Raw genomic sequence first — 56,335 nt, 5'->3', positions numbered from 1 at the left:
CTCGACGTCGACGCCGCCCTGCAGTTCGTCAACTACCGCTGACCCGCGCCCACCTCCTCGGTTTGCGCTCGAGGTCCCTGGGGTTTTGCCGTACGTTCGAGCGCAAACCGAGGATCTCGGGGGTGGGGAGGAGGGGGACCGGCGGCGAGGGCGACCGGTCAGGAGCGCGCCACCGCCTCACCCACCAGCACCTCACCCACCAGCACCTCACGCACCTGCGCCCAGGGCACGGGACAGACCGGCGGACAGGCTCTGCGCCCAGCGGCGGTAACCGCCCTGCTCCGCCCGGCTCAGGCAGTACAAGAGGTTTCCCATCCGGTCCAGCAGCTCCCAGGCGTCGCGACGGGCCAGCAGGCGCTCCGGGTCGCTGTCGGCCACCTCCCCCGGCACGCAGTCGCGACGCAGCCGCCGCGCGTAGCCGGCCACCAGGGCCACGACGTCATCCCGGCTTAGCGGCGCGTACCAGGGCCCTCCCACGATGCCGCCGCCGATAAGGGCCAGGTCCTTGGCCGGGTCCTCGTGCTCGGCCCACTCGAAGTCGATGAACCGGGGGACGCCGTCGGGACCGATGATGACGTTGGTGACCACGACGTCGCCGTGCACCCGACCCCGCAGGGGCGTCCCGACGAAGGCGGGGTCGTGGACCTGGACGCGCTCCAGCCAGGGGTCGATGAGTCCGGCGGCCAGCGGGTCCGCCAGGGCCCCGGGGTGGTGGGCGCGCCACCACGCCAGGGTCTCGTGGGCGGTGCGCCCGACCGGGGTCAGGGTCCGGGCCTCCGGGGCGGGCGGATCGGCCAGGGCCCGGTGGAGGCGCACCAGCTGGGCCGCCAGCTGCTCACCCAGCTGCGGGCTCCAGTCCTGTGGCGTCATCACCCGCCCGGGCACGTGGGTCACCACCATGTAGGGCGCGCCCAGGGGGTTGTCGGGGTCCGGCTCCGCACCCAGGGCGCGTGAGCCCAGGTGGGACGGGACGCGCTCCAGGGCGGCGAGCTCCGCCTCCATGGGACGGGGCATCTCCTCACGGGGCCGTCGTGCCACCCGCACCACGCGCGCCTGCTCAGCGCCCTGGACCAGCCAGGCGCTGTAGCTCTCACCGCAGCCCAGGGGCTCGACCCGGACCTCCCCCGCCGGCACCCCTCGCAGGAGGCCGGCCGCGGCGGCCTGCCGGACACGGCGCCCGAGGTCGGCTCCCATCAGTACCCGGCCATCTGCTCCAGGCGGGCGATGCGCTGCTCCATCGGCGGGTGCGTGGCGAAGAGGTTGCGTACCCGGCCGAAGGGGTTGGCGATCATCATCGCGCTGACCGTCTCCACCCGGGGCTCCTGGCTCATCGGGGCCGCGGCGACCGCGCCGTCGAGCTTGCGAAGCGCGCTCGCCAGCGCCAGCGGGTCGTTCGTGAGCACCGCGCCGTCGTGGTCGGCGTCGTACTCGCGGGTGCGTGAGACCGCGAACTGGGTGAGGCTCGCCGCCAGGGGCGCGAGCAGGGACAGCAGGACCAGGACGACGACGTTGCCGTCGCGCCGGTCGCGCCCGCCGCCGAACCACAGGACCATCTGCGAGACCGAGGAGATGACGCCGGCGATCCCTGCGGCCACCGAGCTCGTGAGGATGTCGCGGTTGTAGACGTGGCTGAGCTCGTGGCCGAGGACGCCGCGCAGCTCGCGCTCGTTGAGCAGCTGCAGGATACCCTGCGTGCAGCACACGGCGGCGTGCTGCGGGTCGCGGCCGGTGGCGAAGGCGTTGGGACTCATCGTCGGGGCGACGTACAGGCGGGGCATCGGCTGGCCGGCGGCCGCTGAGAGCTCGCGCACGATCGCGTGCATGGTCGGGGCCTGGGCCTCGCTCACCTCGATGGCGCCCATGGAGCGCACGGCGATCGTGTCCGAGTTCCAGTAGGCGTAGGCCGTCTGGGCGACGCCGATGAGCGGCATGATGAGCAGCCAGACGCTGGAGCCGGTGCCCTGGGCGAGCAGCCAGCCGAGGGCGAGCAGGAGCGTCCACAGGCCGCCCATGAGGACGGCGGTCTTGAGGCTGTTGTGGTGGTTCACGAGCGCACCCTAGGACACGGGGCTGACCGTGCGCTGAGTGCCGACTGTGCGACGGCACCGGCGCGCCCGCTCCTCAGTCGAGCAGGGCGGACAGGTCGGCCACCGGCAGGGCCAGGGCCTGACCGACTCCCGGGGTGTACAGGGCGCCGTCGTGGGTGCTCACACCGCGGGCCAGGTCGCGCCGGGACCGGCAGGCCTCGCGCCAGCCCGCGTCGGCCAGGCCCAGCACGTAGGGCAGGGTCGCGTTGGTCAGCGCGTAGGTGGAGGTGTGGGGCACCGCCCCGGGCATGTTGGCCACGCAGTACAGGACCCGCCCGTCGACCTCGAAGGTCGGCTCGGAGTGGGTCGTGGGGTGCGAGTCCTCGAAGCAGCCGCCCTGGTCGATGGCGACGTCCACCAGCACCGACCCGGGCCGCATCCGGGTGACGAGCTCGTGACTGACCAGGTGCGGGGTGCGCTCACCGGCCACGAGCACCGCCCCGATGACCAGGTCCGCGCCCAGGCAGGCGGCCTCGACGTCCAGGGGCGTGGAGTAACGGGTGCGCACGAGCCCACCGGTGGACTCCTCGATGCGCCGCATCCGGGCGGGGTCGATGTCGTAGACCGTGACATCCGCCCCCATGCCCGCGGCCAGCCGTGCGGCGGCCGTGCCGACGGTCCCTGCGCCCAGGACGACGACGTCGCCGCGACGCACCCCGGCGGCACCTCCCAGCAGCACCCCGGAGCCCCCGCGGGGCCGCAGCAGGCAGTCGGCCCCCACCTGGGCGGCCAGGCGCCCGGCGATCTCGGACATGGGTGCCAGCAGCGGCAGGCTCCCGTCGTCGTCGGCGACGGTCTCGTAGGCGATGGCCGTGGTCCCCGCGGCCAGGAGCGCCTCGGTCAGGGACCGGTCGGCAGCCAGGTGCAGGTAGGTGAACAGGACCAGGTCGCGGCGCAGGAGGTGGTACTCGTCGGGCACCGGCTCCTTGACCTTGACGACCATCTCGGCCCGGCCCCACACCTCGGCGGCCTCGGCGACGACGTGGGCGCCGGCACCGGCGTAGTCCGCGTCGGCGATGCCGGCCCCCAGCCCGGCGCCGGCCTGGACGGTCACGGTGTGCCCGCGGCCGACCAGGGCGTGCACGCCGGCCGGGGTGATGGCGACCCTGTACTCGTGGTCCTTGACCTCAGTGGGGATCCCGATTCGCATGGCCCTGCGCCTTCCTGTGAGTACCTGTGCTCGTGCTGCCCGCTAGCGCGCGAGCCGGTGGGCGACCCGATCCGGCACGCGCTGCGGGTCCGGCTCGCCGATGAGCGCCGCCGGGTCCTCCGGGGCGCCGGCGCCGCGCGAGATCGCCGTCATGGCCTCGCGGGAGACCACCTTGACCCGCTCGCGCGTCCGCAGCCCGCCGCCGGTGACCTCCACCGGCCCGTGGTCCTCGCCCAGCCGGCGCTCGTAGGCGTCCAGCAGCTCCCAGCCCTGCCAGGTCGTGTACGGCACGCCCCGCTGCTCGAGCAGGGCCATGACGGCCTCGTGACCCGGCTGGGCCTCGTCGTCGGCGTGCAGCAGGCCTGCCTGGGCGTCGGCGACGAGGTGGGCGATGGTCTCCTGCGCGTCCGACTTGGTCGAGCCGATGAGCCCGACCGGGCCGCGGCGGATCCAGCCGGTGGCGTAGACGCCGCGCAGGGGGGCGCCGTCCTCGCCGAGCACGCGCCCGCCCTCGTTGGGCACGACGTGCCGCTCGATGTCGAAGGGCAGCCCCTCTACTGCGCTGCCCGCGTAGCCGACGGCGCGGTAGACGGCCTGGCAGGGCCAGTCCCGGAAGACGCCCGTGCCGCTCACGCTGCCGTCGCCGTTGAGGCGGGTGCGCTCGGTGCGCAGGGCGCGCACGTGCCCGCCCTCGTCGAGCAGGACCTCGTGGGGGGCCTCGAAGAGGTGGATGCGGATGGTGCGCGAGGCGGTGAGGTCCTGCGGCTCCTGCATGGCGTAGCCCTCGAGGGCCTTGACGACCTGGCGCTGCTGGTTCGAGGCGCGCAGGGCCTCCTCGCTGCCGGCGTCGTACTCGAAGTCCTCCTCGTCGACGGTGACGTCGACGTCCCTCTGGCGCCCGAGCTCGCGCAGCTCGAGGGGTGTGAACCTCACCTGGGCGGGGCCGCGCCGGCCGAAGACGTGCACGTCCGTCACCGGGGAGGCGACCAGGCCCGCGGCGACGTTGGCGGGGATCTCGGTGGTCATGAGGTCCTCGGGGCGCTTGGCGAGCACGCGGGCGATGTCGAGGGCGACGTTGCCCACCCCGATGACGGCGACCTCCTTCGCGCTCAGGTCCCAGGTGCGCGGGTGGTCCGGGTGCCCGTCGTACCAGGAGACGAAGTCCGCCCCCCCGTAGGACTCGGGGGCGTCGATGCCGGGGATGTCGAGAGTGACGTCGGTGTCCGCGCCGGTGGCCAGGACGATGGCGTCGTAGTGCTGGCGCAGCTCGGCGACGCTGATGTCGCGGCCGACCTCCACGTTGCCGATGAGGCGGATGTCGCCGCGCTGGAGGATCTTGTAGAGGGCGACGATGATCTGCTTGATGCGCGGGTGGTCGGGGGCCACGCCGTAGCGCACGAGGCCGTAGGGGGCGGGCAGCCGCTCGAGGAGGTCGATGCTGACGTCCAGGCCTGACTTGGACAGGATGTCCGAGGCGTAGATGCCGGCGGGGCCTGCGCCGATGACGGCGACGGAGAGCGGGTTCACGTGACTCCTTCGGTTGCGGTGCCCAGTGTAGGGACCAACGTCACGGCTGAGTCCATTACCTGCGTCACCCGACGGCGGCGCCGGGCCCGGGCCTCAGGCCGCCCGGTCCACCAGCAGGTGGGCGAACTGCTCCATCCCGGCGCGCACGAGCGCCGCGCGCTGCCGGGTCGAGGACAGGACGGCCTCGCGCTCGCCCGGGTCGGTGACCCCGGCGGCGTCCAGGCGCTCCTCGGCGCCCGCGGCTGCGGCATCCTCCAGGCCCGCCAGCACCGCCACGGCCTGCTCGGCCCAGGACATCGCCATCCGGCGGGTGCGCTCGAGCACCGGGTGCTCGCGCAGCCGGGCGACCACCTCGGCCAGGACCTCGTCCGAGGACAGGTCCGCCGAGGACAGGGTGGACAGGATCGACTGCCCCTCGGCGTCGAGCTCGCCCGCCGCCAGAGCGCGGCGCAGGAGCAGGACCGGCATCGTGTCCACGCCCTCGCGCAGGTCCGTGCCCGGGGTCTTGCCGGTGGTGGCCGAGTCGCTGGTGAGGTCGATGACGTCGTCGGCGAGCTGGAAGGCGACGCCGATCCTCTCCCCGAACTCCTCGACGACCGCCTCGGTCGCCTGGCCCGCGCCCGTGAGCATGGCGCCGTAGCGGGCGGAGACGGCGATGAGGGAGCCGGTCTTGTCCGCCAGGACCTGGATGTAGTGCTCGACGCGGTCCACGCCGGCGGGCACGGGCAGCGTCTCGTGGAGCTGGCCCATGCACAGGCGCTCGAAGGTCTTGGCGTGGGCGAGGACGGCCTGGGGCCCCAGGGCGGCGACGAGCTGGGAGGCGCGGGCCACGAGCACGTCCCCGGTGAGGATCGCGGCGGAGTTGCCCCAGACGGTCTGGGCGCTCGGGGCGCCGCGGCGCAGCGGGGCGTCGTCCATGACGTCGTCGTGGTAGAGCGTGGCGATGTGGGTGAGCTCGACGGCGACGCCCGCGTCGCGCACCTGCTCCCCCGTGGCGAGGTCCGGGTCGCCGAGCTGGGCGGTCAGCAGGGTCAGGACCGGGCGCAGCCTCTTGCCGCCGGCGGCCGCGAGGTGGGAGGTCGGCGGGTTGATGGTCTCGTCGGCGCTCGAGACCACCTCCATGAGACGGCTCTCAACGGCCTCGAGGGCCGGAGAGATCCGGCCCTCGAGCTCGGGGGCGTCCAGCGGCATCGATCCGATCACGGGGCGAGCATAGCGGCGGAGCCGAGCAGCGTGAGCAGCGGCTGGGGCAGGACGCCGACGACGAGGGTGACGACGACCGCCATGGTGACGGCCGCGGCCACCGGACCGCGCGAGCCGACGAGGACGACGTCCTCGCCCTCGGGCTCACGGAAGTACATGAGGACGATGAGGCGCGTGTAGAAGAAGGCGGTCGCCGCGGAGGAGGCGACGGCGGCCACGACGAGCCAGACGCCGCCGCCCAGGGCGGCGGAGAGGAAGAGCTCGTACTTGGCGACGAATCCCGCCGTGAGCGGGATGCCCGCGAAGGACAGCATGAAGACAGTCATGGCGGCGGCCATCCACGGGGCGCGCCGGCCCAGGCCCCGGTAGGAGTCGAGGTCCGTGGCCTCGGCCCCGGCCGCCCCGTCGTGGCTCACGCGCACGAGCGAGATGATCCCGAAGGCCCCCACGGTGGAGGCGCCGTAGGCGAGGGAGTACAGCAGCAGCGAGCTCAGGCTCAGGTGGTTGATGGAGGTCAGCGCGATGAGCATGTAGCCGGCGTGGGCGATGGCGGAGTAGGCGAGCATGCGCTTGACGTCGCGCTGGACGATGCCGACGACGGTGCCGACGAGCATCGTGAGGACGGCGATGGCGCTGAGCACGGCCTTGAGGCCACCGGTGTCCGCCTGCCCCAGGATGACCAGGACGCGCACGAGGGCGAGGAAGGCCGTGGCCTTGACGCCGGCGGCCATGAAGCCGGTGACGGGGGTCGGGGAGCCCTGGTAGACGTCCGGGCTCCAGGCGTGGAAGGGCGCGGCCGCGATCTTGAACAGGAGGCCGACGAGCAGCAGGAGCAGGCCCGCGGGCATGATCCAGCCGGGACCCGCGCCCTGGGTGAGGAGCGAGACCTGCGCGATCTCGGTGTAGTCCACGGAGCCGGTGGCCCCGTAGAGCAGGGCGGCGCCCAGCAGGAGGAAGGCGGAGGAGAAGGCGCCCAGGACGAAGTACTTCAGGGCGGCCTCCTGGCTGAGCAGGCGGCGGTGGCGGGCCATGGCCGCCATGATGTACAGCGGCAGGGAGACGAGCTCGAGCATGACAAACAGGGAGATGAGGTTGCTCGCCTGCGGGAAGAGCATCATGCCGCCCAGCGAGAACATCGTCAGCGGCAGGGCCTCGGTGCCCATCCACCCGGCGTGCAGGGACTCGGCCTCCTCGGCGCGGCCGGGCCGGTCCGCCGCCTGGGCGGCGAAGGCGCCGTCCCCGGCGCTCGTGCGGTCCGCCATGGTGAGCACCGCGAGCAGGCCGATGACGAGGATGACGCCCTGCGCGGCGAGGCCGAAGGGGTCGAGGTCGAAGCCGTGCGCCATCTGGCCCGTCCTCGGCTCCTCGCCGGCGACGAGGGCCCACTGGCCCGCGAGCAGCACGAAGGCGCCCATGACCGCGACGACGGCGAGCACCGTCTGGACGCTCAGCCGCACGCGGCGCGGGACGAAGGCCTCCACGAGCACGCCCAGGACGGCGGCGCCGAGGATGACGAGGGCGGGGGCGAGGCCGGCCCAGTAGATCGCAGGCTCGGTGAAGGTGCTCATTTGGCGGTCCCTTCGGTGGTGACGGTGGCGGCTGCGACATCGGCGGCCGGGGCCTGGGCCGTCGTCGCGGCAACCTGCTCGGCGACGCCGTCGAGCGTCGTCGTGAGGAAGGAGGGGGCGAGGCCCAGGACGAGCATCGCGAGGACGAGCGGCACGAGGACGGCTCTCTCCCGGCCGTCGAGGTCGCTGGAGCCGACCCGCGCCGGGGCGGGGGCGCCGGTGAAGACCCGTTGGTAGGGCAGCAGGACGTACAGGGCGGCGATGACGACGCCGAGGACGGCGGCGGCACCGAGGGCCACGGACACGGAGAAGGTGCCGGTAAGCACCAGCCACTCGGGCACGAAGCCGCTCAGGCCGGGCAGGGCGATGGAGGCCAGGCCGGAGACGAGCCAGGTGCCGGCGAGCACCGGCACCACCCGGGCCATGCCGCCGAGCTCGCTGATGAGCACGGTGCCGGTGCGGCGGGCGAGGAAGCCGGTGGTGAGGTAGAGGCCGGCGATGGACAGGCCGTGGGCCACCATGTAGACCATGGCGCCGGTGGCGGCCGCCTGGGAGCCGATGAAGATGCCCAGGACCATGAAGCCGAAGTGGCTCACCGAGGTGTAGGAGATGAGCCGGTACAGGTTGTCCTGGCCGATGGCGGCCAGCGCCCCGTAGAGGATGGAGACGACGGCGAGGACGAGCACCACGGGGGCGGCCCAGGCCGAGGCCTCGGGGAAGAGCGGCAGGACGAGGACGATCATCCCGTAGGTGCCGATCTTGTCCAGGACGCCGATGAGCAGGACCGAGGTGCCCGGGGTGGCCTGCTCGGCGGTGTCGGGCAGCCAGGTGTGCACCGGCACCATGGGGGCCTTGATCGCGAAGGCGATGAAGAAGCTGAGGAAGAGCAGGCGCCCGACGTGGGTGGGTGCGAGGGGGGTGGCGAGCACGAGGCGCTCGAAGAGGTAGGCGCCCTCGGAGCCGTCGGAGTACAGCAGGAGGCACACGACGCCGACGAGCATGACGAGTCCGCCGGCGAGGGAGTACAGGAGGAACTTGGTGGCCGCGCGCCTGCGGTCGGCTCCGCCGAAGCGGCCGATGAGCAGGTAGACGGGCACGAGCATGGCCTCGAAGGCGACGTAGAAGAGGAAGACGTCGCGGGCCGCGAAGATGACGACGACGAAGGCCTCCAGGGCCAGGACGAGGCCGCTGAACAGCGCCTGGCGGTCCGCGGGGACCTCGCCCCAGGAGGCAAGCAGGACCAGGGGCACGAGCGCGACGGCCAGCAGGAGCATGGCCAGGCCGAGGGCGTTGAGCCCCAGGGCCCAGGAGATCCCGAAGCGCGGGATCCAGGCGTGGGTCTCGGCGAGCTGGGTGGCGGCCCGGGCGGAGTAGTCGAAGAGGGTGGCGGCCCAGACGCCCAGGCCGAGCTCGACGACGGCGACGGCCAGGCCCAGGGCGCGCGCCCACGGGCGCAGCACCGGAAGGGACAGGAGGAGCGCGCCGAGCCCCGGCACGAGCACCATGGTGGTGAGCACCGGGAACGCGGAGTCGATGATCTGCATGTGGCGTTTCCTCTCAGAGGCGGCCGGCCAGGACGGCGACGAGCGCGATGACCGTGCCGACGAGCGTGTAGGCCGCGTAGGTGCGCAGGTACCCGGACTGGGTGAGACGGGCGAGGCGGCCGAGGCCGGCGGTCCCCGCCGCCAGGCCCTCGACGGCGCCGTCGACCACGTGGCGGTCGGTGGCGGTGGCGGCCAGGACCAGGCCCTGGCCGGGGCGCATGGCGACGGCCTCGTTGAGCGCGTCCTGGTACATGTCGTGGCGGGCGGCCTCGACGAGCACGTTGCCGGGCTGGACGACGGTCTCGACGGGGCGGCGCACGTACATCATCCAGGCGACGAGGGCGCCGATGACGACGACGGCGAGGGTGGCCGCCATGATGACGGGCACCGGCAGGACGGGGTGGCCGTGCTCGGCGTGACCGGTGACGGGCTCGAGCCAGGTGACGAAGGCGTCACCGATGGTGAGCAGGCCGCCCAGCGCGACGGAGAAGACGGACAGGACGACGAGCGGGGCCGTCATGAGCCAGCCGGACTCGTGGGGGTGGACCTCGCCCTCGATGTCCGCGGCGGTGGTCCAGCGGGCCTGGCCGTGGAAGATCATGAAGAACAGGCGGGACATGTAGAAGGCGGTCAGGCCCGCGCCGAGGAGGGCGACGCCACCCAGCAGCCAGGGCGCCAGGCCCTCGCCGACGAAGGCGGTCTCGATGATCTTGTCCTTGGACCAGAAGCCGCTGAAGGGCGGGATGCCGAGGATGGCGAGCCAGCCGATCCCCATGGTGGCCCAGGTGACGGGCATGACCGTGCGCAGGGCCCCGAAGCGGCGCATGTCGACCTGGTCGCTCATGGCGTGCATGACGCTGCCGGCGCCGAGGAAGAGCTGGGCCTTGAAGAAGCCGTGGGTGAGCAGGTGGAAGATCGCGAAGGCGTAGCCGGCGGGGCCGAGGCCGGCGCCGAGCATCATGTACCCGATCTGGCTCATGGTGGAGGCCGCCAGGACCTTCTTCATGTCGTCCTTGGCGGCACCGATGACGGCTCCGAGCAGGAGGGTCAGGGCCCCGACGACGGCGACGGCGGTCTGGGCCGCGGGGGCGCCCTGGAAGATCGCGCCGGAGCGCACCATGAGGTAGACGCCAGCGGTGACCATCGTGGCGGCGTGGATGAGCGCGGAGACGGGGGTGGGGCCGGCCATGGCGTCGCCGAGCCAGGCCTGGAGGGGGAACTGGGCGGACTTGCCGCAGGCGGCCAGGAGGAGGAAGAAGCCGGTGGCGGTGAGCCAGGCGGTGGGGATGGCGCCGTCGGCGGCCTGTCCGAGGACGTCGTCGAATGCGACGGAGCCGGCCTGGTGGACCATGGCCATCATCGCCAGGAGCAGGCCGAGGTCGCCCACGCGGTTCATGACGAAGGCCTTCTTGGCGGCGGTGGCGTTCTCGCGGCTCTTGGCCTGCTCGCGCTGCGGGGCGTCGGCGTCGGCGGTGTTCCAGAAGCCGATGAGGAGGTAGGAGGCCAGGCCCACGCCCTCCCAGCCGACGAAGAGCACGATGTAGGACGAGCCGAGCACGAGCGTGAGCATCGCGGCGACGAAGAGGTTGAGGTAGGCGAAGAAGCGGCGGCGGTCGCGGTCGTGCTCCATGTAGGCCACGGAGTACAGGTGGATGAGGGCGCCGACGAAGGTCACGAGGGTGACGAAGGTGAGCGACAGGGGGTCCAGGCGCAGGCCGACGGTGACGTCGAGGTCGCCGGCGCTGAACCACTGCCACAGGTGGAGCTGGAGGACGCGCTCGTGGGCGGGCGTGCCGAGGACCTGGACGAGGATGGCCAGGCCCAGGCCGGCGCTGGCGACGGCGGCGGCCAGGCCCAGCCAGTGGCCCCAGCGGTCGCTGCGGCGCCCGAGCAGGAGCAGCAGGGCGGCCGAGCACGCCGGCACGGCGATGAGGAGCCAGGCGAGCGAGGCGGCGCCGGTGGCGGGGGCCGCCACGGCGTGGGCGGCGGGGGCCGCCAGTGCGAGGGAGGTGCTGGTCATTCCCGGTTTCCCTCTCAGTGCTGGAGCAGGTTCTCGTCGTCGACCGACGTGGACCTGCGGGTGCGGAAGATGGACACGATGATGCTCAGGCCGATGACGACCTCGGCGGCGGCCACGACGATGATGAAGAAGGCGAAGACCTGGCCGGTGAGGTTGCCGTGCAGCCGGGAGAAGGCCACGAGGGCGAGGTTGACGGCGTTGAGCATGAGCTCGACGCCCATGAGCTCGATGATCGCGTTGCGGCGCAGGAGCACCGTGAGGGCGCCGAGGGCGAAGAGCACGACGGCGAGGACGACGTAGGCGGTGATGGGGAGGCTCACTTGCCCTCCTCCTTCGCGTCGGTGGGCAGGGCGGCCGGGTCGTCGTCCTGCGGTGCGCCGGCCTCGAGCTCCGGGGCGGCGACGGGCTGGACGACGGCCGGGGCGGCGGCGCCGGGCATGGAGTCCATGCCGGACTGCCCGACGCGGGCGTCCATGCGGTTGCTGATCTCGCCGGAGCGCTGGGCGGCGGCGAGCTCGGGCGAGACGTCGGCGAGGTCGAGGGCCTGTCCCCGCACGCGCAGGACCCGGGGCACGGACTCCTCGACGGCCTCGCCGCTGGCGGCCAGGGCCGGGGCGGTGGCGGCGTTGGTGGCGGCGTAGACGCCGGTCATGGTCTTCTGGCCTGGGTGGGCGCCGGTGTCCTTGTAGGCCTTCATGCGCCCCTCCATGAGGCTGCGCTGGGTGACCTTGGCGCGGATGCGCTCGCGGTGGGTGAGGGTCAGGGCACCGGTGGCGGCGACGATGAGCAGCAGCCCGGTGAGCTCCATGGTGACCACGTGCTGCCCGAAGAGCACGACGGCGAGGGAGGCGGGGGTGGCGGCGGCGGAGTCGGCCAGGCCCCTCGGGGCCGGGAGGACGGTGCGGGTGACGACGGCGCCGACGACGAGGGCCAGGCCCAGGGCGGCGGCGACCATGGCGGCGCGCCCGACGCGGCCGCCGGTGCCGACGACCGGCTCGTCGCCCCCGACGCCGACGAGCATGACGACGAAGAGCACGAGGGTCATGACGGCGCCGGTGTAGACGACCACCTGGACGACGCCGAGGAAGGGCGCCTCGTTGGCGATGTAGAGGATCGCGAGGCCGATCATGACGCCGATCATGTTGACGGCGGCGGTGACGGCCCGGCGGGAGACGAGCAGCCCGAGGCCGCAGGCCACGCACAGCAGGGCGACGACGGCGAGGAGGACCGTCTCGCCGGTGCCCATGGTGCCGGCGTCGGTGAGGGTGGCGGGCAGTGCGGTAGCCATCAGTGGACGGCCTCCTTGGCGAGGTTCGGGGCGGCGACGGGGCGCGCGGTGGCGAGCGTCGGGTCCTCGGGGCGGTGGGCGCGGACCCAGTCGACCTGGGCCTGGGTGGGGCCGGTGACCTCGCCGCGGTAGTAGTCGCCGTCCTCGGTGCCCTCGACCATGGGGTGGGGGGCGTCGAGGGCGCCGTCGGGCACCGGGGCGAGCAGGTCCTGCTTGTCGTAGATGAGGCCGGTGCGGTTGGGGCCGACGAGCTCGTCGATCTCGTGCGTCATGGTCAGGGCCCGGGTGGGGCAGGCCTCGATGCACATGCCGCAGAAGATGCAGCGCAGGTAGTTGATCTGGTAGACGCGGCCGTAGCGCTCGCCGGGCGAGTACTGGGCGCCGGGGGCGTTGGAGCCGGCCTCGACGTAGATGGCGTCGGCGGGGCAGGCCCAGGCGCACAGCTCGCAGCCGATGCACTTCTCGAGGCCGTCGTCGTAGCGGTTGAGCTGGTGGCGGCCGTGGTAGCGCGGCATGAGCACCGGGCGGATGAAGGGGTACTGCTCGGTGACCGTGGGACGGAAGATCGAGGAGACCGTCACGCCGTAGCCGGCGACGGGGGCGAAGACGCGCCCGAGGAGGCCGGGCTCGTCCGGCAGCCACTGGTCGTGGTCGGTGCCGGCCTGGGGTGCGGGGGTCTGGTCAGTCATCGTGTCCCTCCTGGACGGGTGCCTCGGAGACGGCGGTGGTGGCTGCGACGGCGGCGCCCGCACGGCGCTGCGCGCGCGGCGACAGGGGCAGGGCCTGGCCGGGCAGCGGCGGGACGGGGAAGCCGTCGGCGAGGGCGTCGATCTCGTCGGCCGGGGTGACGACGTCGTCGTCCGCCTGCTCCGCACGGGTGCCCGCCGGCCCCTCGGTGGAGGGCAGGAGCAGGAGCACGAGCATCGCGACGAGGAAGACGACGGCGAGGATGAGCAGGAGCGTGCGCGGCGAGCCGAGGGCGAAGGCGCGGTAGCCCTGGACGAGGGCGACGAGGACGAACCAGGCGAGGGAGACCGGGATGAGGAGCTTCCAGCCCAGCTGCATGAAGCGGTCGTAGCGCAGGCGCACGAGCGTGCCACGGGTGATGATCATGAAGAGCATGACGCACCAGACCTTGCCGATGAACCACAGCATGGGCCACCAGCCGGTGTTGAAGCCGTCCCAGAAGGAGGCCAGGACGAAGGAGCGCCAGCCGCCGAGGAAGAGCGTGACGCACACCGCGGAGACGTTGAACATGTTGATGTACTCGCCCAGGTAGAACCAGGCGAACTTCATCGAGGAGTACTCGACCATGTGGCCGGCGACGAGCTCGCCCTCGGCCTCGGGCAGGTCGAAGGGCAGGCGGTTGACCTCGCCGACCATGGAGATGACGTAGATGATGAGGCTGGGCAGCATCGCCAGGCCCCACCACAGGCGCTCCTGGGAGCTGACGATCCCGGAGGTGGACATGGTGCCGGAGGCGAGGAAGACGGTGAGGATCGCCAGGCTCATGCTCAGCTCGTAGCTGATGACCTGGGCGGCGGAGCGCACGGCTCCCAGCAGCGGGTAGGTCGAGTGGGTGGACCAGCCTCCGAGGATGAGGCCGTACACGCCGAAGCCGGTGACGGCCAGGATGTAGAGCACGGCGACGGGGAAGTCCGTCAGCTGCAGGGGCGTGGAGTGGCCGAGGATGCTCACCTGCGGGCCGAAGGGGATGACCGCGTAGATCATGAAGGAGCTGAAGGCCGTGATGACCGGTGCCAGCAGGTAGATGAGCTTCTCGGCCCCCTTGAGCCAGAAGTCCTCCTTCATGATGAGCTTGGCGGCGTCGGCGATGAGCTGGGGCAGGCCGAGGAAGCCGTTGACGTTGGGGCCTGGACGGGTCTGGATGCGGCCGAGGACGCGCCGCTCGGCCCAGATCGCCAGGATCGTGGAGACGATGAGGAAGAGCATGATGAACACGGCCTTGAGGAGGCTGAGCCACCAGGTCTCCTCGGAGAAGTCGGCGGTGACGCCGCCGACCGTGGCGAGGGCCGTGTGAAGAACAGTCGCGGTGCTCACCGGACCACCTCCGTGTCGTTCGCGGTACGGGTCGCCAGGCTGACGACGACGGCGCTGCCGTGGTGGGCGCCGAGGCTCTGGCGCACGGTCGAGCCGGCTGAGCACTCGGGCAGCCAGACGGCGCCGTCGGCGACACCGCCGACGACGGCGGGCAGCTCGATGGAGCCGGTGGCCGTGGACACGCGCACGGTCTCGCCGCCGGTCAGGCCCAGGCGCTGGGCGAGGTCGGCGCCGAGGCGGGCGACGGGCCGCAGGGCGGTGGCGGCGAGGAAGGGCTCGCCGTCCTGGAGGCGGCCGTCGTCGAGCATCGGCTTGTGGGTGGCGAGCAGGGCGTCGAGGCCGGTGACGGTCGACAGGCCCTGCTCGGGCGCCTCGGCCGGGGCCGGGGCCTCCTGCTCGGGGGTGAGGACGACCGCGCCGCGCGGGCCCCGCCACAGGCCCAGGCCCGCCAGCTCGGCGTGCAGGTCCTCGAGGGAGCCGACGCCCAGGTCGGTGCCCATCTCCTGGGCCAGCATGCCCAGGACCTGCCGGTCGGTGCGGGCGCGCGAGACGTGCGCCTGGCCGAAGGGGCGCACGCGTCCCTCCCAGCTGACGAAGGTGCCGTTCTTCTCGACGGCGGGGGCCACCGGCAGGACGACGTCGGCGTGCTCGGAGACCTCCGAGCGGCGCACCTCGAGCTGGACGGTGAAGCCGGAGGAGGCCAGGGCCGTGCGGGCCAGGCCGGGGTCCGGGAAGTCGCGCAGGTCGACGCCGCCGACGACGAGGCCGCCGAGCTCGCCGTCGGCCAGAGCGGTGAGGATCGCGGTGGTGTCGCGTCCGGGCTGGGCCGGCAGGGGTGTGCGGGCGTGCAGGCCGGTGGTCTCGATGCCCCAGGCCTGCTGGACGCGGGCGCGGGCGGCCTCGTCGGCCACGGGGTGCCCGCCGGGCAGCAGGTGCGGCAGGAGGCCGGCCTCGATGCCGCCGCGCTCGCCGGAGCGGCGCGGCACCCAGGCGAGGCGGGCGCCGGTGGAGGTGGCGAGGGTGTCGACGACGGTGAGCAGGCCGGGGACGGCGGCGGCGCGCTCACCGACGAGGATGGTGGCTCCCTCGCCGCGCAGGGCCTCGACGAGCTCCGGGTGGCTCTGGTGCAGCAGGGCGACGGCGCGGGCCTCGCCCCCGGGGGCGGTGAGGATGGTCTGGGCGCCCAGCTTGCGCGCGGCGCGGGTGAGGACGCTGGTGACGCTGGCGACCGCGACGCCGCCGGCGCGCACGCCCTTGCGCAGGCGCAGGAAGAGGGAGCCGCACTCGTCCTCGGGCTCGAGGCCGACGAGCAGGACCTGACCGGCCCTCTCGAGGCTGCGGTAGGTGACCGCGCCCAGGCCGGTGCCGGCGACGCGGGCGGCGAGGAAGGAGTCCTCCTCGGCGCTGTGGTCACGCACGCGCTGGTCGATGTCGTTGGTGCCCAGCACGGTGCGGGCGAAGCGGGACCAGGCCCAGGCGTCCTCGAGGGTGAGGCGGGCGCCGGGCAGGAGCCCCACGCCGCCGTCGGCACGGGCCTGCTCCAGGCCGCGGGCGGCGACGTCGAGGGCGTCGGACCAGCTGGTGGCCACGAGCTCGCCGGTGGTCTCGTCGCGCACGAGCGGCACGCTCAGGCGGTCGGGCAGGGAGGACCAGGCGAAGGCGAAGCGGTCCTTGTCGGTGATCCACTCCTCGTTGACCTCGGGGTCGTTGCCGGCCAGGCGGCGCAGGACGGTGCCGCGGCGCATGTCGACGCGGATGGCGGAGCCGGAGGCGTCGTGCTCGGTGACCGAGTCCGTGGACACGAGGTCCATGGGGCGCGAGCGGAAGCGGTAGCGGGCGCTGGTCAGCGCGCCGACGGGGCAGATCTGGATGATGTTGCCGGAGAAGTAGGAGGCGAAGGGCCGCCCGGAGACGTCGAGCTCGTCGTTGCCGAGGGGTCCGTAGGCGCGGCCGTCGACGATGCCGGGGTCGCCGCCGGGGCCGGCGAGACCGGCCTCGGGGGCGAGGTAGGACTCCCCGCGCACGGTCTCGAGGGCCTCGAGGTCCACGGCCGGGTCGGTGAAGTCGAGGACGGTGGAGTCGAAGCGGCCGATCTGCTCGGAGTAGAGGCCGCCGGTGAGCTCGCCGCCGGCGTGGCCGGCGCCGCGTCCCTGCAGGGTGATGAAGGCGTCGCCGGGGACCTGGTCGGCGAAGCGCACGCAGCGCTGGCACAGGATGCAGCGGTCGCGGTCGAGCAGGATGTTGCTGGTCAGGCGCAGGGGCTTGGGGAAGGTGCGCTTGACGTCGGTGAAGCGGGTGACGCACTGGGCGCCGCTGGCCATGAGCTCGAGGGCCTGGTTCTGCAGGGGGCACTCGCCGCCCTTGTCGCACACGGGGCAGTCGAGCGGGTGGTTGACCAGGAGGAACTCCATGGTGCCGGCCTGCGCCTTGGCGGCCACGGGGCTGGTGGCCTGGGTGGAGACCTCCATGCCCTCCATCGCCGTCATGGCGCAGGAGGGCTGGGGCTTGGGCATGGGGCGCACGACGCCGTCGCGCCCGGGCATGGCGACCTCCACCAGGCACTGGCGGCAGTTGGCGGACGGCGACAGCAGGGGGTGGTCGCAGAAGCGCGGGATGCGCACGCCGACCTTCTCGGCGGCGCGGATGAGCAGGGTGCCCTTGGCCACCTCGACGGGGATGCCGTCGATCGTCATCTTGACCATGTCAGTCATGTCTCACCGTGCACTTTCAACGATGGCCGAGGCGGCGTAGGGGAAGAGCTCGCGGGCGGGCGTGGTGCACCCGGCCTCGAACTCGTCCCGGAACCGCTTGATGCCGGACAGCACTGGGGTGGCGGCCGCGTCGCCGAGCGCGCAGAAGGAGCGTCCGGCGATGTTGGAGGCGATGTCCTCCAGCTTCTCCACGTCACCGGGCAGGCCCTTGCCGGCCTCCAGGCGCTCGAGGATCTGGCGCATCCAGTAGGTGCCCTCGCGGCAGGGGGTGCACTTGCCGCAGGACTCGTGCTGGTAGAACACGGTCCACCGGGCCACGACCCGCACCACCGAGACGGTGTCGTCGAAGACCTGCAGGGCGCGGGTGGCGAGCATGGAGCCGGCGCCGACGACGGACTCGTAGTCGAGGGGGACGTCGAGCTCGTCGGCGGTGAACAGCGGGGTGGAGGAGCCGCCGGGGGTCCAGAACTTCATCTCGTGGCCCTCGCGGACGCCGCCGGCCATGTCGATGAGCTCGCGCATGGTGATGCCGAAGGGGGCCTCGAACTGGCCGGGGCGGCGCACGTGGCCGGAGACGGAGAACAGGCCGTGGCCGGAGGACCTCTCGGTGCCCATGGAGGCGTACCACTCGGGCGAGTGGCGGAAGATGCCGGGGACCTGGCAGATCGACTCGACGTTGTTGACGACCGTGGGGCGGGCGTACAGGCCGGCGACGGCCGGGAAGGGGGGCTTGAGCCGGGGGTGGCCGCGGCGGCCCTCGAGGGAGTCGAGCAGGGCGGTCTCCTCGCCGCAGATGTAGGCTCCGGCGCCGGCGTGGGCGGTGATGCGCAGGCTCTGCTGGCCGTCGAGGCCGAAGCCGGTGTCGAGCAGGCCGGCCTCGCGGGCCTCGCGGACGGCGGCCAGGAGGCGGCGGTAGACGTGGGGGGTCTCGCCGCGCAGGTAGACGAAGGCGTGGTCGCCGCCGATGGCGCGCGAGGTGATGGCGATGCCCTCGATGAGCGCGTGGGGGTTCGCCATGAGGGTGGGGATGTCCTTGCAGGTGCCGGGCTCGGACTCGTCGGCGTTGACGACGAGGTAGCGGGGCCCGCCGTCGGGGGCCGGCAGGAAGGACCACTTGAGGCCGGTGGGGAAGCCGGCGCCGCCGCGTCCGCGCAGGCCGGAGGCCTTGACGGCGCCCACGAGCTCGTCGGTGCTGAGGGTCTTGGCCCTGGCCAGGCCCTCGTAGCCGCCGTGGGCGCGGTAGGCGGCGAGCGTCCAGGAGCGGTCCTTGTCCCACATGTCGCTGACGATGGGGGTGAGGGGGCCGGGCGCGGTGAAGGCCTGCGCCTGGGGCTCGGGGGTGTGCTGCTCGCTCACTTGCTGTCCTCCTCGACCGCGGTGGGGGCCGTCCAGCCGTGCTCGCGGGCCATGCGCAGGCCGCGCAGGCTCGCCTCCCCGGCGCCGGGGCCCTCGTCGACGCGGCCGTCCTCGAAGCCGGCCAGCAGCCTCTCGTTCTCACGGAAGGTGGGCAGGGTCTCGGGACCGCGGGTGGGGGTGACGTCCTCGCCCCGCTCCAGGCGGGTGACGAGGTCGACGGCGCTGGCGGGGGTCTGGTTGTCGAAGAACTCCCAGTTGACCATGACGACGGGGGCGTAGTCGCAGGCGGCGTTGCACTCGACGCGCTCGACGCTGATGCGCCCGTCCTGGCTGGTCTCGTCGCTGGCGAGGCCGGTGTGGGCGCTGACGGCCTCCCAGATGTCGTCACCGCCCATGACGGCGCACAGGGCGTTGGTGCACACGCCGACGTGGTACTCGCCGGCGGGGTGGCGGCGGAACTGGCTGTAGAAGGTCGCCACGGCGGAGACCTCGGAGCGGGTCAGGCCCAGGGCGTCGGCGCACAGGGCGATGCCGCGGGGGGCGACGTAGCCGTCCTCGCTCTGGACGAGGTGGAGCATGGGGATGAGGGCGCTGCGCTCGTGGCCCGCGGGGTAGCGGGCGGTGATCTGGGAGAACTCGTCGCGCAGACGGGCCTCGTCCTCGGGCGTGTAGCCGAAGGCGCCGGTGGTGCTCGGGGTGTGCTGGGTGGTCATCAGCGGTCCACGCCTCCCAGGACGGGGTCGATCGAGGCCAGGGTGGGCACGAGGTCGGCGATCATGCCGCCCTCCCCCATGGTGGCCAGGGACTGGAGGTTGGAGTAGGAGGGGTCGCGGAAGTGGACCCGGTAGGGGCGGGTGCCGCCGTCGGAGACGGCGTGGACGCCCAGGACGCCCTTGGCGTGCTCGACGGTGCGGTAGACCTGCCCGGCGGGCACCTGGAAGCCCTGGGTGACGAGCTTGAAGTGGTGGATGAGGGACTCCATCGAGCTGCCCATGATCTCGCGCACGTGCTCGAGGGACTGGCCCTGGCCGTCGGTGGCGATGGCCATGCGGGCGGGCCAGGCGATGGTGGGGTCGGCGACCATCGTCGTGTTGGAGGGGTCGTCGCCGCGCGCGGTGACGGCGTCGAGGCGGTCGAGGGCCTGGGAGACGATCCGCAGGGACTGGTCGCACTCCTCGAAGCGCACGAGCTGGCGGTTGTAGACGTCGGAGCGCTCGTAGGTGGGGACCTCGAAGTCGTAGGTCTCGTAGCCGCAGTAGGGCTGGATCTTGCGCATGTCGAGCGGGTAGCCGGCAGCGCGGAGGCAGGGGCCGGTCAGTCCCAGGGCGAGGCCGTGGGCGAGGCTGATCTCACCGGTGCCGATGAAGCGGTCCTTGAGGATGGGGTTCTCCAGGAGCAGGGCGCGCAGCTCGCCGAGGTCGTGCTTGATGTCCGGCAGGGTGGAGCGCACGAAGTCGCTGAAGCCCTCGGGCACGTCCTGGGCGAGGCCGCCGGGGCGCACGTAGGCGTGGTTCATGCGCAGGCCGGAGACCATCTCGAAGGCGCGCAGGATGTTCTCGCGCAGGCGGAAGGCGATGGTGAGCAGGGTGGTGCCGCCCAGCTCGTTGCCGCCGGTGCCGATGGCGATGGCGTGGGAGGCGATGCGGTTGAGCTCCATGAGGATGACCCTCATGACGGTGGCCTTCTCGGGGACCTGGTCGGTGATGCCGAGCAGCTCCTCGACGGTGAGGGCGTAGCCGACCTCCTGGAAGAACGGGGCCACGTAGTCCATGCGGGTGACGAAGGCCTCGCCCTGGACCCAGGTGCGGTACTCCATGTTCTTCTCGATGCCGGTGTGCAGGTAGCCGGTGCCGACGCGCACCTCGGTGACCTTCTCGCCGTCGGTCTCCAGCAGCAGGCGCAGGACGCCGTGGGTGGAGGGGTGGACGGGGCCCATGTTGACGACGATGCGGTCGTGCTCGAGGCGGTCGGCCTCGTCGCGCGCGGCGATCTGGTCGGCGATGTCCTGCCAGTCGCCGCCCTCGGCGGTCCACTGGGGGGCGCCCTCGGCCAGGGACTCGAGCGCGGGGCGCGACGCCCGGGGCTGGGTGGAAGCGGTGCTCATCAGCGGTACGACCTCCGGGAGTCGGCGGGCGGCGTGGTGGCGCCCTTGTACTCGACGGGGATGCCGCCGAGCGGGTAGTCCTTGCGCTGCGGGTGGCCGACCCAGTCGTCGGGCATCGCGGAGCGGGTGAGGTTGGGGTGGCCGTCGAAGACGATGCCCATGAGGTCCCAGGTCTCGCGCTCGTGCCAGTCGTTGCCGGGGTAGATGCTCACGAGGGAGGGCACGTGGGCGTCGCCGTCGGGGGCGGTGACCTCGAGGCGGACCTGGCGCCCGCCGTGGGTGAGGGAGACGAGCTCGTAGCAGGCGTGCAGCTCGCGGCCGGCGTCGCCGGGGTAGTGCACGCCCGTGACGCCCAGGCACAGCTCGAAGCGCAGGTCCTGGTCGTCGCGCAGGGGGCGGGCGACGTCGAGCAGGTGCTCGCGGGTGACGAAGAGGGTGAGCTGGTCGTGCTCGATGACGACCTTCTCGATGGCGTCCGCGGGCTCGACGCCGGCCTCGGCGAGGTCCTCGAGGAGGGCGTCGACGGCGTCGTCGAACCAGGAGCCGTAGGGGCGCACGGCGGCGGGGGCGAGGGCGACGACGCTGGTGGTGCCGCCGTAGCCGGTGGTGTCGCCGGCGTCGGTGGCGCCGAAGTGGCCGGTGTGGGTGGAGATGACCTCCAGGCGCAGCTCGGGGCGGACCTCGCGCCCGGCGACCTCGGGCACGAGGGCCTGGGCCTGGACGGCGTCGGCGGTCTCGGGTGCGGTGCTCACGCGAGCTCCCCCTTCATCTCGGACAGCGGGGTGGCGGCGAGGGCGGCGGCCTCGACGGCGCGGACGATCTCCTCGCGGTGGCGGAACAGGGGCTTCTTCTCGATCTGGCGGGTGAGCTCGAGCATGGCGTTGATGAGCATCTCGGGGCGCGGCGGGCAGCCGGGCAGGTAGATGTCCACGGGGACGATGTGGTCGCAGCCCTGGACGACGGCGTAGTTGTTGAAGATGCCGCCGCTGGAGGCGCAGGCGCCCATGGAGATGACCCACTTGGGCTCGGGCATGGAGTCGTAGACGTTGCGGATGATCGGCGCCATCTTGTGGGAGACGCGGCCGGAGACGAGCATGACGTCGGCGTGGCGCGGCGAGGCGCGGAAGACCTCCCAGCCGAAGCGGGACAGGTCGAAGCGGGGGCCGGCGGTGCCCATCATCTCGATGGCGCAGCAGGCCAGGCCCATGGTGACGGGCCACAGGGAGCGCGCCTGGGCCAGGCCCGCGAGCCTCTCGACGCTGGTGAGGAGGAAGCCGGGGCTCTCGACCGACTCGGCGGCCTCGGCGCGCAGGTCCCCGCGCTTGGAGGGGATGTCGAGCATCTTGGCGCGGTAGGCCTTGAACTCTGTCTTGTCCATGCTGTGGCTCGCTGTTCTTCGTGGGTGCGTCGTCGGGCGGGAGGGTCAGTCCCAGTCGAGGCCGCCGCGGCGCCACTCGAGGACGTAGGGCACCGTGATGAGGGCGATGAAGAGGAGGGCGGCGAGCATGCCGAAGACGCGCAGCTCGGCGAAGGCGGTCGCCCAGGGGTAGAGGAAGACGACCTCGACGTCGAAGATGATGAAGGTCATGCCGACGAGGTAGAAGCCGACGGGGAAGCGCCCGTGCTCGGTGTTGGCGGGGGTGGGGTCGATGCCGCACTCGTAGTTGGCGGTCTTGACCCGGTTGCGCCTGTTGGGGCTCACGATGGCGCTGAGCGCGAGGCCGCCGACGGCGACGACAAGGGCGACCGCCGCCATGATGAGGAGGGAGACGTAGGGGTTCATGCTTCCGGCACCGTCCTTGTCAGGCTCGGGTGGTCGAGGGGGGCGGGGACGGCGGTCCGCGGACGGTGCGGCGGGCGCGTGCTCCTGCTGGGGGTCATGGGCCTGCGCACCTCCTCGGGGGTCCTTCGTCGTCGCGGGGTCCTCGACGCGGCCCCGGGCAGAGGGGGCCGCCACGGAATGTACCCAGGCGGGGTAGGTGCTCGGACCGGGGCTTCATCTGGGCGACTTTCTGTTGGTACCGCGCCGAGGCGCCGAACAGGCCACTCTCTGCGGGGCAGGCGCGCCACCGCGATTTAGAGCCTGGACCCCTCACGAATTTCCGTCCCTCCCTCCTGGGACCTGGGTCCCAGCACCCCGGAGCCCGCCACCGTGCCGAGACGTGGCGCACCAGGAGCGCGGGACGCCGGCCCGGGGGCTGCCATGATGGGCCCATGAGCCGAGCCACCCTCGCCAAGGACCCCCGCGAGGTCGCGGGCATGTTCGACGCCGTCGCGCGCCGCTACGACCTCACCAACGACGTCATGAGCCTGTGGCAGGTGCGCATGTGGCGCCGCGCGACCCGCGCGGCCGTGGCAGCCCGCCCCGGCACGCGCGTCCTCGACCTCGCCGCCGGCACCGGCACCTCCAGCGTCGAGTACGCTGACGACGGCGCCGACGTCATCGCCTGCGACTTCTCCACCGGGATGGTCGCCGAGGGCAAGGCCCGCCACCCCGAGATCGAGTTCGTCGCCGGGGACGCCATGGCGCTGCCCTTCGCGGACGCCTCCTTCGACATCGTCACCATCTCCTACGGGCTGCGCAACGTCCAGGACACGCTCGCGGCCCTGTCCGAGATGAGGCGGGTGACCCGCCCCGGCGGCCGCGTCGTCATCGCGGAGTTCTCCACCCCCGTCCACCGGCCCCTGCGCGAGGCATACCGCTTCTACCTGGGCAGCGTCCTGCCGGCCGCGGGACGCCTGCTGTCCTCCAACACCGACGCCTACTCCTACCTGGGTGAGTCGATCCTCGCCTGGCCGGACCAGCGGGCCCTGGCCGCCCTCATGCAGGAGGCCGGCTGGCGCGAGGTCGCCTACAAGAACCTCTCCGGCGGCATCGTCGCGGTCCACCGGGCCACCCGGCCCGCCGCCTGAGCCGTGGAGGACCGCACCCGGGTGCCCCCCGCCCGCCTGTTCTTCCGCACCGAGCGGCTCGAGGCCGACCAGGTCAGCGCCCTCGGCCTCGACGCGCCGGGCGGGCTCGTGGGCCTGCTCGCCGGGCGGGGCGACGCCGTCTCCTGGGTGCGTCACGGCCGCGGGCTCGTCGGCTGGGGGCGCCTGCTCGAGATCGAGGCGCGCGGCGAGGACCGCGTGGAGGAGCTGCGCGCCGCCTGGCGCGAGGTCGTCTACGCCTCCTGGTGGCGCGACCCGCTGGTGCGCCCGGGCACCGGGCCCGTCGCCCTGGGCGCAATCACCTTCTCGGCGCGCTCGGCCCAGCGCTCGGTGCTGCTCGTGCCGCGCGTGCTCATCGGCCTCGACGACGAGGGCGCCTGGGTGACGACGGCGGCGCCGAGCGGGCAGGAGCCGGCCGCGGCCGAGGAGGTCGTCGCCGGGCTCCTGGCCCGGGGGGACGCTTCCCGCACTCAGCCGCCTGCCCGGCCGCCCGCCGTCGAGCCCGCCACCGTCGCCGTCGGCTCACGCTCCGACGACGACTACCTCGCTGGGCTGCGTGCCGTGCAGGAGCGCATGCGTGCCGGCGAGGCGGACAAGGTGGTCATCGCCCGCGACGTGCTCGTCACCCCGGCGCAGCACCTGCCCACCGGCGACCTCCTGGCCCGCCTGGCCCACGGCTACCCCTCCTGCTGGACCTTCAGCGTCGACGGGATGGTGGGAGCGAGCCCCGAGCTGCTGGTGCGCATCCGCCAGCGGCGTCTGGAGAGCCGGGTCCTGGCGGGCACGGCCCGCCGTCGGCCCGGCACCGGGGCCGAGCGGGAGGCCGAGGCTCAGCGCCTGGCGGCCTGGCTCGAGGCGGACGGCAAGAACAACCGCGAGCACGCGCTGGCGCGCGCCTCGGCCATCGAGGCGCTGGAGCCGCTGTGCTCGGTGGTCGAGGCCCCGGAGCGCTTCGTCCTCACCCTGCCCAACGTGCTCCACCTCGCCAGCGACGTCCGCGGCGTCGTGGCCGGGGACACGGGGGCCCTGTCCCTCGTGGGGGCGCTGCACCCGACGGCGGCCGTGGGCGGCACCCCCACCCCGGCCGCGGTGGCGCTCATCGACGAGCTCGAGGGCATGGACCGGGGCCGCTACGCGGGGCCCGTCGGCTGGGTGGACTGGCACGGCGAGGGCGAGTGGTGCATCGCGCTGCGCTCGGCCGAGCTCAGCGGCCAGGGGGCCGGTCCCGGCGCGCCGGCGCGCGTCTTCGGCGGGGGCGGCATCATGCCGGACTCCGACCCCGAGGACGAGCTCGCCGAGACCCGCGCCAAGATGCGCCCGGTCCTGTCCGCCCTCGGCGCCGGCTGAGCCCGGCCGGGCAGCCGGACCCGGCCGGGCCCGGCTCAGGAGTCCTTGCGCTCGGCGAGCGTGGCGGTGAGCTCCAGGGTCCGGCCGTCGCGCACCACCGTGAGCGTGACGACGTCGCCGGCCGAGTACTGGCGCACGAAGCCCGTCAGCGCCGCCGACTGGCTCGTCGCCTTGCCGTTGATCGCCGTGATGACGTCGCCCTCCTCGAGGCCGGCCTCGTCCGCCGGCGAGCCGGCCTCGACCGAGCCGACGAGCGCACCCGCGTAGGTCGCGTCCTCAGCCTCGGCGCCGCCGTTGGTGATGGACACGCCCAGGTAGGCGTGAGTGGCCGTGCCTGACTCGATGAGCTGGTCCGCGACCTTGGCCGCGAGGTTCGAGGGGATGGCGAAGCCGATGCCGATGGACCCGGAGTCGCTTGAGCCTGTCGAGGCGATCGAGCTCGTGATGCCGATGACGGTGCCGCTCGCGTCGAACAGGGGCCCGCCGGAGTTGCCGGGGTTGATGGCCGCGTCGATCTGGATGGCGTTGGTGACCACCTGGGAGGCGGCGGTGCGCGAGGGCGTGCCCGGCTCGAAGCCACCGCCCGGGGCCGGCGAGGAGCCCTCGTCCTGCTCCTGGGTGGTGACGACCGGCCGGTTGAGGGCGGAGACGATACCCGTCGTCGCGGTGGAGGACAGGCCCAGGGGGTTGCCGATGGCCATGACGTCCTGGCCGGTGACGACGGCGTCGGAGTCGCCGAAGCGGGCGACCGTGAGGTCGCTGGGGCCGTTGACGAGCTGGATGACGGCCAGGTCCGTGGCGGCGTCCGTGCCGGTGAGCTCGGCCTCGTAGATGCGCCCGTCGGCGAGGGTCGCCTGGATCCGGGTGGCGCCGGCGACGACGTGGTGGTTGGTGAGGATGTGCCCGGCGGAGTCGTAGACGACCCCGGAGCCGACGGAGGTCCCCGAGGACGTGGAGACCGTGATGGAGACGACGGAGTTGGCGACGGCCTGGGTGACAGCCTCCCAGTCGGGTGAGGTGCCGGTCTGGGCGACGAGCTGTGTGGTCCCACCGGTGTGCTGGGCGGCGGCGCTCACGGAGGCCGTGGGTGCGGGCTCGCCGTCGAGGTAGTGCAAGGTGGCCACAGTGCCGCCGCAGGCGAGCATCGCGGTCACGAGGCTGGTGGCGACGACGCCGCCCCAGCCCGGTCCCCGGCGCCGACGGGCGCGGGAGGCACGGGCCCCAGCGGCGTCCGGGGCGGCCGGTCCAGCCGCTCCGCTCGGGGCGCCGGGCTGCGGGGCGGCCCAGGCCGGGCGGGCGGCGAAGGGGTCCGGGGCGGAGGCGGCGGAGGACGAGCCCGGCGCCCGCTCGAAGGAGTACCCGGCGGGGGCCTGCGGCACCGAGGTGTAGGAGCCCGTCGGCGCCTGGGCCGGCCAGGCGCTGGAAGCGGCCTTCGCGGCGTAGGGGCTCGGCACCGTCCCGGGGCTGCCGGCCCCGGGCGTGGCACTGGCTCCGGCGGCGGCCTCGCTCCCGGTTGCGGCGTCGGCGCTACCGACCGGCCCCGGGCTGCCGGCGCCACCGACCCCGGTCGCGTCCCGTCCGGTGCTCCACTCGTCGTTCATGCTCATCTCGTCCTCCTCGGGCCCGTGGCCCCGCTTGGCAAACGCCTGAAGGAAACTCCTGGCATCTGGACTCTCACCGACCTCGGCCTGGGACCTTCCTGAGAGCGGGTGGGGTCGCCCCGGCTCACAGCGCCAGGTGGACGACGCTCAGGCCCCTGACCGGGCGCGCCAGGACCTCCTCGAGGGCCTCGAGGGCGCCCGGCCGGTGCACCCGGGCGCCGAGCGCCGCCGCGAGGGCGGCGACGTCCGCGGCCTGCGGCGTGGTGAGGAAGCGCTCCACCACCTCCGGCTCCAGCGCGCCGGGGTACTCCAGGGTGGAGAAGATCGCCCCTCCCCGGTCGTCGAGGACGACGACCTGGAGGTCGGGCTCGGTCTCCCGCGTCCCCCGGCCCAGGCTCATGGCGTCGTGGAGGAAGGTGAGGTCCCCGACGACGGCCCGCACCGGCTCCCCCGTGGCCAGGTGGAGCCCCAGGGCCGTGCCCAGTGTGCCGTCGATGCCCGCCAGGCCGCGGTTGGCCACCGCTCGCGGGGCGGGCCCCTCGGCGGGCCGGGCGAGGCGGTCGAGGTGGCGCACGGCCATGGAGGAGCCGACGACGAGCCGCGGGGCCCCGGGGCGCAGCCCGGCCTCCCACACGGCGACGGCGGCCGAGGCGCTGGTGAGGAGGCCCGGCTCCAGGGCGGCCGGGAGGGCGGCGACGGCGTCGGCCCACTGCCCGGCCCACCCGGTGGGGGCCGGACGCAGGCCCAGGGCGTGGGACAGGCGCGCCGCCCCACCGGCGCCGGTCAGGCCGTCGGGCAGCGGGGTGACCCGGGCGGCGGCACCGGCGACGTCGGTCCAGCGCGGGGTGGGGGCCAGGACGTCCACGGGGACGTCGGTGCGCGCGAGCAGGGCGCTGACGGGGCGGGTGAGGGAGGGGTGGCCGAGGACGAGGACGTGCTCGGCCAGGGCGGCGAGCCCCCGGCCCGCGGGGGTGGCGAGGAGCTCGGCGTAGCGGGTGAGGGCGAGGCGTCCGCCCCGGGCGCCCGAGGTGGGCTCGGCCAGCAGGGGCCAGCCCAGGTGCTCGGCGAGGTCCCGGGCGAGGGCGCCGGTGCCGTCCGGGCTGTCCCCGGCCACGACGAGGCCGCGCTCGGCCGGGCCCTGGACCGCGGGGGTCTGTTCGGGCAGCGCCGCCGGCTGGTGGGCGGCGGGCTCACGGGTGGCCCGTCCACCGGCCTGAGGCAGGTCGCGGGCAGCCGCCGGCAGGTCGCGGGCGGGCTCGATCCCCAGGACCGCGCCGGGCACGGGCACGAGCGGGGGACGGAAGCGGACGTTGAGCTGGACCGGGCCGGGGTCGTGGCTCAGCCCACCGCGGGCGGCCTCAACGGCGCGCCGCACCTGGCCCTCGATCACCGTCGTCCCCCGCTCCCGACCCAGGTCGGCAGTGAGGTCGGCGGGCAGGTCCACGACCAGGCGCGTCGCCGGCTCGAGCAGGCGCGTCTGCTCCGTGGTCTGGGAGGCGCCCGTGCCGACGAGCTCGTGCGGGCGGTCGGCGGAGACGACGAGCAGGGGCACCCCGGCGGCGTCGGCCTCGAGGACCGCGGGGTGCAGGTTGGCCACGGCCGTGCCCGAGGTGGTGACGACGGCGGCCGGCGCGCGGCGGCCCTCCAGGAGGGCGGCGCGGGACATCCCCAGGGCGACGAAGCCGGCGCTGCGCTCGTCCAGGACGACGCGCACGCGCATCAGCCCCGGGGCGGCGGCCAGGACGGGGACGAAGGGGGCTGAGCGCGAGCCGGGAGACAGCACGACGTCGCGCACGCCCGCGCGCACGAGGGCCCCCAGGACCGCACGGGCGGCGAGGACGGAGGGGCTCTGCGCGTCGCGGGGGGCCGGCCCGGCACTCGTGCCGGCCTGCCCGGCAGTGCCCCGGGCGCCCTCGGGGGTCACAGGGGGACCTCTCCGACGAGGCCGGCCCCGGCGGCCTCCCGCTCGCGCCGGGCCCGCAGGGCCCCGACCATGTGGCCCAGGCGCGTCCGCCAGCGCTCGGTGAGCCCGGCGTCGGCGCGCGCGGCGGCGAGCATCGTCTCGGACACGTGCGGGGTCCTCACGGGCAGCCGGCCGGCCAGGGGCACGGCGCTGGGGACGGCGACGTCGGCGCCGAGCAGGGAGACGGTGCCCAGGCCGCAGGCGCGGGTGAGGTCAGGCAGGGCGGCCGCGAGCGCGCTGCCGGCGCCGACGCCGACGCTCGTGTCCAGCGCGGAGGAGACGACGGCGGGCAGGGCCAGGCGCTCGGCGAGCGCGAGGGCGCGGCGCACGCCGCCCAGCGGGGCGGCCTTGAGGACGACGACGTCGGCGGCACCCAGGCGGCGCACGGCGAGCGGGTCGTGGGACAGGCGCACGGACTCGTCGGCGGCCAGGGGCACGTGGACGCTCTCGCGCAGGGCCGCGAGGTCCTCGACGCGGGCGCAGGGCTGCTCGGCGTACTCGAGCCCGCCCGCGGCCTCGTCCATGAGGGGCAGGACCCGGCGGGCGGTCTCGAGGTCCCAGGCGCCGTTGACGTCGATGCGCACGCGGCCGTCGGGGCCGAGGGCGTCGCGCACGGCGCCCAGGCGCAGGAGGTCGGCGGTGAGGGCATCGTCGGATCCGGCGACCTTGACCTTGGCGGTGGTGGCGCCGGAGATGGCGACGAGGGAGTGGGCGCGCTCCTCGCCGACCTCGGGGACGGTGACGTTGACGTCCACGTCCTCGCGGTGGGAGGGCAGGCCGGTGTAGCCGGTGAGGGCCTGCTCGAGGGCGCTGGCGAGCCAGGGGGCTGAGGCGTCGGCGTCGTAGTCCCAGAAGGGGGCGACCTCGCCCCAGCCGGCGGGCCCGTGCAGGAGGACGCCGTCGCGCCGGGTGAGGCCGCGGAAGCGGGTGCGCAGGGGCAGGTCCCACACGACGGCCCGGTCGACGCCGTCGAGCAGGCCGGTGCGGTCGTGCTCGCTCAGGGCGGCGAGGTCGATCTCGCCTGCGGCTGCGGGGGTCATGGTCGCAGGATAGGCCAGGCGCCCACCCTGCCCGGGCCCGCCCTACCGCGCTCCCTTGACAGCGACGTTGCGTCGCTGTGTTGGATGGGCAGCGTGCGAGTCAAGGAGATGGCCGACCTGGCCGGGACGACGACGCGGACGGTGCGCCACTACCACCGCCTCGGGCTCCTGCCCGTGCCTCCGACCCGGGGCGCCCAACGCGACTACGACACCGAGCACCTGGCCCGCCTCCTGCGCATCCGCTGGCTCGTGCGCTCCGGCGTTCCGCTCAAGCGGGTCGCCGCCCTGCTCGACGAGGACGCCCCCTCCTCACCGCAGCCCGGCGGCGGCGAGCAGCCCACGACCCTGGCGGACCTGCGCGCCACCCGCACCGAGATCGACGAGCGCATCGCCGAGCTCGAGCACCAGCGCCGGCGCGTCGACGTCCTCATCGCCAAGGTCGCCGCCGGCGAGGCCCTGTCACCCCTGCCGCGCGTGGTGAGGGACTTCTACAGCGACATCGAGGGCCGGCTGTCCCGGCCGGGGGCCAGGCGCTCCGTGCGCTCCAAGCAGCACATGATGACGCTGCTCGCCGTCTCCGGCCTGTTCCCCACCACCGCGATCACCCTCTACATGGAGGAGTACAACGCCGAGGAGCGCGCCGTCGTCGCCGACCTCCACGAGCGCTTCGACTCGCTCAGGGGCCTGGACCCCGCCTCTGAGCCCACCCGCGAGACCGTGAGCAGCCTCGTGGCGGACATGTACGCGCTCGTCGCACGCCACCGGCGCTCCTCGCGCGACCTCATGGCCTCGCTCATGGGCGGGCGTCTCTCCCCGGGCCTGTGGGCCCTCTACGGGCCCCTGCTGCGCACGGCCTACCCGGACCCGGTGCAACGCGCCGCCTACAACAGGCTCCTGGCGCTCATGGCCGCGGACCCGGTCCTGGCCACTGTCATCGACCCCACCGTCAGAGAGGAGTGGCTCCGTGGCTGAGCCCACCCGCCCCATCGAGGTCTCCGGCCTGGTCAAGCGCTTCGGCCGCGTCACTGCCCTGAACGGCCTCGACCTCACCCTCAAGTCGGGCACTGTCCACGGCTTCCTCGGCCCCAACGGTGCGGGCAAGTCGACGGCGATCCGCACCCTGCTCGGCCTGTACCGCCCGGACGCCGGCTCCGTGCGGGTCCTGGGTGAGGACCCGGCGACGCGCGCGGCCGGCATCAACCGGCGCCTCGCCTACGTGCCCGGTGACGTGGCCCTGTGGCCGAGGCTCACCGGTGGCCAGGCCCTCGACGCGCTCGCGGGCCTGCGGGGCGCACGGGACACGGCGGCGGAGGCCGAGCTCATCGAGCGCTTCGACCTCGACCCGTCCAAGCGCGTGCGCACCTACTCCAAGGGCAACCGGCAGAAGGTCGCGCTCATCGCGGCCCTGTCCGCCCCGGTCGACCTGTTCGTCCTCGACGAGCCCACGAGCGGGCTGGACCCCCTCATGGAGCGCGTCTTCACCGAGGTCGTCGCCGGGCTCAGCGCGCGCGGGGCGACGGTGCTGCTCTCCAGCCACATCCTCGCCGAGGTGCAGGCCGTGTGCTCGCGGGTGACGATCATCAAGGAGGGCCGCTCCGTCCAGGACGGGGACCTGGCCACCCTGCAGTCCCTGGCCCACACCCGCGTGAGCCTGGGTGCCGACGCCGACCGCGTCCCGGACCTCCTCGACGCCCTGACGGCGGCCGGCTGCGCGCCCGGCTCCGTCAGCCGTTCCGACGACGGCGACCGCTGCCGCCTCGTCCTCCAGGTCGCCTCCACGCTGCTGCCTGGGGTGCTGGCGGCGGTGTCGGCTCACGGCCTGGTGGACGTGCGGGTGGAGCCGGCGACCCTGGAGGACCTGTTCCTCTCCCACTACGAGAGCCCGCCCGCCCAGCGGGCCGACGCGAAGGAGGCGCGGCCGTGAGTGCCGGGAGCGCGACGGGGGCTCCCGGGCGGTTCCGTCCGTGCACCCTGCAACACCTGCAAGGCTTGCAGGTGTTGCAGGGTGCGCCGGTGCTCCTGCGCCTGCTCACCCGCCAGCGCCGGACCTCCGCCGCCTTGTGGCTGCTCATGCTGTGGTCCCTCGTCGCCGTCGCGCCGCCGAGCTATGAGCGGACCTACCCGGACGCGGCCTCACGTCAGGCGGTCATCGACCTCGCTGACAGCTCCCCGGCGATGGGTGTCTTCATGGGCCGCCTGCCCTCCCCCGGGAGCCTGGGGCAGGTCTTCGCCTGGGAGACCGGCACCTACGTCCTGTGGTGCGCGGCGCTGCTCGCCGTCGTCCTCACGGCCTCCGCCACGCGGGGCGATGAGGAGTCCGGGATGGTCGAGCTGGCCCGGGGCTCGGGTGCGGGCCGCTGGACCCCTCTCGTGTCGTCGTCCGCGTGGGTGGCGGCGCTGCTGACGGTGCTCAGCGCCGGCACGGGTCTGCTCCTGACGGTGGCGGCGATGACCTCTGAGGAGATGACGGTCGCGGGCGCGTGGGTCTACTCGGCTCTGCTGCTCGTCGTCGGCCTGGTCTTCGAGGCCCTCACCCTCGTGCTCGCCCAGCTCCTGCGTGAGCCGACGGCGGTGCGGGGCGTGGGGCTGATGGGCTTCGCCGTGGCCTTCGCGCTCCGGGTGACGGCCGACACGACCGGGGCGTCGTGGCTGCGGTGGCTCACTCCCCTGGCCTGGCGTGACCTCATCGATCCTTATGGCGCCAACGACGTCGGGGTCCTCGTCGTCGGGCTGGGTGTGGCGCTGGCGGCCGGTGGCCTGGCGGCGCTGCTGCACCACCACCGGGACACCGGTGCGGCCTGGCTGCCGGAGCCGACGCGCTCCCGCCGTCGTCGGCGCGTGCGCGGGCCGCTGGACCTGCTGCTGCGCCTGGGCGCCCGGAGCACAGGGTGGTGGCTGGTGTCGCTGGTGGTCCTCACCGGGCTCTTCACGGGCATGGGGGCGGCGATGACCGACGTCCTGGACGTCGCACCGCAGGCGGCGGCCACGCTGGCCGCCCTCACCGGGCCGGGCAGCATCGCCGCCACCTACCTGCTGCTGGTGGCAGAGTTCACTGTGCTACTCATCGCTGTCGCCGTCGTCCTGCGCACGCTCGGGGCGGTGGGCGACGAGCGCGATGGGCTCACCGAGGCCGTCCTCGCCCAGGGTGTCTCGCGCAGCCGCTGGTACTGGGCGCGCGTGGCGGATGCCGCCGTCCTCGCGGCGGTGGCCCTCGTGGTGACGGCTGGGGCGACGGCCGCCGTCGCCGGCTCGCAGTTCCCCGGCGAGCAGGCGGCCGAGAGGGCTTGGGTCTACACCCTGTCCCAGGGGGCGGGCATGCTGGCGGTGCTCGGCGTCGCCTTCTGCCTGGTGGGCCTGGCCCCTCGGCTGGCGGCCGGGGTCTCGTGGGCCGTGGTGTCGTGGAGCGCCTTCACGGTGTTCCTCGCGGGCCTCCTCGGCCTGCCGCGGTGGCTGCTCGACGTGTCCGCGCTCGGCCACGTCGTCGAGGTCGGCGCCCCGACCGCCTGGACCCCGCTGGTGGTGCAGGGGGCGGTCGGGGTGCTCGGCCTGCTCGCCGGCTGGTGGGGGCTCCGCCGTCGGGCCGTGCCCGGCGTGTGAGGCGCCGGGCCCAGTCGACGGCGCGGGGCGAGCCCGGCACCCAGCCGGACCGCCTTCCGCCAGCAGGACAACTTACGTGCAGCAGGACAACCTGGTGACGTTCCTCAGGTTGTCCTACGGCGAGCACGTTGTCCTTGAGCACACACGTTGTCCTACGCGCAGCAGGTGGTCCGTACCGAGAGTGCCGGGCAGCACCGGGGGCTGGGAAGCCCTGACGGCGCCGGGGAGGCGCCACCGGGGCTCAGTCGCCCAGCGTCGCCACCATGACGGCCTTGATGGTGTGCATGCGGTTCTCGGCCTGGTCGAAGACGATGGAGGCCTCGGACTCGAAGACCTCCTCGGTGACCTCCAGGCCGTCCATGCCGGTGGCCTGGTAGATCTCCTCGCCGATGGCGGTCTCGCGGTTGTGGTAGGCGGGCAGGCAGTGCATGAACCTGGCCCGCTCCCCGGCCAGGGCCATGAGGGCGCTGTTGACCTGGTAGGGGCGCAGCATGGCGATGCGCTCGTCCCACACCTCCTTGGGCTCGCCCATGGAGACCCAGATGTCCGTGTGGACGAAGTCGACGCCGGTCACGCCCTCGGCGACGGACTCGGTGAGGGTGACGCGCGCACCCGTCCCGGCGGCGACGCGGCGGGCCTCGGCCACGCAGTCCTCGTCCGGCCACAGGTCCCTGGGGGCGACGACGCGCACGTCCGCGCCGATCATCGCGCCGGCCACCAGCAGTGAGCGGCCCATGTTGAAGCGGGCGTCGCCGACGTAGGCGTAGGAGATCTCCGCGGGCGCCTTGCCCGCGTGCTCGATCATCGTCAGGCAGTCGCACAGCATCTGGGTGGGGTGCCAGTCGTCGGTGAGGCCGTTCCACACGGGCACGCCGGACAGGGCGGCGAGCTGCTCGACCTTGGCCTGCTCGTCACCGCGGTACTCGATGCCGTCGAACATGCGGCCCAGGACGCGGGCGGTGTCGGCGACGGACTCCTTGTGGCCCATCTGGGAGCCGGAGGGGTCGAGGTAGGTGACGTGGGCGCCCTGGTCGTGGGCGCCGACCTCGAAGGAGCAGCGGGTGCGCGTGGAGGTCTTCTCGAACAGCAGGGCGATGTTCTTGCCCTCCAGGCGCCTGACCTCGCGGCCGGCCTTCTTCGCGGCCTTGAGCTGGGCAGCGAGCTCGATGAGGGTCATCCACTCGGCCGGGGTGAAGTCCAGCTCGCGCAGGAAGCTGCGCCCCTTGAGTCCGGCAAGGAGGGCGGCGTCGGGGGCGGGCAGGGCGTAGGTCATGGGAGGGCTCCTCTCGTCGGTGTGCCGGCGCCCAGTATCGCCCACACCCGGCGCTCGCCCCACGGACGGCCCGCAGGCACTAAGGTGTCCGCGTCGGGCGAAGGGAGGCAGGACGTGGCACGAGAGGCCCGGCCCATCACGGACATGTCCACCGCCTCCCTCCTGGCCACCACGCGACCGGCCGGACCCCGGGCCCACACGGACGTGCGCGTGTCCAACCTGTCCCTCATCCTGCGCACCCTCAAGGCCGGGCCGCTCTCGCGCACGGCGCTGTCGCAGACCACCGGTCTGTCCAAGGCGACGGTCTCGACGCTGGTGGGCGACCTCACCGGCCTCGGGCTCGTCACGGAGGGCAGGGCGGCGGCCTCCGGCTCCGTGGGGCGCCCCAGCACCTCGCTGCACGTGTCCGCGGGGGCGGTCGCCGGCGTCGGCCTGGAGATCAGCCCCGACTGCCTGCTGCTGACGACGACCGACCTCACCGGCCAGGTGCTGGCCCAGCGCTCCAAGCCGGTGCAGGACCCCAGCCGCGACCCGGAGGCGGTGATCGCGCGGATCGGGGTCGTGCTGGCGGAGGAGCTGGTGCGGCTGGCCCGCGCCGGGACCGCGGTGCCCGCCGTCGTCCTGGCCCAGCCGGGACTGCTCGACTACGACACCGGCCGGGTCCACTACTCCTCGGCCTTCGACTGGCACGACATCGCCCTGGCCTCCGGGGTGGCCGAGGCGATAGGCCTGTCCTTGACGGAGGCCGGGTGCCGCCAGGTGCCGGTGCCGCCGGTCCTCGTCGAGCACGACGCCCGGCTCGCGGCGCTGGCCGTCCACGACGCCTTCCCCCAGGTGCGCAACCTCCTGTACCTGTCGGGCGGCCAGGGCATCGGTGCGGGCATCGTCGCCGACGGGCACGTGCTGCACGGGTGGATGGGCTACACGGGCGAGGTGGGGCACATGCCGGTGGAGCCGGACGGGGCGCTGTGCCAGTGCGGGCGGCGCGGCTGCTGGGAGACGCTCATCGGCTTCGAGTCGGTGGTGTCGGTCTACCCCGACGACGACCCGGTGCGTGACGTCTCCCAGCCCGTGGGCGAGCGCACGGTGCTGCTGCGCGAGCGCTTCGAGCAGGGGGACCCGGTGCTCGAGGAGCAGCTGGCCGGGGTGCAGAGGAGCCTGGAGCGGGGCCTGTCGGTGCTGGTGGACGTGCTCAACCCGGAGGTCGTCGTGCTGTCGGGCTGGCTGGCGGCCTTTGCGGACGTGCTGCTGGAGCCGACGGCGGCGGCCCTGGAGGAGCGGCGCCTGGACGTGCGCTCACTGGTGAGGCTGGAGGTCTCGGCTCTGGGCGAGTGGGCGCCGTCGTGCGGGGCGGCGAGGGTGGCGCTGGAGACGGTGCTGGAGGACCCAACGGCGATGGAGGACCTGACACCTCTGGCGTGTCGCGGGCGCGTCCGGTAGTTTGTTCGAGGTCCGAAGTATTCGGTGCGGGGACGCCCGACCACGACGGCACTCAACGACGAGATCCGCACGAGCCTGCGAGAGAGGCACTGACATGATCAAGTTCGGCACCGGCGGCTGGCGAGCCGTCATCGGCGACGAGTTCACCAAGGCCAACGTCCGCCTCCTCGTGCAGGGCCTCGCCGACCGCGTCAACGAGGAGGCCGCCTCCCGCCCCGACGGCCGGCCCGGGCGCGTCGTCATCGGCTACGACCGCCGCTTCCTGTCCGACACCGCCGCCTGGTGGGCCGTCGAGGTCCTCGTCGCCAACGGCGTGCCCGTGACCATCATCGACCGCCCCTCCCCCACGCCCACCACCATGTGGACCGTGCGCAACCTCGACGCCGCCTACGGCATCGCCGTCACCGCCTCGCACAACCCCGCCCTCTACAACGGCATCAAGATCTTCCTGCCCGGCGGACGCGACGCCGACGTCGAGGTCACCGACGAGCTCACCGCCCACGTCGCCACCCTCACCGAGGCCGACGTCCGCTCCGTCGAGCCCCACGTGGCCCGCGCCAGCGAGCTCGTCACCATCCAGAAGTCCCTCAACTGGTACCTCGACGCCATCATCGACAAGCTCGACATCGAGACGATCCGCCACGCGCACATGCACATCGTCCTCGACCCCATGTTCGGCGTGTCCGAGACGAGCCTGCAGACCATCCTCCTGACGGCCCGCTGCCAGGTCGACGTCATCCACGACCGCCACGACCCCCTCTTCGGCGGCCGCATGCCCTCCCCCACCGAGGGCACCGTCACCGCCCTGCGCCACGCCGTCCTCGAGTCAGGCGCGGACCTCGGCATCGCCACCGACGGCGACGCCGACCGCCTGGGCATCATCGACGACAAGGGCCACTACCTCACCCCCAACCAGGTCCTCGTCCTGCTCTACGACTACCTGCTCACCCGCAAGGGCTGGTCCGGGCCGGCCGTGCGCAACATGTCCACCACGCACCTGCTGGACCGCGTCGCCGAGGCCCACGGCCAGGTCTGCCACGAGGTGCCCGTGGGCTTCAAGTGGATCAGCGCGAAGATGGCCGAGACCGACGCCGTCATCGGCGGGGAGTCCTCCGGCGGCCTCACCGTGCGCGGCCACATCGCCGGCAAGGACGGCGTCTACGCCGGCAGCCTCCTGGTCGAGGCCGTCGCCGCCTCCGGCAAGAAGCTCTCCGAGCTCTACGCCGACATCGTCGAGCGCTACGGCGAGCTCGTCATGGTCGAGGCCGCCTACGGCTTCACCGCCGAACGCCGCAGCGACCTCACCGCACGGATCTTCGAGGCCCACGACCTGCCGGACCTCGCCGCCCTGGGGCACGAGACCGAGAGAGTCACCTGGGACGACGGCTGCAAGGTGTACTTCACGAACGGCGGCTGGACCACCATCCGCTTCTCCGGCACCGAGCCCCTGCTGCGCGTCTTCTGCGAGATGCCCACCCACGACGAGGCGCAGGCCGTCGCCGACGCCGTCGCCACCTACTACGCACTGGACTGAGGACATGGTCGAGAACATGACTGCCAGCACCACCCCGGCCCCCCGTGGCACCCGCACCGCCCTCGTGCTCGCCCGCGGGCTCGGCACGCGCATGCGCGCCGCCTCCGACGCCTCGGGCATGACGGCCGCCCAGGCCGCTGCCGCCGCCTCCGGCTACAAGGCCCTCATGCCCATCGGAGAGCACCGCCTCATCGACTACTCCATGAGCGCCCTGGCCGACGCCGGCATCGAGCGCATCGTCCTCGTCGTCGGGCCCGAGCACGAGGACTTCGCCGCCCACATCGACTCGCTCGGCCTCAGCCGCGTCCGCGTCGAGCTCGCCGTCCAGGTCGAGCCGAGGGGCACGGCCAACGCCGTCCTGTCCGCCGCCGAGGTCATCGGCGACGAGCCCTTCCTCATGGTCAACGGGGACAACTACTACCCCGTCGAGGGCATGCGCGAGCTCGCCGAGCGCGGCGGCAACGCGCTGCTGGGCTTCGACCGGGCCGCCCTGGTCGCCGGCTCCAACATCCCCGCCGAGCGCGTGGCCGCCTTCGCCCTGGTCAAGGCCTCCGACGGCGTGCTCACCGACATCATCGAGAAGCCCGCCCCCGAGGTGGTCGAGGCCGCCGGCGAGCACGCCCTGGTGTCGATGAACTGCTTCGGCTTCACTCCCAAGATCTTCGACGCCTGCCGCTCGATCGGGCCCTCCGCGCGCGGCGAGTACGAGATCGTCGACGCCGTGCGGGCCCTGCCCGGCCCGGTCGCCGTCATCCCCACCCGGGGCGCGGTCCTGGACCTGTCGCGCCGTGAGGACATCGCGGACGTCGAGGCCCGCCTGGCCACCACGGCGGTCGTGCTGTGAGCGCACCCGTCACCTGGCGCGTGCCGGGCCGCATCGAGGTCCTGGGCAAGCACACCGACTACGCCGGCGGGCGCGTGCTCGTGGGCGCCGTCGACCGCGGCATCACCGCCACCGCCGAGGCGGTGGACGGCCCGGCCGGCTCCCTCACAGCGACGACGACGGCGGGGGGTGAGCCCGTCACCCTGGCCGCCGGCACCGACCCCGCCCTGCCCGCCGGGCACTGGGGCCGCTACCTGCAGACGGTCCTCGACCGGTTGGCGCAGAACTTCGCCGGCCTGTCCGAGCCGGTGGCCGCGCACCTGACGGTCACCTCGGACCTGCCCCCCGCCTCGGGGATGAGCTCGTCCTCCGCTCTCGTGTGCGCCAGCGCACTCGCCCTGGCGGACCTCAACGGCTGGAGCACCAGCGACCTGTGGACGCGCAACGTGCCGGACCGCCTGGCGACGGCGGGCTACCTCGCCGGTGTCGAGGCCGGCCGGCCGTGGCGCGCGCTCCTGGGCGCCGAGGGCGTGGGCACGCAGGGCGGCAGCGAGGACCACACGGGCATGCTCTGCGGTGCGCCCGACACGCTCCTGCTGGCCCGCTTCTCCCCCATGGAGGTCCTGGAGAGGGTGTCCTTCCCCGAGGACTGGGCCTTCGTCGTCGGCGTCAGCGGAGTCGCGGCGGAGAAGACGGGGGCCGCCCTGGAGGACTACAACCGGGGGCCGCTCACGCTGCGCCGTGTGCTGGCCCGGTGGAACGAGGCGACGGGCCGCTCGGACGCGTTCGTGGCGCAGGCGGTCGCCTCCCTCATCGGTGAGGCGACGGGCGAGCAGCCCGCCGGGGACCCGGCGCTCGAGGAGCTGCTGTCGCTGACGGAGCGGGGCTACGAGCGGCGCCGCGTCGAGCAGCTCCTCGAGGAGTCCCTGGTGCTCGTTCCCGCGGGGGCGGCGGCCATCGCGGCCGGTGACGCGGCGGTGGGCGAGGTGCTGGCGCGCTCGCACGCCCTGGCGGCCTCCCACCTGCTCAACCAGGTGCCCGAGACGAACGCTCTCGTGGACCTGGCCCGCGAGATGGGGGCGGTGGGCGCCTCGGCCTTCGGGGCCGGCTGGGGAGGCTCGACCTACGCCATCGTGCCGCGCCGGGACGCCGAGGACTTCGCCACCCAGTGGCTCGAGCGCTACCGCGCCGCCTTCCCGGAGGCCGGGGCGCGGGCCTCGACCATCGTCACGCGCCCGGGCCCGAGCGCCGACCGCCTGGCCTGAGCGTCGCGTCACCCGCCTCAACCGGTATCTGACCCGATACCGTTGTCGGCCGACTGGGTAGACAGGGTTGCCGGAGGTGAGGCCCGCGATGAGTGATGGGGACCGTCTTGACGACCCGATGGTCTACGACGTGATGCGTGAGCTGGCGACCCAGCTCGGAGGCCGGTACGTCGAGTGGATGGATGAGGCCATGACCGCTGCGGACGAGAAGCACTGGCAGTCCGAGCAGTCTCGGGTGATGCGCGAGGCCCGTGCGGTCGACCCGGACAACCGCCAGGCCATCGAGGCGCACACGGCGAGGCTTCGGGCCGAGCTGGCTGCGATGCCGCGGTACGCGCCCGTCCTCGCATGACCGGGGAGCTGAGCGCGAAGCATCGAGCAGATGACGCCTGACACCGCGCGTTCCTGGATCAAGCTGGCACAGGTCCAGATCGAGCACGTACATGGGCTCGGCCAGCAGGACCCGGACCTGCTGGCCACCCTCAGTAGGGTTGCGGGGCTTGATGCCCGGCTCGTGGCCCGGGCAGCGCACCCCGGCGACGCGCGTGCGCAGGAGCGTGCGCTCGAGGGGCTTCGGGGCGCGTACCGGCCTGTGTTCGGTACGTGCTGAGAAGGACGGACGGTGGGCGTGACCGGGCACGCGCGCACGTGACGCACGAGCAGGCCCTGCGAGGCCCGCTGGAGAGAGCCGGTGCCGTACCTCCGCCGCGCGTCCTCAGGCCTCGGAGCCCGGGGACGTCGGGGCCTGCGAGGCACGGGTGGTCGTGCCGTCGGCGTTGACGTCGAAGGTCACCAGGGGCTCCCCGGTCGGCTGGGACGAGCCGCCCTCCGGCTCCTGGGTGATGAAGACCCTCTCCCCCTCCTGCGGCATGAGGTCGATGAAGGTGAAGCCCGTGCCGCCGCTGGGGTCGTACAGGCCCAGCGAGGTCGTCACGCCGTCCTTGACGAGCCACACCTGCAGGCTGTGGCCCTGCGAGGCCGCCATCATCTCCTGAGGCAGCGCCAGCGCCGTCATGCTCATGTCCTGCGACCACGTGAGGGTGGCGATGTGCCCGTCGGGCATCGTGTCGGTCACCCGCTGCACGTCCTGGGCCTGGTTGAGGTGGGCGAAGTGCTCCGTGGGCGCCATCGAGTCCATGGCGCTCCAACGGCCGACGCCCACGCCCACGCCCACGAGGGCGACCACGGCGGCCGCGCGCATGCCCACCAGCCGCCAGCCGGCGAGCCCGCCCCTGCTCCGGGCGCGGCGGCGCAGCGGCACGACGACGGCGCCCTCCTCGGGCCGTGCTGTCCCAGCCGGCTCCTGCGGTCCGGCGGGCCCCTCGGGCCCGCCCAGCGCCCCCGGCCCGCTCTCACCGGTGTCCGCTGAGGCCACCTGTGAGAGCACGGCCTCCCGTAGCGCCGCCGAGGGGGCCACGGGGCGCAGGGACGCCATGAGCGCGCCCAGCGCCTCGGGGTCCAGCTGGGCCTCGTCGTCGGCCTCGTCCCACGCGCCCGGCAGCACGTTGGCGGACTCGTCTCCTGCCCTGGTCATCGTCCCACCTCCTGTCGATCGTGCCTGGCGGCCAGGGGCTCCTGGCCCTGCCGGCCGGTGCCGGCACCTGTCATCTGCTCGTCCAGCAGCCCCATCTCCCGACGGAGCCTGGCGACGCCGTCGCGGATCCTGGACTTGACCGTCCCCAGCGGCACGCCCGTGCGGCGTGCGATCTGCGCGTGCGTGAGTCCGCCGACGTAGGCTGCCAGGAGGGTCGAGCGGTGCGGCTCCCCCACTCTCGCGAGCGCGGAGCGCACCTCCTCGGCCTCGACGGCGTCCTCCACCTGCTGGGCGGTGACGTCGGCGTCCGGCATGACGGCGGGCCAGCGCTGCTCACGGTCACGTGCCGCCTGGGACTGGCGCACCCGGTCCACCGCGCGCCGCCTGGCCCGTACCGCCATCCAGCCGCGGGCGGAGCCCCTGGCGCGGTCGAAGCTGCCGGCGTCGCGCCAGATCTCCAGCATGACCTCCTGCAGGACCTCCTCGCTCTGGGCGGGGTCCACCAGGACGTGCACGATGAGGGCGAGCAGCCTGCCGGCCCAGCGGTCGTACAGGCGCGCGAAGGCCGCCTCGTCCCTCATCGCGACGGCGTCCAGCAGCGCCGCGTCGCTCTCGAGCTCCTCGTCACGATCCACAGCAGGATGGTACGGCCCCGCGGCCGCCTCACCCGAAGGTGAAGGAGTACAGCTCCAGGCCATCGTCCGCCTCGATGTCGAGCACGCCGGAGGAGGTCTCGGGCACCTCCACCAGTGACACACCGTTGGGGACGCCGTCGATCATCTGCTCGTGCTGCTGGCCGTCGACGCTCCAGCGCAGCACGCCGGTGCCGGAGACCACGAGGTTGACCTGCTTGCCCCGCCAGGCCAGGCGGACCCGGCCGGTGCCGCCCTCGGGGCTGATGGACTCGCCCGTGACGCTCCAGGTGCCGTCGAGGGAGAAGGTGTCCGTGGGCTGGGTCTCGGGGAGGCTGTAGGTGTGCGTCCCCTCGCTCAGCTCACCGCCGACGAAGCGCTGCGCGCGCTGGGCCCCGAGGTAGGTCTCCGGGGTGCGCGCGTCCAGCCCCGCGTCGTCGGAGGTGAAGACGGGGTCGGGCAGCGCGACGTCCGGGTCCGCCTCGACCAGGAGCTCGCGGATGAGCCGCTCGAGGGTGGCCTGGCGGCCCTCGCCGTAGGACACCTGGCGCAGGGTGCCCTGGGCGTCGGCCAGGTAGTGGGCGGGCCAGTAGTGGTTGTCGAAGGCGGTCCAGGTGGCCAGGTCGGAGTCGACGGCGACCGGGTAGGTGAGGCCGAGGGCCCGGGTCCCCTCACGGACGTTGTCGACGTCGCGCTCGAAGGCGTACTCGGGCGAGTGCACGCCCAGGACCTGCAGCCCCGCCTCGCGGTAGGTCTGGTACAGCTTCTCGATGCCGGGGGCGGAGCGCTGGCAGTTGATGCAGGAGTAGGCGTAGAAGTCGATGAGCGTGACCTTGCCGGCGCGCTGCTCGTCGGTCAGGGGCTTCTCGTCCGGCGTGTTGAGCCAGGCGGTCACGCCCGTCAGCTGCGGCAGCGGCCCGCAGTCCGCCAGGTGGTCGGCTCCCGGCACGCAGCCGCCGGCCGTGCTGCCGCCGTGGAGCGCCTGGTCAAGGCGCTCCTGCACGGCGGCGGTGTAGTCGGGCAGGGCGCGCTGGACGGCCGCGGGCAGGTTGAGGGCCAGCCCGAGGGACAGGGCGATCATGAGCGCGCCCGAGGTGATGCGGATGGCGCGCTGGCGGGTGCGGAAGGCGCGCACGCGCTCGGCAACGCCACGGCCCGCCAGGGCGAAGGCGAGCAGGGGCACGGCCGTGCCCAGGCCGAAGGAGACGGCCAGGACGACGGTGTCGGTGCCGATGCGGCCGGTGGCCCCGGCGACGGAGACGGCCGCGAGGACCGGTCCGACGCAGGGGACGTAGGCGGCGCCGAGCACGAGCCCCAGGAGGAAGCCGTTGTCCGGGTTCGCCGAGCCCAGCTGCTGGAACCGGGCGAAGGGGCGCTCGAGGACCTCCATGAGGCGGGGCACGATCATGGCGACGCCGATGAGCGCCAGCAGGACGATGCCGACCCAGCGGACGATGTCCTGGGGCAGGTGGAGGGCGCTGAGGACCGTGGCGCCCAGGAGGGTGAGGAAGGTGAAGGACAGGACCAGGCCGCCGACGACGAGGTACGGGCGGGCGCGGTTGGACAGGGAGGCGCGTGCGGGGGCCTCGCCGTCCTCCTCCGGGGTCATCGTGCTCCCGACGCGGCCGCCGGCACCCCCTGCGACGAGGATGACGGGCAGCACGGGCAGAATGCACGGGGAGATGGCGGTGATGAAGCCGCCGAGCACACCGATAAGGGCGAGGCTCACCATGAGGGTTCCTTTCCGGGCGGGGGCTGTGTCTCCCGCCTGTCTCCGGTTCGGTGCCGCCGCTCGCGCGGATCGGTTCCCCACCACGATCAGCCAGTGGCATGGATCACGTGATCCGCGTCGATCCAGACCCTTCTCCGCTCCGAACCCCTCATGTCAGCGCGCCCGACCCGGACGCGTCATTCCCCACACACAAGGAGCACCTCATGCGCCGTACCACCGTGATCACCCGTACCCTCGCCGCCTCCCTCTGCCTCGTCGCCGGCCTCGGCCTGGCCGCCTGCGGCTCGTCCGACGACTCCATGAGCGACAACAAGCCGGCGATGTCCGACACGACCGCCCCCGACGGAGCCATGGGCGATGACGCCATGCACGACGGCGCCATGAGCGACGAGACGGCCATGAGCGACGACGCGATGCACGACGGCGCCATGTCCGACGAGACCGCGATGAGCGACGACTCCATGAGCGACAAGAAGTGAGACGACGGCCTCCGGGCGGGTCGGTCAGCGTGACCGGCCCGCCCGGAGGCCGTTCTGCGCCCCCAGGAGGTGGGGCGCGCCGGCTCAGGCCGCGTCGCGGGTGACGGGGCAGGTCATGCAGTGCGCGCCACCGCGCCCGCGCACGAGCTCGACGCCCGGCGTCTCGATGACCTCCACCCCCGCACGCCGCAGGGCGTCGTTGGCCCGCTCGTTGTGCGCGTAGCCGATGACCCGGTTCGGGGCGACGGCGACGACGTTGCAGGAGTCGCGGGCGAGCTCGCGCAGGGCCTCGGCCTCGTCGGTCATGTCCGGGCTGATGACGCGCAGGGCGTCGACGCCGGCCGCGCGGGCGAGCACCCGGTCCATGTCCGCCTCGTCGTGGACGGTGACGCTCAGGGCCGGGCCCTTCGTGGAGCCGCGGGCGGCACCGGGCTCGATCTCGACGGTCGTGACGTCGGTGAAGCCCGCGAAGCGCAGGCAGGTGTCCGGGGCGACCATCGTCATGAGGGTGTCCAGGTGCATGACGGCGTCGAGCTCGGTGTAGAAGGCGCGGTCGGGCATGTGGACGCCGATGACGCGGTCGGCGACGCCGTCGTCGAACAGCCGGGTGGCCAGGCGCTCGACGCCGGCGGCCGTGGAGCGGTGGGACAGGCCCATGACGAGGGTGCGGTTGCCCAGGACGAGGAAGTCGCCGCCCTCGGTGGTGGCCGGGCCGGCCCCGTGCGGCTGGGTCCACAGCAGGCCGCGGCCCGCGAAGGCCGGGTGGAAGCGGTAGACGGCCTCGTAGTTGACGGCCTCGCGGTGGCGGGGGGCGAGGGCCATGGTGTTGACGTGGCAGCCGCCGTAGAGCCAGGCGGAGGCGTCGCGCGTGAACAGGTGGTTGGGCAGCGGGGTGATGACGAACTGCCCCTCGAGGGTGGACAGGAAGGTCGTGTGGAACAGGGTGCGCGAGTCGGCGGCGTCGAGTCGCTGTCTCAGCTCGGTGCGGGTGATGCCGGCCAGGAGGACCTCGGCGAGCTCGGCGTCGCCCAGGCCCTGGAGGTAGTCGGTGAGGACCTCGGAGGTGGACACGCCCACCGCCTGGGGGCCGACGGCCTCCTCGAGGACGAGGGCGCGGGCGCCCGGGTGGGCCAGGGCCTCGGTGAGCAGGTCGCGGAAGTCGTGGACGATGACGCCCTCGGCGCGCAGGATGGCGGTGAGGGCGTCGTGCTCGGCCTGGGCCCGGCGCACGTTGAGGGCGTCGTCGAAGAGGAGCGAGTCCGCGTTGATGGGGGTCAGGCGGGCGATCTCGGCACCGGGCCGGTGGACGATGACCTCGCGCAGGCGCCCCGTCTCGGAGGCGACGAGCCCGCCTCCCGCCTGGGCGGGGATGACCTCGCGGGCGGCGGGGTCGACGGCGGCGGGGCTCTGCGTCATGAGCGTCATGACCCACAGGCTACCGGCGCCCGGCAGGCCGTGGCCGACGACGGCGCCCGCGCACCCGGGACGCGCCGCCGGGCGCTCGGGCACAGGCCCGGGTATAGGCTCGCGCCTCGACAAGGAGGTCCCACCATGTCCACGCACTCCCTGGCCCGGCACCTGCACCTGGCGCTGCTCGCGGCCGTCATCGTCCTCACGATGGTGCTGTTCCACCGGGGCATCCCGTGGTGGGCGTGGCTGGGAGCGTTCGGCTTCATGTGGGCCGCCGCCGAGCTCCTCGGAACGGCCCTGCCGGGGGCGCCCGGACGCGACGAGGCCCCGGAGGGTCACGACGAGGACGCGCCCCGCTGAGGACGCCCACCCCTACCCTGGGCGCATGAGCACCTCCCGCCCCGCCGCGCCGTCGCCCCACCCGCTGTCCGAGCGGGTCTCGCAGGTCTTCGACCCCTCCCGCTGGCGCGAGGTCGAGGGCTTCGCCAACCGCTCGACCGGTCCGGGGGGCCTGAGCGACGTCACCTACCACCGCGGCTGTGAGCGCGACGCCGACGGCGTGTGGCTGCGCGACCTGCCGGTGGTGCGCGTCGCCCTCGACCGCCCCGAGCTGCGCAACGCCTTCCGCCCCCACACCGTGGACGAGCTCTACCGGGTGCTCGACCACGCCCGGAGGAGCGGGGACGTCGGCGCCGTCATCCTCACCGGCAACGGCCCCTCCCCCAGGGACGGCGGCTGGGGGTTCTGCTCCGGTGGCGACCAGCGCATCCGCGGGCGCGACGGCTACCACTACGAGACGGTTGAGGCCGGCAGCCCGGCCGACCGCGCACAGGCCGGCGTCCATGACGACGAGGTCGCGGCCCGGCAGTCGCGCGTCGACGCCGCCCGGGCGGGGCGCCTGCACATCCTGGAGGTCCAGCGGCTCATCCGCACCATGCCGAAGGTCGTCATCGCGGCCGTCTCCGGATGGGCGGCCGGCGGCGGGCACTCCCTCAACGTCGTGTGCGACCTGTCGCTCGCCTCGCTCGAGCACGCGCGCTTCAAGCAGACGGACGCCAACGTCGGCTCCTTCGACGCCGGCTACGGCTCCGCCCTGCTGGCCCGGCAGGTGGGTGACAAGCGCGCCCGGGAGATCTTCTTCCTGGCGCGCACCTACGGCGCCGAGGAGGCCGAGCGCTGGGGCGTGGTCAACGAGGCCGTGCCGCACGCCGAGCTCGAGGAGCGGGCCCTGGAGTACGCGGCCACGGTGGCCTCGAAGTCCCCGCAGGCGATCCGCATGCTCAAGCTCGCCTTCAACCTGGCCGACGACGGCCTGGCGGGCCAGCAGGTCTTCGCCGGCGAGGCGACGCGGCTGGCGTACATGACGGACGAGGCCCTCGAGGGCCGTGACGCCTTCCTCCAGCGCCGCGAGCCGGACTGGTCGCCGTACCCGTACTACTTCTGAGGCGGGGTGCCCCGGACCGCAGTCCAGGCAGCTCGCCGGCAGCGCCGCTCAGAAGGCGCCGATGAGCCCGAGGGCGATGAGGACCCCGTAGACCAGCTCGTAGAACCCGGCGTCGCGCAGGACCGGGATGAGGTCGCGCCCGGTGGCACGGGCGACGACGGGGCGCGTCACCCGGTCCGCCATCCCGGACAGGACGAGGAGCACCACCAGCAGGACGACCACCGCCCACAGCGTGTTCCGCTCGCTCCCCCCGCCGGCCTGCCCCGTCCAGGCCCAGGCCAGTGCCCCGAGCCCCAGCGCCACCGGCAGGTACACCATCGCCACGAAGGCGGTGCGGGCCCGCTCGTCGCCCAGGCGCACCGCCAGGGTCCTCTTGCCGTGGGCGGGGTCCGTGTCGATGTCGCGCAGGTTGTTGACCATGAGCAGGGAGCAGGCGATGAGCCCGATGCCGCAGGCCGCCACCCACACCCAGCCGGGCACCGAGCCGCCCTGGATGTACACGGTGCCGCAGGTGGCCATGAGGCCGAAGAAGACGAAGACGAAGACCTCTCCCAGGCCCGCGTAGCCGTAGGGGCGCGGCCCGCCCGTGTAGAACCAGGCGGCGGCCACGGCGGCGACGCCGGCGAGGACGAGCCACCACTGCTGGGTCAGGACGACGACGACGAGCCCCAGCAGCGCGGCGACGCCGAAGCACCCGAAGGCCGCGCGCTTGACGCTCGACGGGGCCACCAGCCCGCTGGCGGTGAGCCGGGGCGGGCCGGTGCGCTCGTCGTCGGTGCCGCGCACGCCGTCGGAGTAGTCGTTGGCGAGGTTGCTGCCGATCTGCAGGGCCAGGGCGACGCCCGCCGCGAGCAGGGTGCGCGGCAGGGAGAAGGTGCCCAGGGCCACCGCGGCCCCGCCTCCCAGGATGACGGGGGCGACGGCGGCGGGCAGGGTGCGCAGGCGCACGACCTCCGCCCAGCTCGTGGCGGACTGCTGCGACGCGACGGGTCGGGTCGGGCTGGCGGGCTCGGTCACGAGGTTGTCCTCCTCATCTCGGCTGCCCGGAGCGTAGCAAGGGGCTCACCGTTCTCCCCCGGCACGGGCCCCGGCCGCGAGCCGGGCCACGGCGCGGCGGTCCGTCTTGCCCGGTCCCCGCTCGGGCAGGGAGCCGACGACGACGACCTCCTTGGGCGCGTGGGCCCCGTCCAGCCGGGCGCGGGCGGCGGCGCGCAGGGCCCCGGCCTCCACCTGCTGCCCGTCGTGGGCGACGACGACGGCGACGACGGCGCTGCCCCACTGCTCGTCGGGCACGCCGACGACGCAGGCCTGGGCCACGCCCGGCAGGCGCGTCATCACCTCCTCGACCTCACGCGGCTCGACCTTGACGCCCCCGGTGACGATGACGTCGTCGAGGCGCCCGAGGACGGTGAGGCGTCCGCTCTCGAGGCGGCCGCGGTCGGCCGTGACGACCGCGCGCGGCGCCCCGCCGGAGGCGGGACGGAAGGAGGTGGTGGTGCCGGCCGGGGCGAGGAGGTGGCCCTCGGCGAGCACGGGGCCGGTGAGGACCACGCGTCCCGTGCCGTCGGCGTCGGGGTCCTCGATGCGCACGCCCACGCCGTCGAGCGCCACGCCGTCGTAGACGCAGCCGCCACCGGTCTCACTCATCCCGTAAGTCGTGACCACCGGGACGCCGCAGCCGCGGGCCCGGGCGAGCAGGTCCGCCCCGGTGGCGGCCCCACCGACGAGGACCGTCGCGCAGCGCGCCAGGGCGCTGCTGGCACGGGGGCTGTCGAGGCAGCGCCGCAGCTGGGTGGGCACGAGGGACAGGTACAGCCGCGGCCCGCCGTCGCCCGGAGCGCGCGCCCCCTGGAGGAGGTCGGCCAGGGCCTCGGGGTCGAAGCCGTCCGAGGTGTCGAGCACGAGCGGGCGGGTGCCGGCGACGACGGAGCGCAGGAGCACCTGCAGGCCGGCGACGTGGTGGGCGGGCAGGGCCAGGACCCAGGCGCCGGGTCCCCCCAGACGGGCGTGGGTGGCGTGCGCCGAGGCGAGCAGCGCCCCGGCGCTCATGGCGATGAGGCTGCCGGTACCGGTGGTCGAGCCCGAGGTGCGCAGGAGGACGTCGGCCCGCTCGGCCAGGTCGGGGCGGGCCGCCTCCTCGATCAGGGCGAGGGTCCCGGCCGGGTCCTCGCCGGGGGCCACGGGCAGGAGCAGGGGCCCGGGCCGGGCGGCCGCGTCCACCAGGGCCCGGTGCAGTCGGGCGACGTCGTCGGGGCGCGTGCCGCCCACGAGCGGCAGGACCTGGCGGACGGGGCGGGTGGTCACCGCCCCAGCGTCGCACACGCTGTGCGCCAGGAGCGAGAGGGCCCGCCCGCCCCTGAGGCCGGCGGGACGCCGTCGGCTAGGGTGTGAGGCATGCGCCTGCTCCTCACTGTCCTCGTCATCGCCCTGACGATCTACTCACTGCTGGACTGCGCACGCACGCCGGACGAGTCCATGCCGGCGAGGATGCCGAAGTTCCTGTGGATCATCATTATCGTCGCCATCACGGTGGTCGGGCCGATCGCCTGGATCATCACGAGCCGGGTCAAGGCGGCTGAGGAGCGCGGGGGCTACGTCGAGCCGACCGTCTGGTCCTCGCGTGAGGGCACGCGGCTGCGCCGCCCCGAGCGGCCCACGCCCGTGGCACCCGATGACGACCCGGAGTTCCTGCGCAACCTCGAGCGGGACATCAGGCGGCGCAAGGAGGAGGACGACGGCGAGGACGACTGAGCGCTCTGCCCGGACCTCACGCGGGCCCTCAGACCTCGTAGCCGTGCGCGGCTGCGTGCAGGAACCAGTCCTGCGGCAGCCACGCGCTCCCCGCCACCTGCGGGTGCTCCGGCATGTACTGCGCGGACCACAGGACGAGCACGAGCTCGGCCCACTGCGCGCGCAGCTTCCAGCGCGCCGAGCCGCTGCTGTTGGCCGCCGCCATCACCACCTCGCCGGTGCCGGTGAGCAGCACCTCCTGCACGTCGCGGAAGGCCACCGGCATGATCCCCTCGCCCGTGCCGATGTAGATCCCGTGCGTCGAGACCGTCAGGCGCGCGTCGGCCAGGTGCCGCCAGCGCTCGACGGCGTCCGCCTCCGCCGCCTTGCGGCGCTTGCTGTTGAGGTAGGCCTGCCCGCCGAAGAAGGCGGCGGTGAGCGCCAGGCCCACGGGCCCGCCGGCGAGGAAGAGGCCGCGCGAGGGGTTGTAGGTCGCGTCCCCGCGCCTGTAGACGAGCATCTCAGCGTCGCAGGAGGCGAGCATGACCTCGTCGGCCGCGAAGGTCCGGCGCACCGGGTCCACCACCGGCGAGACCGGGTTGGGCCGCCGGCCCCGGCGCACCGAGCTGAGGACCCCGGCGGTGTGCCACCACACGAAGTCCTGGCCGGTCCACGGGCGACGGGGCTCAGGGCGCCCGGCGCGGGCGAGGCAGGTGGGGCCGCTGGGCACCAGCGCTCCCCCCGGCCCCTCCCCCGCCAGGACCTCGGGCTCCTGGCCGTCGGGGGGCGTCACCTGGCGGCCTCCTCCGGCAGCTTCTCGGAGGCGGCCGAGGTGCCGGGGACCATGTCCTGCGCGCGGCGCAGGAGGTCGCCCGCGGGCTCCCAGTAGGCCAGGCCCGTGAGCGTGGCGCCGTCGAAGGTGAGTGAGGTGAGTGAGGCGAGCGAGCACTCGCGCCGACGCGGGTCGTGGGCGAGCGGGCGGCCCTCGAGCCACAGGCGGGTGGCCCACACGGGCAGCTGGTGGGAGACGAGCAGCACCTCGTGGCCCTCGTAGCGCGCCCGGGCCTCGCGCACGACGGCGCTCACGCGGGTGACGAGCTCGGTGTAGGGCTCGCCCCAGGAGGGTCGCAGGGGGTTGAGGTAGTAGCGCCAGTGCTCCGGGTGGGCCAGGACCCACCGGTTGGCGTTGACGGCCACACCCTCGAAGTGGTTGCCCGCCTCGATGAGCCGCACGTCCGTCCGGGCCTCGAGGCCGAAGGCGGCGGCCGTGGGGGCGCCGGTCTCGACGGCGCGCTCGAGCGGGGAGGTGATGACGGCCGCGAGGTCGTGGCCGGAGGAGGACAGGACGTCGGCGACCTGGGCCGCCATCCGGTGGCCCAGCGCGGACAGGTGGTAGCCGGGCATGCGCCCGTAGAGGACGCCCTCGGGGTTGTGGACCTCACCGTGCCTCATGAGGTGGATCGTCGTGCGTGCCGTGCTCGCCATGGCGTGATCCTCTCACGCCCGGCCGGCGACCCCCGCTGCCCCATGACCTCCCGTATCGTGTGAGCCATGACGACACGCAGCGCATGGGGCCTGGGCCTCGCAACCGTGACCGATGACGGCAACACCCTTGACGTCTGGTACCCCAGGCCCGTCCTGGGCGACGAGCCCGAGGACGGCCACGCGGACCTGCGCGCCACCCTGTCCGCCATGGAGCGGCGCGACGAGGCCCGCGGCGTGCACACGACCGTCGTGCGCACGTGGTCGGACCTGGACGACGCCCCCCAGACGGTGGCGGGCGCCTACCTGCGCCTGCACCTGCTGTCCCACCGCCTCGTGCTGCCCGGCACCGTCAACCTCGACGGGATCGTCTCGCGCCTGGCCAACGTCGTGTGGACGAGTGAGGGGCCCTGCGCGGCCGAGGACTTCGAGACCACGCGCGCACGCCTGCTGGCCAGGCTCGGCCACCCGGTGACGGTCCGCTCGGTGGACCGCTTCCCGCGCATGCTCGACTACGTCATGCCCTCGGGCGTGCGCGTGGGCGACGCCGGGGGCGTGCGCCTGGGCGCCTACCTGTCCGAGGGCACGGTCGTCATGCAGTCCGGCTTCGTCAACTACAACGCGGGTACCCTGGGCCGCTCCCTCATCGAGGGGCGCGTCGCCCACGGCGTCGTCGTCGGTGCGGGCTCGGACATCGGCGTCGGCGCCTCGACGATGGGCACGCCCACCCCCGGCCTGGACCGGGTGAGCCTGGGCGAGGGCTGCCTGTTGGGCGCCAGCTCCGGCCTGGGGATCCCGCTGGGGGACAACTGCGTGGTCGAGGCGGGCCTCTACCTCACCGCGGGCACGCGCGTGGCGCTGCTGCCCTCGGGTGGGGTCGTCCCGGGCCCGCACGGGCAGTTCCGCCAGCCGCGCGTGGTCGAGGCGCGGGCGCTGGCGGGCGCCTCCAACGTCCTGTTCCGCCGCAACTCCCAGTCGGGCGCCGTCGAGGCCATGCCGCGCGGCGGCAAGGAGATCGAGATGCCCTCCGCCTGAGCCCCCGCGGGCAGTGCCCGGACAGGCACGGTCCCTCACCCGACCCACAGGAATGTGTGATCTGGGATATAGTTGAGGACCCCTGTCGAGCCCGAGGAACGCTCATGGCACCGGCCACCGCACGACGAGACCCGCTGGGAGACGCACCGGCCCCCCGCCCGGTCCACCGTGGTGCCCGCTGGACCTCCAACGCCGTCCTCAAGCCGGTGGCGGCCGTGACCGGCACGGTCATGGGCGCCTTCGTCCTCGTCCACATGCTCGGCAACCTCAAGGTCTTTCAGGGCGCCGACGCCTACAACTCGTACGCGGCCTGGCTGCGCGACGTCGGCTACCCGCTCGTCCCCCACGACGGCGTCCTGTGGGCGCTGCGGGCGGTCCTCGCCACCTGCCTGCTGCTGCACGTCGCCAGCGCTCTCACGCTCCGGCTGCGGGGCCGACGCGCCCGGGGCGTCTTCCGCCGTCGCGGTACGCGGCCCGCGGCGCTCGGCGCGGGCTCGATGACCGTCACCGGGGGCCTGCTCCTCGTCTTCGTCGCCGTCCACCTGCTCGACCTCACGATCGGCCGGCTCGTCTCCCCCGGCTCCTTCCAGGAGGCCGCGCGCAGCGGCGGGCAGCTCACCGCCCACGCCTACGAGAACCTCCTCGCCTCGCTGTCGCGCCCCGGCATGGCGGTCTTCTACACGCTCGTCATGCTCACCCTCGGCCTCCACCTGGCCCAGGGCCTGTGGACCGTCGCCCACGACCTCGGTGCCACCGGCCCCCGCCTGCGGACCGTCCTCGCCGTCACCGCCGTCGCGCTCGCCCTCGCGGTCGCCGTGGCGAACGGCGCCCTGCCGCTCCTCATCCTCACAGGAGTCCTCTCATGAGCGCGCACCCCGGGCCCCGTGGGGAGCCCTCCGGCCCCACCGCCCGCGTCCCCGGCCCCGTCGACGGCCTCTACGACGTCGGTGACGACCTGGACGCGCACTTGCCCGACTGCCCACCCGAGCAGGCCTGGGCGCGGCGCCGCGACGAGTACCGGCTCGTGAGCCCCGCCAACCGGCGCACGATGAGCGTCATCGTCGTCGGCACGGGGCTGGCCGGCTCGGGCGCCGCCGCCACCCTCGCACGCCTCGGCTACCAGGTCGAGTGCCTCAGCCTGCACGACTCCCCGCGCCGCGCCCACTCCGTCGCCGCCCAGGGCGGGATCAACGCCGCCCGCGCCCGCCAGGTCGACGGCGACACCCTCCACCGCTTCGTCAAGGACACGGTCAAGGGCGGCGACTACCGGGCCCGCGAGGCCGACGTCGTCCGCCTTGCCGAGGAGTCCGTGCGCGTCATCGACCACATGGACGCCATCGGCGCCCCCTTCGCCCGCGAGTACGGCGGCAGGCTCGCCACCCGCTCCTTCGGCGGCGTGCAGGTCTCACGCACGTACTACACGCGCGGCCAGACCGGCCAGCAGCTCGAGGTCGCCTGCGCCCAGGCCCTCCAGGAGCAGGTCGCTGCCGGCCGTGTGCGTATGCGCACGCGCACCGAGGTGCTCGACCTGGTCGTCGCCGACGGCCGCGCCCAGGGCGTCGTCGTGCGCGACCTGCTCACCGGTGAGATCAGCGTCCGCACGGCCCACGCCGTCATCCTCGCCACCGGCGGCTACGGCAGCGTCTACCACTACTCGACGCTCGCCATGTCCTCGAACGCCTCGGCCACGTGGCGCGCGCACCGGCGCGGAGCCGCCTTCGCCAGCCCCTGCCTCGTGCAGTTCCACCCCACGGCCCTGCCCGTCTCCTCGCACTGGCAGTCCAAGACGACGCTCATGAGCGAGTCCCTGCGCAACGACGGCCGCATCTGGGTGCCCCTGCGGCCGGGGGACCCGCGCCCCGCCAACGACATCCCCGAGGACGAGCGCGACTACTACCTCGAGCGCAAGTACCCGGCCTTCGGCAACCTCACGCCCCGCGACGTCGCCTCCCGCAACGCCCGCGAGCAGATCGAGGCCGGGCGCGGCGTCGGGCCGCTGAGGAACTCCGTCTACCTCGACTTCCGCGACGCGGTCGCACGCGTCGGGCGCGAGGTCATCGCCTCGCGCTACGGCAACCTCTTCGACATGTACCTCGACGCCACCGGTGAGGACCCCTACGAGGTGCCCATGCGCATCGCGCCCGGCGCCCACTTCACGATGGGCGGGCTGTGGGTGGACTTCAACCACATGTCCACCATCCCCGGCCTCTTCGTGGGCGGCGAGGCCTCGAACAACTACCACGGCGCCAACCGCCTCGGCGCGAACTCACTGCTGAGCGCCTGCGTGGACGGCTGGTTCACCCTCCCCCTGGCCGTGCCGGACTTCCTCGCCGGCCTCGTCGGGACGGCGCCGCTGGCCCCCGACGCGCCTGAGGCGCTGGCCGCCGCCGCTGACGCCCGCGCGCGCGTCGACGCCCTCATCTCCTGCCGCGGCACGCACCGGCCCGTCTGGTTCCACCGCCGGCTCGGTGAGATCCTCTACTCCGGCTGCGGGGTCTCGCGCACCCGGGAGGGCCTCATCGACGCCCTGGGGCAGGTGCGGGCCCTGCGCGAGGAGTTCTGGCGCGACGTCAAGGTCACGGGACACGACCAGCGTCTCAACCAGGAGCTGGAGAAGGCGCTGCGCGTGGCCGACTTCCTCGAGCTCGCCGAGCTCATGGTCCTCGACGCCCTCGACCGGCGCGAGTCCGCCGGGGCCCACTTCCGCGAGGAGTTCCAGGACGACGGCGAGGCCCGCCGCGACGACGAGCACTGGTGCACGGTCTCCGCCTGGCACACGGCTGACGGCGGCCGGCACACGCGGCGCTCGGAGCCGCTCGAGTTCCGCGTGGTCCCGATGCAGGTGAGGAGCTACCGATGAGGGTCGAGCTGGAGGTCTGGCGCCAGGACGGGCCGCGCGACAGGGGCCGTTTCGAGTCGTACACGGTCGACGACGCGACCGCGGAGATGAGCCTGCTCGAGCTGCTCGACCGGCTCAACGACGCGCTCGTCGAGGAGGGCCGCGAGCCCGTCGTCTTCGAGTCCGACTGCCGCGAGGGCGTGTGCGGCATGTGCGGCTTCCTCGTCAACGGCCGCCCGCACGGGCCCTCGGACAACACGCCCGCCTGCCGCCAGCACCTGCGCGCCTTCCCCGGTGTCACGCGCTTGAGGCTCGAGCCGCTGCGCGCCGGCGCCTTCCCCGTCATCCGCGACCTCGTCGTCGACCGCTCCGCGCTCGACGAGCTCATCCGGGCGGGCGGGACGGTGGACGTCGCCCCGGGCACCGCCCCGGACGCCGACAGCGTGCTCCAGCCCCGCGCGCGGGCGGGCAGGGCCCTCGACTTCGCCGCCTGCATCGGCTGCGGGGCGTGCGTGGCCGCCTGCCCGAACGGCGCCGCGATGCTGTTCGCCGGCGCGAAGCTCGCGCACCTGTCCCTCGTCCCGGCCGCCTCCGGTCAGCGGGCCGGGCGGGCGCGCGCGATGAGCCGTGTGCTCGACGAGGCCTTCGGCCCCTGCTCCCTGTACGGCGAGTGCGTGCCGACGTGCCCGGCGGGGATCCCGTTGGAGGCGATCGCGCGCCTCAACCGCGAGGTGCTGCGGGCGGCCGTCGTCGGTGCGCGACGCGACGACTGAGCCGGAGCGCGCGGCGGCGAGGCGGGCGGCGGGGGTCAGACGCGGTTGACGCGGTCGATCTCGTGCTGTCCCGTGCGGAAGTCCGGGTACTCGTGCGCGTCGCGCTCACGGCGGTGCATGGCGACGTAGTGCCGCTCGACCTGGCCGGTGTAGACCTGGCGCGGGCGGCCGATGCGCTTGGCCGGGTCGGAGATCATCTCGCGGTACTGGGCGATCCAGCCCGGCAGGCGGCCGAGCGCGAACAGCGGGGTGAACATCGTCGTCGGGAAGCCCATCGCCTGGTAGATGAGCCCGGTGTAGAAGTCGACGTTCGGGTAGAGGTTGCGCGAGACGAAGTACTCGTCCTTGAGGGCGACCTCCTCGAGCTCCATGGCGATCTCGAGCTTGCGGTCGCCGTCGGCCGAGCCGAGGCGGGCCAGGACGTCGTGGGCCGTGGCCTTGACGAGGGCGGCGCGCGGGTCGTAGCTCTTGTAGACGCGGTGCCCGAAGCCCATGAGGCGCACCCCGTCCTCCTTGTCCTTGACCTTGCGGACGAACTCGGCGGTGGTCATGCCGTCGTTCTGGATGCGGTCGAGCATCCGCAGGACGGCCTCGTTGGCGCCGCCGTGCAGCGGCCCGGACAGGGCGCCGACGCCGGCCGCCACGGAGGCGTACATGTTGGCGTCCGAGGAGCCGACCAGGCGCACGGTGGAGGTGGAGCAGTTCTGCTCGTGGTCGGCGTGGAGGATGAGGAGCATGTCGAGGGCGCGCACGACGCTCGGGTCGATGTCGAAGCTCTGGTAGGGCATGCCGAAGGTCATGTGGAGGAAGTC

At 73.7% G+C, this 56,335-nt stretch carries 51 protein-coding genes and 1 pseudogene (2 of these 52 cut by a window edge); 20 read left to right on the top strand and 32 right to left on the bottom strand.

All coding sequences use genetic code 11. The features are described 5' to 3' along the window. Window positions 1-42, top strand: the 3' portion of a protein-coding gene (locus H6X67_RS02195; protein ID WP_249368249.1) for a YajQ family cyclic di-GMP-binding protein. The gene continues 456 nt to the left of window position 1, outside the view; only the last 42 of its 498 coding nucleotides appear in the window; the start codon falls outside the window, past its left edge; it ends in the stop codon at window positions 40-42. Between the two features lie 165 nt (window positions 43-207). Here the strand turns inward: H6X67_RS02195 and H6X67_RS02190 are convergent, their stop codons facing one another. From H6X67_RS02190 to ndhC, 19 genes are all read right to left on the bottom strand, one after another. After that, window positions 208-1,194, bottom strand: a complete 987-nt coding sequence (locus H6X67_RS02190; RefSeq protein ID WP_249368251.1) for a phosphotransferase enzyme family protein — start codon at window positions 1,192-1,194, stop codon at window positions 208-210. Further along, the gene (gene htpX, locus H6X67_RS02185; protein WP_249368289.1) at window positions 1,194-2,012 is read right to left on the bottom strand and encodes a zinc metalloprotease HtpX; all 819 of its coding nucleotides are present in this window, start codon (window positions 2,010-2,012) and stop codon (window positions 1,194-1,196) included. Before htpX ends, H6X67_RS02190 begins: the two co-directional genes overlap by 1 nt. A 109-nt stretch (window positions 2,013-2,121) precedes the next feature. Beyond that, window positions 2,122-3,237: an alanine dehydrogenase gene (ald, locus tag H6X67_RS02180; protein ID WP_249368253.1), complete on the bottom strand. Its 1,116-nt coding sequence runs from the start codon at window positions 3,235-3,237 to the stop codon at window positions 2,122-2,124. A 42-nt stretch (window positions 3,238-3,279) separates the two neighbouring features. Continuing rightward, window positions 3,280-4,764, bottom strand: coding sequence for an FAD-dependent oxidoreductase (locus H6X67_RS02175; protein WP_249368255.1), 1,485 nt, complete (start codon window positions 4,762-4,764; stop codon window positions 3,280-3,282). A gap of 93 nt (window positions 4,765-4,857) precedes the next feature. Further along, window positions 4,858-5,967: a polyprenyl synthetase family protein gene (locus H6X67_RS02170; protein WP_249368256.1), complete on the bottom strand. Its 1,110-nt coding sequence runs from the start codon at window positions 5,965-5,967 to the stop codon at window positions 4,858-4,860. Further along, on the bottom strand, window positions 5,964-7,535 hold the full coding sequence (nuoN, locus tag H6X67_RS02165) for an NADH-quinone oxidoreductase subunit NuoN (RefSeq protein ID WP_249368258.1): 1,572 nt from the start codon (window positions 7,533-7,535) through the stop codon (window positions 5,964-5,966). The genes H6X67_RS02170 and nuoN overlap by 4 nt, the downstream gene beginning before the upstream one ends. Then, window positions 7,532-9,079 (bottom strand): complex I subunit 4 family protein, encoded by a 1,548-nt coding sequence (locus H6X67_RS02160; protein WP_249368260.1) that lies wholly within the window; start codon window positions 9,077-9,079, stop codon window positions 7,532-7,534. Before H6X67_RS02160 ends, nuoN begins: the two co-directional genes overlap by 4 nt. Window positions 9,080-9,092: 13 nt before the next feature. Next, the gene (gene nuoL, locus H6X67_RS02155) at window positions 9,093-11,099 is read right to left on the bottom strand and encodes an NADH-quinone oxidoreductase subunit L (protein ID WP_249368262.1); all 2,007 of its coding nucleotides are present in this window, start codon (window positions 11,097-11,099) and stop codon (window positions 9,093-9,095) included. Between the two features lie 14 nt (window positions 11,100-11,113). Continuing rightward, complete coding sequence (nuoK, locus tag H6X67_RS02150; RefSeq protein ID WP_166856323.1) at window positions 11,114-11,419, bottom strand: NADH-quinone oxidoreductase subunit NuoK; 306 nt, start codon at window positions 11,417-11,419, stop codon at window positions 11,114-11,116. After that, window positions 11,416-12,387: an NADH-quinone oxidoreductase subunit J gene (locus H6X67_RS02145; protein ID WP_249368264.1), complete on the bottom strand. Its 972-nt coding sequence runs from the start codon at window positions 12,385-12,387 to the stop codon at window positions 11,416-11,418. Before H6X67_RS02145 ends, nuoK begins: the two co-directional genes overlap by 4 nt. Continuing rightward, window positions 12,387-13,076, bottom strand: a complete 690-nt coding sequence (nuoI, locus tag H6X67_RS02140) for an NADH-quinone oxidoreductase subunit NuoI (RefSeq protein WP_249368266.1) — start codon at window positions 13,074-13,076, stop codon at window positions 12,387-12,389. The genes H6X67_RS02145 and nuoI overlap by 1 nt, the downstream gene beginning before the upstream one ends. Continuing rightward, the gene (gene nuoH, locus H6X67_RS02135; protein WP_249368268.1) at window positions 13,069-14,448 is read right to left on the bottom strand and encodes an NADH-quinone oxidoreductase subunit NuoH; all 1,380 of its coding nucleotides are present in this window, start codon (window positions 14,446-14,448) and stop codon (window positions 13,069-13,071) included. Before nuoH ends, nuoI begins: the two co-directional genes overlap by 8 nt. Next, entirely contained in the window at window positions 14,445-17,159 is a 2,715-nt protein-coding gene (locus H6X67_RS02130; protein ID WP_249368269.1) for an NADH-quinone oxidoreductase subunit G, read from the bottom strand. The genes nuoH and H6X67_RS02130 overlap by 4 nt, the downstream gene beginning before the upstream one ends. A 3-nt stretch (window positions 17,160-17,162) precedes the next feature. Beyond that, window positions 17,163-18,437 carry an NADH-quinone oxidoreductase subunit NuoF gene (gene nuoF, locus H6X67_RS02125; RefSeq protein WP_249368291.1) on the bottom strand — a complete coding sequence of 425 codons (1,275 nt, stop codon included), beginning with the start codon at window positions 18,435-18,437 and terminating at the stop codon, window positions 17,163-17,165. 74 nt (window positions 18,438-18,511) lie between these two features. Next, the gene (gene nuoE, locus H6X67_RS02120; RefSeq protein ID WP_249368271.1) at window positions 18,512-19,228 is read right to left on the bottom strand and encodes an NADH-quinone oxidoreductase subunit NuoE; all 717 of its coding nucleotides are present in this window, start codon (window positions 19,226-19,228) and stop codon (window positions 18,512-18,514) included. Continuing rightward, on the bottom strand, window positions 19,228-20,619 hold the full coding sequence (locus H6X67_RS02115) for an NADH-quinone oxidoreductase subunit D (RefSeq protein WP_249368273.1): 1,392 nt from the start codon (window positions 20,617-20,619) through the stop codon (window positions 19,228-19,230). The genes nuoE and H6X67_RS02115 overlap by 1 nt, the downstream gene beginning before the upstream one ends. Beyond that, window positions 20,619-21,371 carry an NADH-quinone oxidoreductase subunit C gene (locus tag H6X67_RS02110; RefSeq protein WP_249368275.1) on the bottom strand — a complete coding sequence of 251 codons (753 nt, stop codon included), beginning with the start codon at window positions 21,369-21,371 and terminating at the stop codon, window positions 20,619-20,621. The genes H6X67_RS02115 and H6X67_RS02110 overlap by 1 nt, the downstream gene beginning before the upstream one ends. Then, window positions 21,368-21,997: an NADH-quinone oxidoreductase subunit B gene (locus H6X67_RS02105; RefSeq protein ID WP_249368277.1), complete on the bottom strand. Its 630-nt coding sequence runs from the start codon at window positions 21,995-21,997 to the stop codon at window positions 21,368-21,370. Before H6X67_RS02105 ends, H6X67_RS02110 begins: the two co-directional genes overlap by 4 nt. 45 nt (window positions 21,998-22,042) lie before the next feature. Beyond that, a complete protein-coding gene (ndhC, locus tag H6X67_RS02100) occupies window positions 22,043-22,402 on the bottom strand; it encodes an NADH-quinone oxidoreductase subunit A (RefSeq protein WP_249368279.1) in 360 nt (119 codons plus the stop codon). Window positions 22,403-22,833: 431 nt separating this feature from the next. Between ndhC and H6X67_RS02095 the strand changes: the two genes are divergently transcribed. After that, window positions 22,834-23,532 (top strand): demethylmenaquinone methyltransferase, encoded by a 699-nt coding sequence (locus H6X67_RS02095; protein WP_249368281.1) that lies wholly within the window; start codon window positions 22,834-22,836, stop codon window positions 23,530-23,532. Between the two features lie 21 nt (window positions 23,533-23,553). Then, on the top strand, window positions 23,554-24,897 hold the full coding sequence (locus H6X67_RS02090) for an isochorismate synthase (RefSeq protein WP_249368283.1): 1,344 nt from the start codon (window positions 23,554-23,556) through the stop codon (window positions 24,895-24,897). Window positions 24,898-24,932: 35 nt separating this feature from the next. On the opposite strand, the gene H6X67_RS02085 is transcribed toward H6X67_RS02090, so the two are convergent. From H6X67_RS02085 to H6X67_RS02075, 3 genes are all read right to left on the bottom strand, one after another. Beyond that, window positions 24,933-26,504, bottom strand: a complete 1,572-nt coding sequence (locus H6X67_RS02085) for a S1C family serine protease (RefSeq protein ID WP_249368285.1) — start codon at window positions 26,502-26,504, stop codon at window positions 24,933-24,935. Window positions 26,505-26,622: 118 nt separating this feature from the next. Next, entirely contained in the window at window positions 26,623-28,422 is a 1,800-nt protein-coding gene (gene menD / locus H6X67_RS02080) for a 2-succinyl-5-enolpyruvyl-6-hydroxy-3-cyclohexene-1-carboxylic-acid synthase (RefSeq protein WP_249375273.1), read from the bottom strand. Beyond that, window positions 28,419-29,501, bottom strand: a complete 1,083-nt coding sequence (locus H6X67_RS02075; RefSeq protein WP_249368841.1) for an o-succinylbenzoate synthase — start codon at window positions 29,499-29,501, stop codon at window positions 28,419-28,421. The genes menD and H6X67_RS02075 overlap by 4 nt, the downstream gene beginning before the upstream one ends. A gap of 93 nt (window positions 29,502-29,594) precedes the next feature. Here H6X67_RS02075 and H6X67_RS02070 point away from each other — a divergent pair, with 93 nt between their 5' ends. The 3 genes from H6X67_RS02070 (at window position 29,595) to H6X67_RS02060 (ending at window position 33,098) form a co-directional block, all read left to right on the top strand. After that, complete coding sequence (locus H6X67_RS02070) at window positions 29,595-30,473, top strand: MerR family transcriptional regulator (RefSeq protein WP_249368840.1); 879 nt, start codon at window positions 29,595-29,597, stop codon at window positions 30,471-30,473. Next, a complete protein-coding gene (locus H6X67_RS02065; RefSeq protein ID WP_250649062.1) occupies window positions 30,430-31,425 on the top strand; it encodes an ABC transporter ATP-binding protein in 996 nt (331 codons plus the stop codon). The genes H6X67_RS02070 and H6X67_RS02065 overlap by 44 nt, the downstream gene beginning before the upstream one ends. Before the next feature lie 71 nt (window positions 31,426-31,496). Continuing rightward, window positions 31,497-33,098 (top strand): efflux permease Rv1217c-related protein, encoded by a 1,602-nt coding sequence (locus tag H6X67_RS02060; protein WP_249368838.1) that lies wholly within the window; start codon window positions 31,497-31,499, stop codon window positions 33,096-33,098. Window positions 33,099-33,339: 241 nt separating this feature from the next. On the opposite strand, the gene argF is transcribed toward H6X67_RS02060, so the two are convergent. Beyond that, complete coding sequence (gene argF, locus H6X67_RS02055; protein WP_249368837.1) at window positions 33,340-34,371, bottom strand: ornithine carbamoyltransferase; 1,032 nt, start codon at window positions 34,369-34,371, stop codon at window positions 33,340-33,342. A 114-nt stretch (window positions 34,372-34,485) separates the two neighbouring features. On the opposite strand from argF, the gene H6X67_RS02050 reads away from it, so the two are divergent. The 6 genes from H6X67_RS02050 to H6X67_RS02025 all read left to right on the top strand — a co-directional run bounded on the left by H6X67_RS02050 (window position 34,486) and on the right by H6X67_RS02025 (window position 40,043). Further along, window positions 34,486-35,811: an ROK family protein gene (locus H6X67_RS02050; protein WP_249368836.1), complete on the top strand. Its 1,326-nt coding sequence runs from the start codon at window positions 34,486-34,488 to the stop codon at window positions 35,809-35,811. A 94-nt stretch (window positions 35,812-35,905) separates the two neighbouring features. After that, the gene (locus tag H6X67_RS02045) at window positions 35,906-37,345 is read left to right on the top strand and encodes a phosphoglucomutase/phosphomannomutase family protein (protein WP_249368835.1); all 1,440 of its coding nucleotides are present in this window, start codon (window positions 35,906-35,908) and stop codon (window positions 37,343-37,345) included. 16 nt (window positions 37,346-37,361) lie between these two features. Beyond that, complete coding sequence (locus H6X67_RS02040; protein ID WP_249368834.1) at window positions 37,362-38,189, top strand: nucleotidyltransferase family protein; 828 nt, start codon at window positions 37,362-37,364, stop codon at window positions 38,187-38,189. Further along, a complete protein-coding gene (locus tag H6X67_RS11965) occupies window positions 38,186-39,433 on the top strand; it encodes a galactokinase family protein (RefSeq protein WP_249368833.1) in 1,248 nt (415 codons plus the stop codon). Before H6X67_RS02040 ends, H6X67_RS11965 begins: the two co-directional genes overlap by 4 nt. 88 nt (window positions 39,434-39,521) lie before the next feature. Further along, the gene (locus H6X67_RS02030; protein WP_249368832.1) at window positions 39,522-39,785 is read left to right on the top strand and encodes a hypothetical protein; all 264 of its coding nucleotides are present in this window, start codon (window positions 39,522-39,524) and stop codon (window positions 39,783-39,785) included. A gap of 30 nt (window positions 39,786-39,815) precedes the next feature. Then, entirely contained in the window at window positions 39,816-40,043 is a 228-nt protein-coding gene (locus H6X67_RS02025) for a hypothetical protein (protein WP_249368831.1), read from the top strand. A gap of 105 nt (window positions 40,044-40,148) precedes the next feature. Here the strand turns inward: H6X67_RS02025 and H6X67_RS02020 are convergent, their stop codons facing one another. From H6X67_RS02020 to H6X67_RS02010, 3 genes are all read right to left on the bottom strand, one after another. After that, on the bottom strand, window positions 40,149-40,967 hold the full coding sequence (locus H6X67_RS02020; protein ID WP_249368830.1) for an anti-sigma factor: 819 nt from the start codon (window positions 40,965-40,967) through the stop codon (window positions 40,149-40,151). Next, a complete protein-coding gene (locus H6X67_RS02015) occupies window positions 40,964-41,548 on the bottom strand; it encodes a sigma-70 family RNA polymerase sigma factor (protein WP_249368842.1) in 585 nt (194 codons plus the stop codon). Before H6X67_RS02015 ends, H6X67_RS02020 begins: the two co-directional genes overlap by 4 nt. An 82-nt stretch (window positions 41,549-41,630) precedes the next feature. Then, window positions 41,631-43,331, bottom strand: a complete 1,701-nt coding sequence (locus H6X67_RS02010) for a cytochrome c biogenesis protein CcdA (RefSeq protein WP_249368829.1) — start codon at window positions 43,329-43,331, stop codon at window positions 41,631-41,633. A gap of 203 nt (window positions 43,332-43,534) precedes the next feature. Between H6X67_RS02010 and H6X67_RS02005 the strand changes: the two genes are divergently transcribed. Next, window positions 43,535-43,810: a hypothetical protein gene (locus tag H6X67_RS02005; protein WP_249368828.1), complete on the top strand. Its 276-nt coding sequence runs from the start codon at window positions 43,535-43,537 to the stop codon at window positions 43,808-43,810. Between the two features lie 84 nt (window positions 43,811-43,894). Here H6X67_RS02005 and H6X67_RS02000 read toward each other — a convergent pair whose 3' ends face one another. After that, entirely contained in the window at window positions 43,895-45,235 is a 1,341-nt protein-coding gene (locus H6X67_RS02000; RefSeq protein ID WP_249375271.1) for an arginine deiminase, read from the bottom strand. 126 nt (window positions 45,236-45,361) lie between these two features. Here H6X67_RS02000 and H6X67_RS01995 point away from each other — a divergent pair, with 126 nt between their 5' ends. Beyond that, the gene (locus H6X67_RS01995) at window positions 45,362-45,580 is read left to right on the top strand and encodes a hypothetical protein (RefSeq protein ID WP_249368826.1); all 219 of its coding nucleotides are present in this window, start codon (window positions 45,362-45,364) and stop codon (window positions 45,578-45,580) included. A gap of 25 nt (window positions 45,581-45,605) precedes the next feature. Beyond that, complete coding sequence (locus H6X67_RS01990) at window positions 45,606-46,664, top strand: 1,4-dihydroxy-2-naphthoyl-CoA synthase (protein WP_249375462.1); 1,059 nt, start codon at window positions 45,606-45,608, stop codon at window positions 46,662-46,664. 48 nt (window positions 46,665-46,712) lie between these two features. Here H6X67_RS01990 and H6X67_RS01985 read toward each other — a convergent pair whose 3' ends face one another. Next, the gene (locus H6X67_RS01985) at window positions 46,713-47,681 is read right to left on the bottom strand and encodes a 1,4-dihydroxy-2-naphthoate polyprenyltransferase (protein ID WP_249368995.1); all 969 of its coding nucleotides are present in this window, start codon (window positions 47,679-47,681) and stop codon (window positions 46,713-46,715) included. Window positions 47,682-47,726: 45 nt separating this feature from the next. Continuing rightward, window positions 47,727-48,968 carry an AMP-binding enzyme gene (locus H6X67_RS01980; protein ID WP_249368994.1) on the bottom strand — a complete coding sequence of 414 codons (1,242 nt, stop codon included), beginning with the start codon at window positions 48,966-48,968 and terminating at the stop codon, window positions 47,727-47,729. Between the two features lie 90 nt (window positions 48,969-49,058). On the opposite strand from H6X67_RS01980, the pseudogene H6X67_RS01975 reads away from it, so the two are divergent. Then, window positions 49,059-49,409, top strand: a pseudogene (locus H6X67_RS01975) (PLDc N-terminal domain-containing protein); the annotation flags it as partial. Between the two features lie 34 nt (window positions 49,410-49,443). Here H6X67_RS01975 and H6X67_RS01970 read toward each other — a convergent pair. Together H6X67_RS01970 and H6X67_RS01965 are read right to left on the bottom strand one after the other, a co-directional pair. Then, window positions 49,444-50,187 carry a hypothetical protein gene (locus H6X67_RS01970; protein WP_249368992.1) on the bottom strand — a complete coding sequence of 248 codons (744 nt, stop codon included), beginning with the start codon at window positions 50,185-50,187 and terminating at the stop codon, window positions 49,444-49,446. Beyond that, on the bottom strand, window positions 50,184-50,879 hold the full coding sequence (locus H6X67_RS01965) for a histidine phosphatase family protein (RefSeq protein ID WP_249368991.1): 696 nt from the start codon (window positions 50,877-50,879) through the stop codon (window positions 50,184-50,186). The genes H6X67_RS01970 and H6X67_RS01965 overlap by 4 nt, the downstream gene beginning before the upstream one ends. Window positions 50,880-50,945: 66 nt before the next feature. Between H6X67_RS01965 and dapD the strand changes: the two genes are divergently transcribed. The 4 genes from dapD to H6X67_RS01945 all read left to right on the top strand — a co-directional run bounded on the left by dapD (window position 50,946) and on the right by H6X67_RS01945 (window position 55,523). Next, window positions 50,946-51,911, top strand: coding sequence for a 2,3,4,5-tetrahydropyridine-2,6-dicarboxylate N-succinyltransferase (dapD, locus tag H6X67_RS01960; protein WP_249368990.1), 966 nt, complete (start codon window positions 50,946-50,948; stop codon window positions 51,909-51,911). Between the two features lie 104 nt (window positions 51,912-52,015). Continuing rightward, complete coding sequence (locus H6X67_RS01955; RefSeq protein ID WP_249368989.1) at window positions 52,016-52,777, top strand: succinate dehydrogenase cytochrome b subunit; 762 nt, start codon at window positions 52,016-52,018, stop codon at window positions 52,775-52,777. Beyond that, a complete protein-coding gene (locus H6X67_RS01950) occupies window positions 52,774-54,771 on the top strand; it encodes a fumarate reductase/succinate dehydrogenase flavoprotein subunit (protein WP_249368988.1) in 1,998 nt (665 codons plus the stop codon). The genes H6X67_RS01955 and H6X67_RS01950 overlap by 4 nt, the downstream gene beginning before the upstream one ends. Further along, a complete protein-coding gene (locus H6X67_RS01945) occupies window positions 54,768-55,523 on the top strand; it encodes a succinate dehydrogenase/fumarate reductase iron-sulfur subunit (protein WP_249368987.1) in 756 nt (251 codons plus the stop codon). Before H6X67_RS01950 ends, H6X67_RS01945 begins: the two co-directional genes overlap by 4 nt. Window positions 55,524-55,558: 35 nt before the next feature. Here H6X67_RS01945 and H6X67_RS01940 read toward each other — a convergent pair whose 3' ends face one another. Then, window positions 55,559-56,335 carry the 3' portion of a citrate synthase gene (locus H6X67_RS01940; protein WP_249368986.1) on the bottom strand. It continues 603 nt past the right edge of the window, so only the last 777 of its 1,380 coding nucleotides appear in the window; the start codon falls outside the window, past its right edge; the stop codon is at window positions 55,559-55,561.

Source organism: Actinomyces sp. AC-20-1 (assembly GCF_023369555.1).
Taxonomy (GTDB): Bacteria; Actinomycetota; Actinomycetes; order Actinomycetales; family Actinomycetaceae; genus Actinomyces.
Note: the sequence above shows the minus strand (reverse complement) of the source record. Positions and strands in the feature narration are given on the sequence as shown.

Bases quoted from the DNA above. Each gene is read 5' to 3' on its own strand.
- H6X67_RS02115 (WP_249368273.1), bottom strand. From the start codon at position 20,619: ATGAGCACCGCTTCCACCCAGCCCCGGGCGTCGCGCCCCGCGCTCGAG.
- H6X67_RS02145 (WP_249368264.1), bottom strand. From the start codon at position 12,387: ATGGCTACCGCACTGCCCGCCACCCTCACCGACGCCGGCACCATGGGC.
- htpX (WP_249368289.1), bottom strand. From the start codon at position 2,012: ATGGGCGGCCTGTGGACGCTCCTGCTCGCCCTCGGCTGGCTGCTCGCC.
- argF (WP_249368837.1), bottom strand. From the start codon at position 34,371: ATGACCTACGCCCTGCCCGCCCCCGACGCCGCCCTCCTTGCCGGACTC.
- H6X67_RS02030 (WP_249368832.1), top strand. From the start codon at position 39,522: ATGAGTGATGGGGACCGTCTTGACGACCCGATGGTCTACGACGTGATG.
- H6X67_RS02160 (WP_249368260.1), bottom strand. From the start codon at position 9,079: ATGCAGATCATCGACTCCGCGTTCCCGGTGCTCACCACCATGGTGCTC.
- H6X67_RS02020 (WP_249368830.1), bottom strand. From the start codon at position 40,967: ATGACCAGGGCAGGAGACGAGTCCGCCAACGTGCTGCCGGGCGCGTGG.
- H6X67_RS02015 (WP_249368842.1), bottom strand. From the start codon at position 41,548: ATGAGGGACGAGGCGGCCTTCGCGCGCCTGTACGACCGCTGGGCCGGC.
- H6X67_RS01945 (WP_249368987.1), top strand. From the start codon at position 54,768: ATGAGGGTCGAGCTGGAGGTCTGGCGCCAGGACGGGCCGCGCGACAGG.
- H6X67_RS01955 (WP_249368989.1), top strand. From the start codon at position 52,016: ATGGCACCGGCCACCGCACGACGAGACCCGCTGGGAGACGCACCGGCC.
- nuoE (WP_249368271.1), bottom strand. From the start codon at position 19,228: ATGACCACCCAGCACACCCCGAGCACCACCGGCGCCTTCGGCTACACG.
- ald (WP_249368253.1), bottom strand. From the start codon at position 3,237: ATGCGAATCGGGATCCCCACTGAGGTCAAGGACCACGAGTACAGGGTC.
- H6X67_RS01965 (WP_249368991.1), bottom strand. From the start codon at position 50,879: ATGGCGAGCACGGCACGCACGACGATCCACCTCATGAGGCACGGTGAG.
- H6X67_RS02025 (WP_249368831.1), top strand. From the start codon at position 39,816: ATGACGCCTGACACCGCGCGTTCCTGGATCAAGCTGGCACAGGTCCAG.
- ndhC (WP_249368279.1), bottom strand. From the start codon at position 22,402: ATGAACCCCTACGTCTCCCTCCTCATCATGGCGGCGGTCGCCCTTGTC.
- nuoI (WP_249368266.1), bottom strand. From the start codon at position 13,076: ATGACTGACCAGACCCCCGCACCCCAGGCCGGCACCGACCACGACCAG.
- dapD (WP_249368990.1), top strand. From the start codon at position 50,946: ATGACGACACGCAGCGCATGGGGCCTGGGCCTCGCAACCGTGACCGAT.
- H6X67_RS02075 (WP_249368841.1), bottom strand. From the start codon at position 29,501: ATGACCCCCGCAGCCGCAGGCGAGATCGACCTCGCCGCCCTGAGCGAG.
- nuoN (WP_249368258.1), bottom strand. From the start codon at position 7,535: ATGAGCACCTTCACCGAGCCTGCGATCTACTGGGCCGGCCTCGCCCCC.
- H6X67_RS02085 (WP_249368285.1), bottom strand. From the start codon at position 26,504: ATGAGCATGAACGACGAGTGGAGCACCGGACGGGACGCGACCGGGGTC.
- H6X67_RS02005 (WP_249368828.1), top strand. From the start codon at position 43,535: ATGCGCCGTACCACCGTGATCACCCGTACCCTCGCCGCCTCCCTCTGC.
- H6X67_RS02190 (WP_249368251.1), bottom strand. From the start codon at position 1,194: ATGGGAGCCGACCTCGGGCGCCGTGTCCGGCAGGCCGCCGCGGCCGGC.
- H6X67_RS02130 (WP_249368269.1), bottom strand. From the start codon at position 17,159: ATGACTGACATGGTCAAGATGACGATCGACGGCATCCCCGTCGAGGTG.
- H6X67_RS02040 (WP_249368834.1), top strand. From the start codon at position 37,362: ATGACTGCCAGCACCACCCCGGCCCCCCGTGGCACCCGCACCGCCCTC.
- H6X67_RS01990 (WP_249375462.1), top strand. From the start codon at position 45,606: ATGAGCACCTCCCGCCCCGCCGCGCCGTCGCCCCACCCGCTGTCCGAG.
- H6X67_RS02000 (WP_249375271.1), bottom strand. From the start codon at position 45,235: ATGACGCTCATGACGCAGAGCCCCGCCGCCGTCGACCCCGCCGCCCGC.
- nuoF (WP_249368291.1), bottom strand. From the start codon at position 18,437: ATGTGGGACAAGGACCGCTCCTGGACGCTCGCCGCCTACCGCGCCCAC.
- H6X67_RS02105 (WP_249368277.1), bottom strand. From the start codon at position 21,997: ATGGACAAGACAGAGTTCAAGGCCTACCGCGCCAAGATGCTCGACATC.
- nuoL (WP_249368262.1), bottom strand. From the start codon at position 11,099: ATGACCAGCACCTCCCTCGCACTGGCGGCCCCCGCCGCCCACGCCGTG.
- H6X67_RS02095 (WP_249368281.1), top strand. From the start codon at position 22,834: ATGAGCCGAGCCACCCTCGCCAAGGACCCCCGCGAGGTCGCGGGCATG.
- H6X67_RS02010 (WP_249368829.1), bottom strand. From the start codon at position 43,331: ATGGTGAGCCTCGCCCTTATCGGTGTGCTCGGCGGCTTCATCACCGCC.
- H6X67_RS02045 (WP_249368835.1), top strand. From the start codon at position 35,906: ATGATCAAGTTCGGCACCGGCGGCTGGCGAGCCGTCATCGGCGACGAG.
- H6X67_RS01950 (WP_249368988.1), top strand. From the start codon at position 52,774: ATGAGCGCGCACCCCGGGCCCCGTGGGGAGCCCTCCGGCCCCACCGCC.
- H6X67_RS01995 (WP_249368826.1), top strand. From the start codon at position 45,362: ATGTCCACGCACTCCCTGGCCCGGCACCTGCACCTGGCGCTGCTCGCG.